General features: G+C 75.9%; 54 protein-coding genes (1 of these 54 running past the window's edge). 25 read left to right on the top strand and 29 right to left on the bottom strand.

The window, feature by feature from the left end; genetic code table 11:
- Window positions 1-1078 carry the end of a cation-translocating P-type ATPase gene (locus tag Ani05nite_RS38405; protein ID WP_203776696.1) on the top strand. It extends 1460 nt beyond the left edge of the window, so only the last 1078 of its 2538 coding nucleotides appear in the window; the start codon falls outside the window, past its left edge; its stop codon occupies window positions 1076-1078.
- A 136-nt stretch (window positions 1079-1214) separates the two neighbouring features.
- Window positions 1215-3944 (top strand): bifunctional acetate--CoA ligase family protein/GNAT family N-acetyltransferase, encoded by a 2730-nt coding sequence (locus tag Ani05nite_RS38400; protein WP_203776694.1) that lies wholly within the window; start codon window positions 1215-1217, stop codon window positions 3942-3944.
- A gap of 20 nt (window positions 3945-3964) precedes the next feature.
- Here the strand turns inward: Ani05nite_RS38400 and Ani05nite_RS38395 are convergent, their stop codons facing one another.
- The 9 genes from Ani05nite_RS38395 to Ani05nite_RS38355 form a co-directional block, all read right to left on the bottom strand.
- A complete protein-coding gene (locus tag Ani05nite_RS38395; protein ID WP_203776692.1) occupies window positions 3965-4420 on the bottom strand; it encodes an ATP-binding protein in 456 nt (151 codons plus the stop codon).
- On the bottom strand, window positions 4417-5280 hold the full coding sequence (locus Ani05nite_RS38390) for an MEDS domain-containing protein (protein WP_203776690.1): 864 nt from the start codon (window positions 5278-5280) through the stop codon (window positions 4417-4419). Before Ani05nite_RS38390 ends, Ani05nite_RS38395 begins: the two co-directional genes overlap by 4 nt.
- A gap of 91 nt (window positions 5281-5371) precedes the next feature.
- Complete coding sequence (locus Ani05nite_RS38385; protein WP_203776688.1) at window positions 5372-6301, bottom strand: universal stress protein; 930 nt, start codon at window positions 6299-6301, stop codon at window positions 5372-5374.
- Between the two features lie 54 nt (window positions 6302-6355).
- A complete protein-coding gene (locus tag Ani05nite_RS38380) occupies window positions 6356-6874 on the bottom strand; it encodes a cyclic nucleotide-binding domain-containing protein (protein WP_203776687.1) in 519 nt (172 codons plus the stop codon).
- 32 nt (window positions 6875-6906) lie between these two features.
- Window positions 6907-7182 carry a DUF1876 domain-containing protein gene (locus tag Ani05nite_RS38375; RefSeq protein ID WP_203776686.1) on the bottom strand — a complete coding sequence of 92 codons (276 nt, stop codon included), beginning with the start codon at window positions 7180-7182 and terminating at the stop codon, window positions 6907-6909.
- An 87-nt stretch (window positions 7183-7269) separates the two neighbouring features.
- The gene (locus Ani05nite_RS38370; protein ID WP_203776685.1) at window positions 7270-8142 is read right to left on the bottom strand and encodes a universal stress protein; all 873 of its coding nucleotides are present in this window, start codon (window positions 8140-8142) and stop codon (window positions 7270-7272) included.
- Window positions 8143-8233: 91 nt separating this feature from the next.
- The gene (gene adhE, locus Ani05nite_RS38365) at window positions 8234-10873 is read right to left on the bottom strand and encodes a bifunctional acetaldehyde-CoA/alcohol dehydrogenase (protein ID WP_203776684.1); all 2640 of its coding nucleotides are present in this window, start codon (window positions 10871-10873) and stop codon (window positions 8234-8236) included.
- Window positions 10874-11195: 322 nt separating this feature from the next.
- Window positions 11196-12233, bottom strand: coding sequence for a zinc-dependent alcohol dehydrogenase family protein (locus Ani05nite_RS38360; RefSeq protein WP_203776683.1), 1038 nt, complete (start codon window positions 12231-12233; stop codon window positions 11196-11198).
- A gap of 109 nt (window positions 12234-12342) precedes the next feature.
- Window positions 12343-12735 carry a hypothetical protein gene (locus Ani05nite_RS38355; protein WP_203776682.1) on the bottom strand — a complete coding sequence of 131 codons (393 nt, stop codon included), beginning with the start codon at window positions 12733-12735 and terminating at the stop codon, window positions 12343-12345.
- A 202-nt stretch (window positions 12736-12937) separates the two neighbouring features.
- Between Ani05nite_RS38355 and Ani05nite_RS38350 the strand changes: the two genes are divergently transcribed.
- From Ani05nite_RS38350 to Ani05nite_RS38340, 3 genes are read left to right on the top strand one after another with little or no spacing between them, the layout of a single operon-like run.
- On the top strand, window positions 12938-14167 hold the full coding sequence (locus Ani05nite_RS38350; RefSeq protein ID WP_203776680.1) for an ABC transporter ATP-binding protein: 1230 nt from the start codon (window positions 12938-12940) through the stop codon (window positions 14165-14167).
- Window positions 14164-15144, top strand: coding sequence for an ABC transporter ATP-binding protein (locus tag Ani05nite_RS38345; protein ID WP_203776678.1), 981 nt, complete (start codon window positions 14164-14166; stop codon window positions 15142-15144). Before Ani05nite_RS38350 ends, Ani05nite_RS38345 begins: the two co-directional genes overlap by 4 nt.
- On the top strand, window positions 15131-16777 hold the full coding sequence (locus Ani05nite_RS38340; protein WP_203776676.1) for an ABC transporter permease: 1647 nt from the start codon (window positions 15131-15133) through the stop codon (window positions 16775-16777). The genes Ani05nite_RS38345 and Ani05nite_RS38340 overlap by 14 nt, the downstream gene beginning before the upstream one ends.
- Window positions 16778-16780: 3 nt before the next feature.
- Here Ani05nite_RS38340 and Ani05nite_RS38335 read toward each other — a convergent pair whose 3' ends face one another.
- The 5 genes from Ani05nite_RS38335 to Ani05nite_RS38315 form a co-directional block, all read right to left on the bottom strand.
- A complete protein-coding gene (locus Ani05nite_RS38335) occupies window positions 16781-17308 on the bottom strand; it encodes a DUF2202 domain-containing protein (protein ID WP_203776674.1) in 528 nt (175 codons plus the stop codon).
- Between the two features lie 10 nt (window positions 17309-17318).
- The gene (locus tag Ani05nite_RS38330; RefSeq protein WP_203776672.1) at window positions 17319-17591 is read right to left on the bottom strand and encodes a dsRBD fold-containing protein; all 273 of its coding nucleotides are present in this window, start codon (window positions 17589-17591) and stop codon (window positions 17319-17321) included.
- Between the two features lie 164 nt (window positions 17592-17755).
- Window positions 17756-18028: a hypothetical protein gene (locus Ani05nite_RS38325; protein ID WP_203776671.1), complete on the bottom strand. Its 273-nt coding sequence runs from the start codon at window positions 18026-18028 to the stop codon at window positions 17756-17758.
- 118 nt (window positions 18029-18146) lie between these two features.
- Window positions 18147-18677 carry a universal stress protein gene (locus Ani05nite_RS38320; protein ID WP_203776670.1) on the bottom strand — a complete coding sequence of 177 codons (531 nt, stop codon included), beginning with the start codon at window positions 18675-18677 and terminating at the stop codon, window positions 18147-18149.
- Between the two features lie 166 nt (window positions 18678-18843).
- Window positions 18844-19305: a universal stress protein gene (locus Ani05nite_RS38315; RefSeq protein WP_203776669.1), complete on the bottom strand. Its 462-nt coding sequence runs from the start codon at window positions 19303-19305 to the stop codon at window positions 18844-18846.
- Window positions 19306-19511: 206 nt separating this feature from the next.
- On the opposite strand from Ani05nite_RS38315, the gene Ani05nite_RS38310 reads away from it, so the two are divergent.
- The 3 genes from Ani05nite_RS38310 (at window position 19512) to Ani05nite_RS38300 (ending at window position 23068) form a co-directional block, all read left to right on the top strand.
- Window positions 19512-19742, top strand: a complete 231-nt coding sequence (locus Ani05nite_RS38310) for an SHOCT domain-containing protein (RefSeq protein ID WP_203776668.1) — start codon at window positions 19512-19514, stop codon at window positions 19740-19742.
- Between the two features lie 87 nt (window positions 19743-19829).
- On the top strand, window positions 19830-21404 hold the full coding sequence (locus Ani05nite_RS38305) for a glycoside hydrolase domain-containing protein (RefSeq protein ID WP_203776667.1): 1575 nt from the start codon (window positions 19830-19832) through the stop codon (window positions 21402-21404).
- A 128-nt stretch (window positions 21405-21532) separates the two neighbouring features.
- Entirely contained in the window at window positions 21533-23068 is a 1536-nt protein-coding gene (locus Ani05nite_RS38300) for a DUF4389 domain-containing protein (RefSeq protein WP_203776666.1), read from the top strand.
- A 65-nt stretch (window positions 23069-23133) separates the two neighbouring features.
- Here the strand turns inward: Ani05nite_RS38300 and Ani05nite_RS38295 are convergent, their stop codons facing one another.
- From Ani05nite_RS38295 to Ani05nite_RS38280, 5 genes are all read right to left on the bottom strand, one after another.
- On the bottom strand, window positions 23134-23943 hold the full coding sequence (locus tag Ani05nite_RS38295; protein WP_203776665.1) for a universal stress protein: 810 nt from the start codon (window positions 23941-23943) through the stop codon (window positions 23134-23136).
- A gap of 102 nt (window positions 23944-24045) precedes the next feature.
- A complete protein-coding gene (locus tag Ani05nite_RS38290) occupies window positions 24046-24540 on the bottom strand; it encodes a Crp/Fnr family transcriptional regulator (RefSeq protein ID WP_203776663.1) in 495 nt (164 codons plus the stop codon).
- Window positions 24541-24607: 67 nt separating this feature from the next.
- Window positions 24608-24910 carry a 2TM domain-containing protein gene (locus tag Ani05nite_RS38285; RefSeq protein ID WP_203776662.1) on the bottom strand — a complete coding sequence of 101 codons (303 nt, stop codon included), beginning with the start codon at window positions 24908-24910 and terminating at the stop codon, window positions 24608-24610.
- Between the two features lie 25 nt (window positions 24911-24935).
- Window positions 24936-25070: a hypothetical protein gene (locus Ani05nite_RS42050; RefSeq protein ID WP_275410717.1), complete on the bottom strand. Its 135-nt coding sequence runs from the start codon at window positions 25068-25070 to the stop codon at window positions 24936-24938.
- Between the two features lie 121 nt (window positions 25071-25191).
- Complete coding sequence (locus Ani05nite_RS38280) at window positions 25192-25653, bottom strand: peptidoglycan-binding domain-containing protein (protein ID WP_203776661.1); 462 nt, start codon at window positions 25651-25653, stop codon at window positions 25192-25194.
- A 181-nt stretch (window positions 25654-25834) separates the two neighbouring features.
- Here Ani05nite_RS38280 and Ani05nite_RS38275 point away from each other — a divergent pair, with 181 nt between their 5' ends.
- Both Ani05nite_RS38275 and Ani05nite_RS38270 read left to right on the top strand, forming a co-directional pair.
- The gene (locus tag Ani05nite_RS38275; protein ID WP_203776660.1) at window positions 25835-26728 is read left to right on the top strand and encodes a class I fructose-bisphosphate aldolase; all 894 of its coding nucleotides are present in this window, start codon (window positions 25835-25837) and stop codon (window positions 26726-26728) included.
- 14 nt (window positions 26729-26742) lie between these two features.
- A complete protein-coding gene (locus Ani05nite_RS38270; RefSeq protein ID WP_203776659.1) occupies window positions 26743-27255 on the top strand; it encodes a flavodoxin family protein in 513 nt (170 codons plus the stop codon).
- Between the two features lie 18 nt (window positions 27256-27273).
- On the opposite strand, the gene Ani05nite_RS38265 is transcribed toward Ani05nite_RS38270, so the two are convergent.
- Window positions 27274-28272, bottom strand: a complete 999-nt coding sequence (locus tag Ani05nite_RS38265) for a zinc-binding alcohol dehydrogenase family protein (RefSeq protein ID WP_203776658.1) — start codon at window positions 28270-28272, stop codon at window positions 27274-27276.
- Window positions 28273-28608: 336 nt separating this feature from the next.
- On the opposite strand from Ani05nite_RS38265, the gene Ani05nite_RS38260 reads away from it, so the two are divergent.
- Genes Ani05nite_RS38260 through Ani05nite_RS38250 form a run of 3 tightly spaced genes read left to right on the top strand, consistent with a single transcriptional unit; the run spans window position 28609 to window position 29890 of the window.
- Window positions 28609-28803, top strand: coding sequence for a DUF1918 domain-containing protein (locus Ani05nite_RS38260; protein ID WP_203776657.1), 195 nt, complete (start codon window positions 28609-28611; stop codon window positions 28801-28803).
- The gene (locus Ani05nite_RS38255; protein ID WP_203776656.1) at window positions 28800-29714 is read left to right on the top strand and encodes a universal stress protein; all 915 of its coding nucleotides are present in this window, start codon (window positions 28800-28802) and stop codon (window positions 29712-29714) included. Before Ani05nite_RS38260 ends, Ani05nite_RS38255 begins: the two co-directional genes overlap by 4 nt.
- A complete protein-coding gene (locus Ani05nite_RS38250; protein WP_203776654.1) occupies window positions 29711-29890 on the top strand; it encodes a hypothetical protein in 180 nt (59 codons plus the stop codon). The genes Ani05nite_RS38255 and Ani05nite_RS38250 overlap by 4 nt, the downstream gene beginning before the upstream one ends.
- A gap of 46 nt (window positions 29891-29936) precedes the next feature.
- On the opposite strand, the gene Ani05nite_RS38245 is transcribed toward Ani05nite_RS38250, so the two are convergent.
- A complete protein-coding gene (locus Ani05nite_RS38245) occupies window positions 29937-30812 on the bottom strand; it encodes a universal stress protein (protein ID WP_203776652.1) in 876 nt (291 codons plus the stop codon).
- Here Ani05nite_RS38245 and Ani05nite_RS42045 point away from each other — a divergent pair.
- Window positions 30811-31260 carry a nitroreductase/quinone reductase family protein gene (locus tag Ani05nite_RS42045; protein ID WP_307836745.1) on the top strand — a complete coding sequence of 150 codons (450 nt, stop codon included), beginning with the start codon at window positions 30811-30813 and terminating at the stop codon, window positions 31258-31260. The two genes, Ani05nite_RS38245 and Ani05nite_RS42045, sit on opposite strands and share 2 nt — an antisense overlap.
- A 172-nt stretch (window positions 31261-31432) precedes the next feature.
- On the opposite strand, the gene Ani05nite_RS38235 is transcribed toward Ani05nite_RS42045, so the two are convergent.
- Window positions 31433-32095, bottom strand: coding sequence for a phosphoribosyltransferase (locus Ani05nite_RS38235; protein WP_203776718.1), 663 nt, complete (start codon window positions 32093-32095; stop codon window positions 31433-31435).
- Between the two features lie 233 nt (window positions 32096-32328).
- On the opposite strand from Ani05nite_RS38235, the gene Ani05nite_RS38230 reads away from it, so the two are divergent.
- The 3 genes from Ani05nite_RS38230 to Ani05nite_RS38220 all read left to right on the top strand — a co-directional run bounded on the left by Ani05nite_RS38230 (window position 32329) and on the right by Ani05nite_RS38220 (window position 34066).
- Window positions 32329-32730: a universal stress protein gene (locus Ani05nite_RS38230; RefSeq protein ID WP_203776648.1), complete on the top strand. Its 402-nt coding sequence runs from the start codon at window positions 32329-32331 to the stop codon at window positions 32728-32730.
- Window positions 32694-33176 carry a universal stress protein gene (locus Ani05nite_RS38225; protein WP_203776646.1) on the top strand — a complete coding sequence of 161 codons (483 nt, stop codon included), beginning with the start codon at window positions 32694-32696 and terminating at the stop codon, window positions 33174-33176. Before Ani05nite_RS38230 ends, Ani05nite_RS38225 begins: the two co-directional genes overlap by 37 nt.
- 89 nt (window positions 33177-33265) lie before the next feature.
- Window positions 33266-34066, top strand: a complete 801-nt coding sequence (locus tag Ani05nite_RS38220) for a sigma 54 modulation/S30EA ribosomal C-terminal domain-containing protein (protein ID WP_203776644.1) — start codon at window positions 33266-33268, stop codon at window positions 34064-34066.
- A 66-nt stretch (window positions 34067-34132) separates the two neighbouring features.
- On the opposite strand, the gene Ani05nite_RS38215 is transcribed toward Ani05nite_RS38220, so the two are convergent.
- Window positions 34133-34996 (bottom strand): slipin family protein, encoded by an 864-nt coding sequence (locus Ani05nite_RS38215; protein ID WP_203776642.1) that lies wholly within the window; start codon window positions 34994-34996, stop codon window positions 34133-34135.
- 248 nt (window positions 34997-35244) lie between these two features.
- Between Ani05nite_RS38215 and Ani05nite_RS38210 the strand changes: the two genes are divergently transcribed.
- The 6 genes from Ani05nite_RS38210 to Ani05nite_RS38185 all read left to right on the top strand — a co-directional run bounded on the left by Ani05nite_RS38210 (window position 35245) and on the right by Ani05nite_RS38185 (window position 41756).
- Window positions 35245-36117 (top strand): universal stress protein, encoded by an 873-nt coding sequence (locus Ani05nite_RS38210; protein ID WP_203776640.1) that lies wholly within the window; start codon window positions 35245-35247, stop codon window positions 36115-36117.
- Between the two features lie 96 nt (window positions 36118-36213).
- Window positions 36214-37077: a universal stress protein gene (locus Ani05nite_RS38205; RefSeq protein ID WP_203776638.1), complete on the top strand. Its 864-nt coding sequence runs from the start codon at window positions 36214-36216 to the stop codon at window positions 37075-37077.
- A gap of 108 nt (window positions 37078-37185) precedes the next feature.
- Window positions 37186-37770, top strand: coding sequence for a DoxX family membrane protein (locus Ani05nite_RS38200; RefSeq protein WP_203776637.1), 585 nt, complete (start codon window positions 37186-37188; stop codon window positions 37768-37770).
- 128 nt (window positions 37771-37898) lie between these two features.
- Window positions 37899-39623, top strand: a complete 1725-nt coding sequence (locus tag Ani05nite_RS38195; RefSeq protein ID WP_239131052.1) for a GAF domain-containing sensor histidine kinase — start codon at window positions 37899-37901, stop codon at window positions 39621-39623.
- Between the two features lie 155 nt (window positions 39624-39778).
- Window positions 39779-40639, top strand: coding sequence for a universal stress protein (locus tag Ani05nite_RS38190; protein ID WP_203776636.1), 861 nt, complete (start codon window positions 39779-39781; stop codon window positions 40637-40639).
- A gap of 109 nt (window positions 40640-40748) precedes the next feature.
- Window positions 40749-41756, top strand: coding sequence for an Acg family FMN-binding oxidoreductase (locus Ani05nite_RS38185; RefSeq protein ID WP_203776635.1), 1008 nt, complete (start codon window positions 40749-40751; stop codon window positions 41754-41756).
- A gap of 9 nt (window positions 41757-41765) precedes the next feature.
- Here the strand turns inward: Ani05nite_RS38185 and Ani05nite_RS38180 are convergent, their stop codons facing one another.
- The 6 genes from Ani05nite_RS38180 to Ani05nite_RS38155 form a co-directional block, all read right to left on the bottom strand.
- Window positions 41766-43415 (bottom strand): SulP family inorganic anion transporter, encoded by a 1650-nt coding sequence (locus tag Ani05nite_RS38180; protein ID WP_203776634.1) that lies wholly within the window; start codon window positions 43413-43415, stop codon window positions 41766-41768.
- Between the two features lie 32 nt (window positions 43416-43447).
- Window positions 43448-44263, bottom strand: a complete 816-nt coding sequence (locus Ani05nite_RS38175) for a ThuA domain-containing protein (RefSeq protein ID WP_203776633.1) — start codon at window positions 44261-44263, stop codon at window positions 43448-43450.
- Window positions 44264-44340: 77 nt separating this feature from the next.
- Entirely contained in the window at window positions 44341-45681 is a 1341-nt protein-coding gene (locus Ani05nite_RS38170) for a M1 family metallopeptidase (protein WP_203776632.1), read from the bottom strand.
- Window positions 45678-49595, bottom strand: coding sequence for a Pls/PosA family non-ribosomal peptide synthetase (locus Ani05nite_RS38165; RefSeq protein WP_203776630.1), 3918 nt, complete (start codon window positions 49593-49595; stop codon window positions 45678-45680). The genes Ani05nite_RS38170 and Ani05nite_RS38165 overlap by 4 nt, the downstream gene beginning before the upstream one ends.
- A gap of 300 nt (window positions 49596-49895) precedes the next feature.
- Window positions 49896-50798, bottom strand: coding sequence for a diacylglycerol/lipid kinase family protein (locus Ani05nite_RS38160; protein ID WP_203776628.1), 903 nt, complete (start codon window positions 50796-50798; stop codon window positions 49896-49898).
- Window positions 50795-52363, bottom strand: a complete 1569-nt coding sequence (locus tag Ani05nite_RS38155; RefSeq protein WP_203776626.1) for an FAD-binding oxidoreductase — start codon at window positions 52361-52363, stop codon at window positions 50795-50797. The genes Ani05nite_RS38160 and Ani05nite_RS38155 overlap by 4 nt, the downstream gene beginning before the upstream one ends.
- Before the next feature lie 16 nt (window positions 52364-52379).
- On the opposite strand from Ani05nite_RS38155, the gene Ani05nite_RS38150 reads away from it, so the two are divergent.
- A complete protein-coding gene (locus Ani05nite_RS38150) occupies window positions 52380-52973 on the top strand; it encodes a TetR/AcrR family transcriptional regulator (protein ID WP_203776624.1) in 594 nt (197 codons plus the stop codon).
- Window positions 52970-54511, top strand: coding sequence for a glycerol-3-phosphate dehydrogenase/oxidase (locus Ani05nite_RS38145; RefSeq protein WP_203776623.1), 1542 nt, complete (start codon window positions 52970-52972; stop codon window positions 54509-54511). The genes Ani05nite_RS38150 and Ani05nite_RS38145 overlap by 4 nt, the downstream gene beginning before the upstream one ends.
- The last annotated feature ends 28 nt before the right edge of the window (window positions 54512-54539 follow it).

The following is a 54539-nucleotide window of genomic DNA, read 5'->3' as shown; positions in this document are numbered from 1 at the left end:
CCCGGCCGACCCGCCCGCCCTGCGCGTGCTCGGCCTGGTGGGCATCGGCGACCCGCTGCGGGACACGGCCCACGACACCGCCGCGGCGTTCGAGGCGGCCGGCGTACGCCTGGTCCTGATCACCGGCGACCACCCGGCGACCGCCGCCGCGATCGGCGCCCAGCTCGGCATCCTCGGCCCCGGCGACCCGGTCGCCCGCGGGGACCGGGGCCCGCTGACCGCGGACGACATCGACCGGGCCCGGGTCTTCGCGCGCATCCAGCCCGAGCAGAAGCTCGACATCATCGCCGAGCTGCAGCGCCGCGGCGAGGTGGTCGCCATGACCGGCGACGGGGTCAACGACGCGCCGGCGCTGCGGCGGGCCGACATCGGCGTGGCGATGGGCGGCGGCACCGAGGTGGCCCGGCAGGCGGCCGAGCTGGTGCTGGTCGACGACAACCTGGGCACCGTCTCGGCCGCGATCGGCGAGGGCCGCCGGATCTACGACAACATCCGCCGGTTCCTGCGCTACGCGCTGTCCGGCGGCATCGCCGAGCTGCTGGTGATGCTGGCCGGCCCGTTCCTCGGCATGCCCCTGCCGCTGCTGCCCGGGCAGCTGCTCTGGGTCAACCTGCTCACCCACGGCATCCCCGGGGTGGCGATGGGGGCCGAGCCGGCCGAGGCCGGCGTGCTGCGCCGCCGTCCCCGCTCGCCGCAGGAGTCGGTGCTGGGCGACGGGCTGCTGCGCAGCGTGCTGGTCGGCGGGACGGTCGTCGCGGCCGTGGTCCTGGGCGCCGGCCTGACCGCGCACCAGCTGGGCCGGCCGTGGCAGTCGGTGATGTTCGTGGTGCTCGGGCTGGCCCAGCTGGGGGTGGCCCTGGCGGTGCGGGCCGTGCCGGAGCCCGGCACGAAGCGCAACTGGTCGCTGCTGGGCGCGGTGGCCCTGTCCGCCGTCCTGCAGGTCGGCGGGGTGCTGCTGGGCCCGCTGCAGACGCTGCTGGGCACCGAGGCCCTGACCGTGGCCGAGCTGGCCGCGTGCGCCGCCGTCGCGCTGGTGCCGGGGCTGGCGTTGCGGATCAGCCGCCGCTGGATCCCGTGAGCGCGGCCGCCCGGATCAAGGTCTTCCGGCCTCCCGGGCCGGGGCGGGCCGCCCTGCCGCACGGCGCCCGCCGGGTCGATGCTGAGGACGGGGCGGGTCCCCGATCACCCGGCCCGGACCGATGGAGGTGGCCGCGATGACAACGGCCGAAGCGGGCGCCCGGGGTCCGGTCCCGGCCGACCCCGGCGACGGGGCCGACGCGCTCACCACGGACGGCGCGGTCGTGACGCTGCGCCCGGTCCGCGCCGGGGACCGCGCCGGGATCGCCGCGGTGTTCGACGAGGCGTCGAAGGAGAGCCTGCGGCTGCGGTTCTTCGTCTCACCCGGGACGTCCACCGTGGCCGCCGAGGTGGACCGGCTGCTGCGGCCCGACGACGAGCGGCACGTCGCCGTCGTCGCCGTGCTGGGCGGCCGGCCCGTCGGCGTCGCCTCGTACGAGCGCACCGGCGACCGCAGCCGGCGCGCGGAGTTCGCGGCGTTCGTGGCGGAGCACCAGCGCGGGCGGGGCATCGGCACGCTGCTGCTGGAGCAGCTGGCGGTCCGCGCCCACGACCACGGCATCACCGAGCTGGTCGGCGAGGTGCTGCCGGGCAACGTGCGGATGCTCAAGGTGGCCCGCGACCTCACCGGCCGGGTCCGGTCCCGGTTCACCGACGGCATCGTCGACATCGGGATCACCACCGGCACCGACGAGTCCGCCGAGCTGGCCATCGACGTCCGGGACCGGGTCGCGGAGCGGGCTTCCCTGCACGCGGTCCTCGCCCCCTCGGCCGTGGCGGTCGTGGGCGCCGGGCACCACCCCGGCGGGGTGGGCCGCGAGACGCTGCTGGCCCTGCGCTCCTACGGCTTCACCGGCCGGCTGTACGCGGTCAACCGCGGCGGCGCCCCGGTCGACGGCGTCCCCGCGTACCGCCACGTCCGCGACCTTCCGGCGCCGGTCGACCTGCTCGTCGTCGCGGTGCCCGCCGACCAGGTCCTGGACGTGCTCGCCGAGGCCGGCTCGGTCGGGGTGCACGGCGCCGTCGTGCTGAGCGCGGGCTTCGGCGAGGACGGGGCGGCGGGCCGGCAACTCCAGCACGACCTGCTGGTGTCGGCGCGCGCGCAGGGCATCCGGCTGGTCGGCCCGAACTGCCTCGGGCTGCTCAACACCGCCCAGGCGGTGCGGCTCAACGCCAGCTTCGCCCCCGTGGCGCCCCGCCCCGGCGCCCTCGCGGTGGCCGCGCAGTCCGGCGCGGTGGCGATCGCCGTGCTGGAGAGCGCCGCCCGGTACGGGCCCGGCATCTCGACCCTGGTGTCGCTGGGCAACAAGGCCGACATCAGCGGCAACGACCTCATCGCGTACTGGCACGACGACCCGGCCACCCACGCGGTGGCGCTGTACCTGGAGTCCTTCGGCAATCCGCGCAAGTTCGCCCGTACCGTGCGGGCCCTGTCCCGCCGCAAGCCGGTGCTGGCCGTCAAGAGCGGGCGCTCCCTGGCCGGCCAGCGTGCCGGCGCGTCGCACACCGCCGCGGCGGCCGCCCCGGCCGCCACGGTCGACGCCCTGTTCGAGCAGGCCGGCGTGGTCCGCACCGACAGCCTCGGCGAGCTGCTGGACGCCGCCCGCATGCTGACCGACCAGCCGCTGCCGGCCGGCGACCGCCTCGCCGTCGTGGGCAACGCCGGCGGCCTCAACGTGCTGGCCGCGGACGCCGCGGAGGGCAACGGCCTGCGGGTTCCGCCGCTGAGCCCGGCGACGGTCGCGCGGCTCGCCGTGGCGGCCCCCGCCGCGGCCGCCACGGCCAACCCGGTGGACCTGGGGGCCGGCGCCTCGGCGGCCACCTTCGCCGCCGCCGCGGCCGCCGTGGCCGAGAGCGGGGAGGCCGACGCGCTGCTGCTCGTCGTCATCGGCACCCGGGCGAACGCGCCCGCGGACATCCTCACGGCCCTCGGCTCGGTGGCCGACGAGCACCCCGAGCTGCCGGTGGCCGCGGTTCTGGTCGGCGGGGGCGACGCGGCCATCCTCGGCGCCCGCCGCGCCCCGGTCTTCGACCTGCCGGAACGGGCGGCGGCCGCCCTGGCCCGGGCCGCCTCCTACGCGGCCTGGCGGCGGGAGCCGCTGGGTCACCGGCCGCGGCTGACCGGGGTGGACGCGGACCGGGCGGCGGCGCTGGTCCGCGAGGCGCTGGCCGAGGGCAGCACCTGGCTGCCCTACGAGCGGACCGCCGCGATCCTGGCCGCGTACGGCATCACGATCCTGCCCGCCGCGGTCACCCACACCGGGCGGCAGGCGGTCGCGGCGGCCGACCGGATCGGCTACCCGGTGGTGATGAAGTCCGCCGATCCCGCGCTGGTGCACAAGAGCGACACCGGCGGCGTCCGGCTGGGCCTGGCCGACGCGGCCGCGGTGGCGCGGCAGTACGACACGGTGGCGGCCGCCGGGCAGACCGGCCGGGGCGTGCTCGTGCAGCGGCAGGTGTCCGCACCGGTCGAGCTGCTGGCCGGGCTGGCCCACGACCGGCTGTTCGGGTCGGTGGTCCTGCTGGGGCTGGGCGGGGTGCGGACGGAGCTGTTCGGCGACCGGGCGCTGCGGCTGGTGCCGGTGACCGACCTCGACGCCGGCCGGATGTGGCGCGGTCTGCGCTGCGCCCCGCTGCTCACCGGCTACCGCGGCGCGGCGCCGGTGGACACCGCCGCCCTGGAGGACCTGGTGCTGCGGCTGGGCCGGCTGGCCGAGGATCTGCCCGAGATCGCCGAGCTCGACCTCAACCCGGTGCTGGCCGGCCCGGACGGCGTCGTCGCGGTGGACGCCAAGCTGCGGCTGGCGCCGGTCAGCGGCGAGCCGGACGCCGTCACGCGCCGGCTGCGGTCCGCCGGCGGGTCGTGACCCCGGGGACGCCGGGGCCGTCAGCCGGGCGGGGCGCCGAGGTGGATGCCGATCGTCACGGTGGTCGTCGGCCCGGCGGTGATGTGCACCTGGTCGCAGATCTGGCGCACGATCCACAGGCCCCGGCCCGCCCGGCTGCCCAGCGGGGCCGGCCGGATGCCCAGCCTGTCCGGCCGGGCGATGCCCGGCCCGGCGTCGACGACCTGCACCATCAGCAGCTCGCCGGTGCGCCACAGCCGGAGCGTGCCGGACCCGGCGCCGTGCCGGATGGCGTTGGTGGCCAGCTCGGTGGCGACCAGGAGCACCCGGGGCAGGCTGCGCTCCGGCAGGCCCAGCTCGGTGGCGTGGGCGGCCACGGCGGCGCGGAGCGCGTACAGCCCGCCGGGCGCGAACTGCTGCTCCAGCGCCACCTCGGACGGCGCGTGCAGCGGGCCCGGGCTCGCCGGGGCGCCGTTGCTGCCCTCGTCGCGGCTCATCGCGACGGTTGCATCCGGAACTGGCCGGCCTCGCCCGCCCCCACCAGCCGGAACGTCTCCGCGACGGCCGGGCCGCAGGTGACGATCAGATGCCGGTCGGCCGGCAGGGAGAGCGCCGTCTTGGCGATCATGGTGGCCGCGGTGACGTCGACGAAACGCGCCCTGGACATGTCGACGTGGATGTCCGTGTCCAGCCGCAGGGCCTCGGTCAGGGCTTGGCGCAGGGGTTCCAGCCGGGTGTAGTCGAGCTCGCCGGAGATGCGCACGCCCGGGGGCCGGTGCTGGCGGCAGATGCGCAGCACCGCGTCGTCGTGGTAGGCCAGCGCGGCGACCGTCTTCGGGTGCGCCTCCGCGGCGAAGGCCAGGGTGACCGGGTCGAAGCCGTCGCGGTCGTACTGGCAGACGGCGGTGAAGCGACCGTCGGCGCACAGGCCCGCCGCCGCCTCCTCGAACGCGCGCAGCTCCGGCACGGTGGCGCTGGGCCGGGTCGCCCAGCACATGTCGGCGGTCATCCGCAGGCCGGCGTAGCCCTGCCCGGCGGCCTGCTCGATCTCGCCGGCCAGCGCCTCCACCATGGCCGCCGCGGTCGCGGGGCCGCCCGGGGCCCACAGCTGACCGCCGTCGGTGACGTCCAGCTGGCCGGACCGCACGGCCGGCGGCACGGCGACACCGCGCCAGGTCAGCTCGTCGCTCAGCCGTTGCGGGGTGAGCGAGTGGGTGTAGCAGAGCACCTTGTGGTTGCACCCGAGGCCCTCGGCGACGAACTCGGCGACGATGTCGAGGCGTTCGTCCGGATCGGAGAACGTCAGGCAGACGTGGTCACCGGCGGCGACGGCGTCCACCGTGACAGCGTCAGTCATGCGAGCTCCCGTACTCGTTCGCGACGCCATCACCTTAATCCCTCGTCCCGCGTCGGCCTTTCCCCCGCGCGGCTGAACGGCGATCGTGTCCTCAGCCGACCAGGAACACCGGGCAGTCGGCCCGCTGCAGCAGGGCGCGGCTCACCGAACCCAGCAGGGCGCCGGTGACGGAGCGCCTGCCGTGCCGGCCGACGACGAGGGCGGCCGCGTCGCCGGAGGCGGCGACCAGCGCGGTGACCGGGTCGCCGGCGACGGTCCGGTGGTGCACGGCGACGCCGTCGCGGTGGTCCACCCGGTCCATCGGCACGGGAGCGTCCCCGGCGGCGTGCAGCATGATCAGGTCGCAGCCGCGCACCTGGGCCTCGCGGACCGCGAAGGCGATCGTGCGCGGCGAGGCGGCGGAGGCGTCCACGCCGACCACGAGCGGCCGGGTCGCGTAGCCCGGTCCGGGCGGCCAGCCGGGCACGCGGACGACCAGGACGGTGCCGGGATGCTGGACGGCGACCCGGTCGCCGACCGTCCGGCCCAGGGCGGCGCCGGCGAGGCCGTGCTGGTGCCCGACCACGACGAGGTCGGCGGTGGCGGCCTCGGCCAGCAGCGCGGCGGCCGGCGCCCCGACGGCCAGGTGGCTGGACACCGCGACCGTCGGCGAGTAGCCGTGCACCCGGTCGGTCATCCGTTCCAGTAGCCGGGCGCCGAGGTCCCGGGCCGGGTTGCGGCCGCCGCCGGCGGGTTGCACGTGCACCAGGCGCAGGTCCCAGCCGCGCAGCTCGGCCTCGATCGCGGCGTGGTCCACCGCGGTGTAGCCGGCCAGGCTGTCGTCCACCCCGACCAGCACGAGGCCGGCCCGGGTCCGCTCGGGCTGCGGGGGCGCCAGGACCGGCGCGGTGTCCCGCGTCTCGCGGTAGCCGTACGCGCCCAGGTAGCGGTTGACCGCGTCGCTGTACGGGGTCGACCGGCGCAGGTCGGCCGAGGCCTGCTGGGCTTCTCTTCGCGCTCTCTGCCTGTCGAGGTCACTCATGGCAGCCTCCCGGTGCCGTTTCCTTACCTCTTCAGCACACCCGATCCGCCGGTGTCAGCACAGGGCCGGAGGTCCCGCGGTCGGGAATTCGCCGGCCCTCCGCGGGAGGCTGTCGCCGCGGTCATCGAGGTGCAGCTCCGCCCAACGGCGGGTGGAGGTCCGCAGCCGTCCGGTCAGCACCGTGACGAACCGCGTGGTCAGTTCCAGCCCGAGGGCCGGATCCTCACCGATGAGATTCCGCAGGCCGGCGGCCGCGAACTCCACCGCCCGGATCTCCTCGGTCACCACCGCGCCGCTGACGTACCGGTACGGCTCGACCAGCCAGGAGCACCCGACCACCCCGTCGGCGCCGACGTGGCCGAGCACGACGTCGCCCCGTCCCGGCCCGGGCCCGTCGAGGTCGACGGCCCCGGAGCGCAGCAGCCAGCAGCACTCGGCGGGCCCGTCCGGCCGGCAGAGCCGGTAGCCGGCGGGCCGCACCACCGTACGTCCGTGCGCGGCCAGCCGGTGCAACCAGCCCATCGGCAGGTCGCCCAGGAACGGGTGCAGGACCAGTTCGTCGAAGACGGTCAACGGCGCCATGGTGGTGTCTCCCGCCGGGCGGATCAGGTGGTCAGCCGGGCCGGCTCGTGGGTGAGCCGCTCGATGTCGCCGGCGCCGGCCTCGAGCAGCTGATGGGCCAGGTCGGCCAGGGCGCGGGCGACGGCGAGCTCGTCGCCGATCTCGGGCACCTCGCGGTCGGCCGGGCGGCGCCGGGCCTGCCCCTCCGCCCGCAGCGGCGACGGCGCGCCGCTGTACAGCCGGGCGACGGCGTGCGTGCGGCGCTCGTCGTCGTGTTCGTTGATGTCGATCTCGACGCGCCAGGTTCGGGCGTGGACCATGACAGCACCTTCTTCGTCGTGGTGGTGATGCCGGACGCCTTCATCGCAGCGCGCCGGCCGGCGCCCCGGCAGAGGCTAAGGACCCGGTCAGGAGGTCTCGGTCCCGGCGAGCGCCCGCTCCGTCCCCACGGACCAGCCGGGCGGGACCAGCAGCACCGGGCACACCGTGCCGCGCATCGCCGCGTCGCCGAGCGAGCCGTAGACGATCTCGGCGAAGCGCCCGGTGCGGCCCATGCCGGCCACCAGCAGGCGGCTGCGCCGGGCGGCGCGCTGCAGGGTGTAGCCGATCTCGGTCTCCTGCACGATGAGGCGCTCGACGACCACGTCGGGGTACGTCCAGGCCCAGCCGGCCAGCGCCTCGGCGAGGTGCCGGTCGGTCCGGGCCCGGTCCGCCGAGGCGGGCGACACGTGCAGCGCCACCAGGTGCGCCGCGTCCCGGGCGGCCTCCTCGTAGGCGCAGGCCAGGGTGGCGGTGGCCGGCTGGTGTCCGGAGGCGGCCACCACGACCGGGCCGCGCTCCGAGCAGTTCCCCCGGTGCACGAGCAGCGGGCAGGCGCTCTGGTGGGCCAGGTACGTCGCCGTCGAGCCCCAGCTGGGATGGGTCAGCGCCTCGTCGCGATGACCCACCACCAGCAGCCGCGCCGTGGCCGACCGCTCGGCCAGCACGGCGGACGCCCGGCCGTTGAGCAGTTCGGTGGTGACCGGCAGCCGCGGCGCCTGCAGCCGGGCCCGCCGCGCCGCGAGCTCCAGCAGGTGCCGGCCGTCCTCCTCGGTCGGCAGCGGGCTGCGGCCCTGGGCCCAGCCGCTGTAGCGGCTGGGCCAGACGTGCACGATCGACAGGGCGGCGTGGCGTCGCCTCGCCTCCGCGACGCCGAGGTCGACGATGCTCAGGTGCTCCCGCGCCCGGTCGACGCCGACCACGACGGGAAGGTTCTGCGAGTGCGACACGACGGTGTCCATATCTGGACGGTAGGCGCGGGCCGGGGGCGGGAGAACGGCCGACGGACCGGGATGGCAGGGCCCTTGGTCCGTATCCCGCCCGCCGCGCCGCTCACTTGCCGTAGTACGCCGCCTTCATGAGCTCCTGCATGTCGTCGAGCATCGGCATCCGGGGGTTGGCCGGCGCGCACTGGTCCTGGTAGGCGTTCAGGGCCTGCTGCGGCACGGCGTCCAAAAAGGCCTGCTCGTCGACGCCGATCTGCTGGAACGACTCCGGGATGCCGACCTCGCGGCGCAGCTGCTCCACCGCGGCGGCCAGGGACTCCACGCCCTCCGCCGGCGTGGCGGCCGGCAGCCCGAGGGTCCGGGCGATGTCCTGGAAGCGTTCCGGGGCCCGGTAGCTCTCGTACTTGGGCCAGCCGGTGAGCTTGGTCGGCACGGTGCCGTTGTAGCGGATGACGTGCGGCAGCAGGACGGCGTTGGTCCGGCCGTGCGCGACGTGGAACGTCGCTCCGAGGGTGTGCGACATCGCGTGCACGATGCCCAGGAAGGCGCTGCCGAACGCCATGCCGGCGATGGTCCCGGCGTTGTGCATCTTCTCCCGGGCCTCCGGGTCGTTCGGGCCGTCCGCGACGGCCCGGCCCAGGTAGCCGAAGATCATCTTGATCGCCTGCAGGGAGAGCCCGTCGGTGAAGTCGCTGGCGTAGACCGACACGTACGACTCGATGGCGTGGGTCAGGGCGTCGAAGCCGCTGTCCGCGGTGATCGCCGGCGGCAGATCGGTGGCCAGCACCGGGTCGACGATGGCGACGCTGGGGGTCAGCGCGTAGTCGGCCAGCGGGTACTTCTTGCCGGTCGTGCTGTCGGTGATGACGGCGAACGGGGTGACCTCCGCCCCGGTGCCCGAGGTGGTCGGGATGCACACCAGCCGCGCCCGCTCGCCCAGGGTCGGGAACGTGAAGGCCCGCTTGCGCACGTCGAAGAACTTCTCCCGCATGTCGGAGAAGACCACCTCGGGGTGCTCGTAGCGCAGCCACATCACCTTGGCCGCGTCCATCGCCGACCCGCCGCCGAGGGCCACGATGGTGTCCGGCCGGAAGGACCGCATCAGCTCCGCGCCGCGGTCCACGGTGGCCAGGCTCGGCTCGGGCTCGACGTCGTCGATGATCTGCAGGGCGACCCGTTCCGGCCGGCGCTGCAGCACCGTGATGAGCCGGTCCACGTAGCCGAGCCGGGTCATGGTGTGGTCGGTGACGACGGTGACCCGGTGCACGTCGGGCATGTCGGCCAGGTAGCGGATCGCGTTCGGCTCGAAGTAGATCTTCGGCGGCACCTTGAACCACTGCAGGTTGTTGCTGCGCCGGCCGATCCGCTTGATGTTGATCAGGTCGACGGCGGTGACGTTGTTGGACACCGAGTTGTGCCCGTAGCTGCCGCAGCCCAGCGTGAGCGAGGGCAGGAACGCGTTGTACATGTCGCCGATACCGCCCTGGGAGGCCGGGGCGTTCCAGATGATCCGGACCGCCTTGACGTGCCGGCCGTACGCCTCGGCGACGGCCTCGTCCTCGGTGTGGATGACCGCGCTGTGGCCGAGCCCGTGGAACTCCACCATCCGCGCGGCCTGGTCGAAGCCCTGCTGCGTCGACTCGGCGCGCAGCACGGCCAGCACCGGGCACAGCTTCTCCCGGGTCAGCGGCTCGGCCGGGCCGACGTCGGCCACCTCGGCCAGGATGATCGAGGTGCCGGGCGGCACGGCGAACCCGGCCCGCTCGGCGATCCACTCGGCGCTCTGGCCCACCACCTCGGCGTTGAGCCGGCCCTCGGCGCAGTCGGCGCTGCCCGCGCGGGCGCCGAAGATGAGCTCCTCGAGCTTGGCTTTCTCCGGCGCGGTGACCCGGTAGGCGTGCAGCCGCGCGAACTCGGCCATTGCGGCGTCGTAGATCCCGGCGTCGATGATCGCCGCCTGCTCGGAGGCGCACACCATGCCGTTGTCGAACGACTTGGAGAGCACGACGTCGTGCACTGCCCGGGCCAGCTTCGCCCCCCGGTGCAGATACGCGGGCACGTTGCCGGCGCCGACGCCCAGCGCCGGCTTGCCGGCCGAGTACGCCGCCCGGACCATGGCGTTGCCGCCGGTGGCCAGGATGACCGACACGCCCGGGTGGCGCATCAGGGCGCCGGTGGCCGTCACGGACGGGCTCTCGATCCACTGGACGCAGTGCTCCGGGGCGCCGGCCGCGATCGCCGCGTCCCGCACGATGCGCGCCGCCTCGGCGCTGCACCGCTGGGCCGCCGGGTGGAAGGCGAAGACCACCGGGTTGCGCGTCTTGAGCGCCAGCAGCGCCTTGAACACGGTCGTGGAGGTCGGGTTGGTCACCGGGGTGACCGCGCAGACCACGCCGACCGGCTCGGCGATCTCGACGATGCCGTTGATCTCGTCGCGGGAGATCACCCCGACGGTCTTGAGCCCGGCCATGTGGTGCGGCACGTGCTCGCACGCGAAGATGTTCTTGACGGCCTTGTCCTCGAACAGGCCGCGGCCGGTCTCCTCGACGGCCAGCTGGGCCAGCTCGGTGTGCCGGCTCAGCGCCGCCACCGACGCCTTGGCGACGATCGTGTCGATGTGCTCCTGGGTGAAGGTGTCGTACGCGGCCAGCGCCGACAATCCGCGCTCGACCAGCGTGTCGATCATGCGGTCGGTCTCGTCCGGCGCTTCGACGGGCACTCCGGTGACGGTGACGGTGTCGGCCATGGCAGCATCCTCAGGGTCGGGAGCGGGCGCGTACCGCCCGCTCACCGTCCACTGTCATGATCTCGGCGCCGTCGCACCTGACCGCAACGACCTGACCTGACGGGCCTTTGGTCCCGCACCCGGCACTTCCGGCGGCCCGGACGGCGTGCCGCGCCGGGCGCGGCCACCGGCGACGGAAGGCTCGCGCCGCGGTTTCCGAGAGCCGAGGGGGCATCTGATCCCGGGACCGCCGCGGCCACGAGCCCTCCTGTCCTGATCATCGCGCGGCCGGGCCGGCGCGGCCAGGGCTGCCCGGCCCTAACCCGCGCCGGATGGCCGGACCTCACCGCGTCAGCACGACCTTCAGCGCCCCGGTCTGCGCCGGGCGGGAGAAGGCGTCGTACGCCTGCATGATCTCCTCGAGCGGGAACCGGTGGGTGACCATGTGCCCGGTGTCGAGCTGCCCCGCGACCAGCATGCCCAGCAGCTTCGGCGTCGAGTACGTGTCCACCAGCCCCGTCGTGATGGTGACGTTGCGGATCCACAGATCCTCCAGGTGCAGGGTGGCCGGCTTGCCGTGCACGCCGATGTTGGCCACCCGCCCGCCCGGGCGGACCAGGCTGGTGCAGAGCTCGAACGTCTCCGGGGTGCCGACCGCCTCCATCACCACGTCGGCGCCGAGCCCGCCGGTCAGCGAGCGGACGGCGGCGAGCGGGTCGTCGTCGGCCATGACCGTGGTGTCCGCGCCGAACAGCTTGGCCGCCTGGAGCCGGCTCTGCGCCTTGTCCACCGCGACGATGTGGGCCGGCGAGAACAGCCGGGCGCCCAGGATCGCGGCCAGCCCGATGGGCCCGGCGCCGACCACGACCACCGTGTCGCCGGGCCGGACCCCGCCGTTGAGCACCCCGACCTCGTAGGAGGTGGGCAGGATGTCGGCCAGCAGCACGGCCGCCTCGTCGGTCACCGAGGCCGGCAGCTTGTACGTCGACAGATCCGCGAACGGGATGCGCGCGTACTCGGCCTGCACCCCGTCCACGGTGTGGCCGAGGATCCAGCCCCCGCCGCCCAGGCACTGTCCGTAGCTGCCCTCGCGGCAGAACCGGCACACGCCGCACGCCGAGATGCAGGATGCCAGCACGCGGTCGCCGACGGCGAGCGCGCTCACGCCGGCGCCGGCCTCCACGACCGTGCCGACCGCCTCGTGCCCGAGGATCCGGCCCGGGGTCACCTCCGGCACGTCACCGCCGAGAATGTGCAGGTCGGTGCCGCAGATGGTGACCGCGTCGACGCGGATGACCACGTCCTTGGGGTCCTGGACGCGCGGATCGGGAACCTCGGTCCAGGACCGCTGTCCCGGACCGCCGTAGACGAGTGCCTTCATGACGCCCTCCTTCACGAGCGCTGACGTGCCTGCCTCCCACGCTGCGCCGGCCCGGTCGCCCGGCGGCAGGGCCGTTGGACCCGTCCGTGCTGCTCAGTGCCGGCTCGGCTCACGCGCGCGGCGGCTCCACGGGGTGCTCCCGCTGGTCCCGGGCGGCCAGCACGGCCATCTCCGCGCGGTAGCGTTCCCGGCTGACGGCGCCCGCGAGCAACCGGGCGTACAGGACGGCCTCGGGGTCCGGCGCCGGGCGGGGCGGCAGCGCCTGCACCTCACCCAGGCACGGATCGACCCGTGGGCAGGGATCGACGCGGGCGGGCGGGCCGACGCCGGCCACCGGTCGCGGAGCCGCCGGCGGGCGCCGCAGCAGCGGCAGCACGAGCAGGGCGAGCCGGACCGCGATGAGAGTCCACACCGCGACGGTCAGCGTGTCCACGGCCACCTCCAGCCCGCGCTCGCGGCGCTGCCGCGGCACGCCACCGCGGCGGAGGCGGACCGGGGCCACACCGCCCTCGCGACCATCGTCGGCGGCGCGGCCGGCCGGCGACAGGGCCGAACGTCCCGGTGGCCCCGCCGGACCGGGGCCCGCGCCCCGGGCCGGTCAGCGTCGGCAGCGGGGCCGGGAGACTCTGTCGGCCCGCCCCGAACGGCGCTTTGCTGGAGGCAGGACCGCCGGCGCCACGCCGGCCGGTGAGTGGAGGCGAGCCATGTCCGTGGTGCGGCTGGAACACTTGACCAAGGTCTTCCCCGGCGGCACGACAGCTGTCGACGACTTCACCCTGACCGTGGCCGACGGCGAGTTCCTCGTGCTGGTCGGCCCGTCCGGCTGCGGCAAGTCGACCGTGCTGCGGATGATCGCCGGGCTGGAGGACGCGAGCGGCGGTGACATCCTGGTCGACGGCGAGCCGGTCACCGACTGGGCGCCCAAGGAGCGCGACATCGCGATGGTCTTCCAGAACTACGCGCTCTACCCGCACATGACGGTCCGGCAGAACATGGGCTTCGCCCTGAAGCTGCGGCACGTCCCGAAGGCCGAGGCGGACCGCCAGGTTCAGGAGATCGCCCAGCTGCTCGGCCTGGCCGAGCTGCTCGACCGGAAACCGGCCGCGCTCTCCGGCGGCCAGCGGCAGCGGGTGGCGATGGGCCGGGCGATGGTCCGGCAACCGCGGGTCTTCCTCATGGACGAGCCGCTGTCCAACCTGGACGCCAAACTGCGCGTGTCGATGCGCGCCGAGCTGTCCCGGCTGCACCAGCGGTACCGCGTCACCACGGTCTACGTCACCCACGACCAGGTCGAGGCGATGACCCTGGGCGACCGGATCGCCGTCATCGACCGGGGCCGGCTGCAACAGGTCGGCACGCCCGAGGAGCTGTACCGGACGCCGGCCAACCGGTTCGTCGCCGGCTTCATGGGCTCGCCGAGCATGAACTTCGCCACGGTCACGCTCAGGGGCCGGGATCCGGTCACCGTGACGCTGGGTGGCGTCACGTTCCCGCTGCCGGACGCGCTGGCCCGGTGGCCCGGGCTGCTGCCGTACCTCGGCCGGCCGGTCGTCATCGGGCTCCGCCCGGCGGCGTTCGCCCTGGCCGGCCCGGCGCCGGCGACGCCGGCGCTGCCGGTGGTGCCGCTCGGGGTGGAGGCGCTGGGCGACGAGAAGCACCTGTTGTTCGGCGCGCCCCGCGCCGACGACACCGAGGCCACCGGCCCGGCCGGTGACGACGGGCCGATCGCCGTGGACGAGGCCGCGGCCTCGCAACTGTGGACCGCCAAGGTCGCCGCGCACGCCGACGTGTCGATCGGCCGGCCGGCCCTGCTGTCGTTCGATCTCGGCGAGGCGCACTTCTTCGACCCGCGGACCGGCGAGGCCGTTGCCGCGGCGCCGGCCGGGGCCCCGGAGCCGGTCCTCGCCGCCGTGAGCGGACGGCCGGGCCCATGACCCGGCCCGGCCCCGGTCTCCTGCGGCCGGGCCGGCCCGCCGGGGCCGGCCGGCGCGGGGACACCCCGGCGATCGTCGTCGCGGACCTCACCCGCCGCTACGGCGACCTGCTCGCGCTCGACCACGTCGGCTTCACCGTCGAGACCGGACAGATCGTGGCGTTGCTGGGTCCCAACGGGGCCGGCAAGACCACGGCGGTCGAGATCCTCGAGGGCTACCGGCCCCGCGACGACGGACAGGTCTCCGTGCTGGGTTTCGACCCGGCCGACGGCGGACGCGCCTACCGGGAGCGGATCGGCATCGTCCTGCAGACGGCCGGGTTCGAGGACGAGTTCACGGTCGATGAGCTGCTCCGGCTGCAGGCGTCGCTGTATCCGCGCCGGTACGACCCGGGCGAGCTCGCCGGCCTGGTCGGCCTGGCCGACCGGCGCCGCACGCGGGTGAAGGCGCTCTCCGGCGGCCAGCGACGCCGGCTGGATCTGGCCCTGGGCCTGGCCGGGCGGCCCGACCTGCTGTTCCTCGACGAACCCACCACCGGGTTCGACCCGGCGGCCCGGCGCCACGCGTGGGATCTGATCGACCGGCTCCGCGAGCAGGGCACGACGATCCTGCTCACCACCCACTACATCGAGGAGGCCGAGCGCCTCGCCGACCGGGTGGCGGTGCTGCGGGCCGGACGCCTGGTCGCGTGGGGCCGGCCGAGCGAGCTGGAGGCCCGGTGCGGGCTGCCGACCCGGCTGGCGTTCCGGCTGCCCGACGGCTTCACCGCCGACCGCCTACCGCCGATGTCGGGCGTCCGGACGGTCGAGGGCGCCGACGTGGTCGTCCGCACCCACCGGGCGGTCGCCGACACCCGCCTGCTGACCGACTGGGCCGCCGCCAACCACCTCGACCTGCCGACGCTGACCCTGACCCCGCCGGGCCTGGAGGACGCGTACCTGAGCCTCACCGGGGAGCCGGCCGATGACCACCGATGAGCGCCCGGCCGTGGCCGAGCGGACGCGACCGCTGCCGCATCCGGTACGGACCCTGACCGTGCACGCCCTGCGCGGTTTCGCCCGCTCGCCCCTGTCGGCGTTCTTCACGCTGATCTTCCCGCTGGCCTTCCTGGTCATCGTCTCGGCCATCGTCGGCAACGGCCCGACCGGCGCGGGTGTGCCGGTGGCGCAGTTCCTGGTGGCCCCCTTCGCCGTCTTCGGCGTGGCCCAGGCCACCTTCGTGGTGCTCGCCACCGACACCGCCGGGCTGCGCGAACGCGGCGTCCTGATGCGGTTGTGCGGCACGCCGGCGCCGGCGTGGACGGTGCTGGCCGCCCGGGTGTCGGCGAGCGCCGTGGTGTCCGTGGCCGCGGTGGTGCTGCTGACCGGCGTCGGCGCCGGCCTCTACGGGGTGGAGGTCGTCTGGCGCAAGATCCCGGCGCTGCTGGTGACGCTGGCGCTGGGCATCGCGTGCTTCTCGGCGCTCGGGCTGGCCGTGGTGGCGCTCACCCGTACGGTGCTCGTCGCCCAGACCCTGACCCAGGGCCTGCTCATCCCGCTGGCCTTCATCTCCGACGTCTTCATCGTCGGCGCCGAGCTGCCGGTGTGGCTGGACCGGCTCGGCACGGCGCTGCCGCTGCGGCACTTCGCGCACGCGATGACGGAGACCTTCGATCCGGCCGGCGGGTACGGGTTCCGGCCGGGCGACCTGCTGGTGCTGGCGGCCTGGGGCGTGCTCGGCGCGGTCGTGGCCGTCCGGCGTTTCGGCTGGCTGCCGCGCGGCTCGGCGACGCCCGCGACGCCCGCGCCCGCTCCGGCGGCGCCGGCGTCCCGGCCGGCCGGGCCCGCGCCGCGCCCGATCGGAGCCGGCCGGCGCACGCCGGCGGCGCTGCTGGCCGGCCAGGTCCGGTACGCGCTGATCAGCCAGTGGCGCGACCCGCTCTCGGTCTTCTTCGCGGTGGTCTTCCCGGTCCTGCTGCTCGCGCTGTTCCCGGCCGTGTTCGGCGCCGCCCCGGTGCACGGCCTGGCCCCGGCGCAGTACCTGCTGCCGGGCCTGACGGCCTACGCGATCGCGGTCGCGGGCTACGTCACCCTGCCGGAGGCCGTCGCCCAGGCCCGCGGCAAGGGCGTCCTCAAGCGGCTGCGGGGCACTCCCCTGCCGCTGCGCTGGTACGTCGCCGGCCGGGTGGGCGCGGTGCTGGTGGTGTCGATCCTGTCCACCGTCCTGCTCTGTGGAGTCGCCGTGCTGTTCCTCGACGTCCGCCTCGACGCGGCCCGGCTGCCGGCCGTCGCCCTCGCCGTCGTGCTCGGGGTCGCGTGCTTCGCCGCGCTCGGCCTGGCGGTCGTCGCCCTGCTGCGCTCGGCGACCTCGCTGGTCGCGATCACGCTGGGCACGCTGCTGCCGCTCAGCTTCGTCTCCGACGTCTTCCCCGTGGGCGACGCGCCGCTGCCCGGCTGGCCGGCGCTGATCGGCAACCTGTTCCCGCTCAAGCACCTCGCGGCGCTCCTGCTGGCCGCCACGTCGCCGGCCGGCCCGGACAGCGGCATCGCCGCCGGTCACCTGGCGGTGGTGGCCGCCTGGACCGTCGCGGCGCTGCTGATCCTCCGGGTGCGGGGCCTGTTCCGCGGCTGACCGCTACCGGTCGCTCCACGCCTGCACGATGCGCAGCTGACGCCGCGACGAGGCGGCGAGCTGGAAGTACACGTTGCGCACGTCCGGGGCCCGCAGGCCGGGCAGCATCGGCTCCAGGATCTCGACGGTCTCCCGCAGCGCCGCCGCGATCACGTGCAGGGCGGCGGACCGGCCCGACCGGCCGAGCGACAGCAGCCGCTCGTAGTCGCGCCGGGCCGCCGGGTCGGCGAACACCCCGGGCGCCAGGTGCGTGCCCGGGTCGCCAGCCGCGTAGCGCTCGAGCAGCAGCCGGACGGCGACCAGCTCCCGGGTCTGCGCCGCGAGCAGCTCGACCGGGAACGGCGTGTGCTCGTCGGCGAAGGCGGCCAGCAGGTCGTGCACGATCTTGATCCGTACCGCCAGGGCGCGCAGGTGGGCGCGCTGGGTCAGGGCGATCGGCCCGGAGGGCTGGTCGAGCACCTCGACGCCGCAGAATCCCGCCCGGTCCCGCCAGGGCTGGTCGAGCACCGGCGTGTTCTCCCGCTGCGACATGGCAGCCTCCTCAAGCGAGCAACCGGGCGTGGCGGTGGCTGAACTGCTCGACGTCGCCGGTGGCCACGTCGAGCGCCTTGGACGCGAGGTCGGCCAGCGCCCGGGCAGCGGCCAACTCGTCGCCGACCTCCGGGACCTCCCGGTCGGACGGCCGCCGGTAGGCCTCGCCCTCGCCGCGCAGGTACGGGCGGACACCCCGCAGCACCGCGGCCGCATGGGTCCGGCGCTCGTCCTCGTGCTCGGTGATCGTGATCTCGACCGTCCAGGTACGCGCACCGGCCATGGCGGAGCCTCCTTCGCACGACGGGACCACCGTGACGCCGGGCCGTTCGGCCGGCCCGGCCGGGGCCTTCCCCTCGCCTCCATCACAGCGCGACGGGCGCGCGGGATGCAGTGCCATTGGTCCCGAGTGTCCCCGCCGGTTCCCGCCGGGCGGGCCGGCGGAGGTCAGCCCGGCGGGGGCAGGGTCAGCGGATGGCGGTCGGCGTCCCGCTCGGCCAGCCGCTGCATGGCCCGGCGGTACTGCGGCCCGCTGATCTCGTCGGCCATCAGCTGCCGGACGAGCACGCCTTCCAGCGTCTCCGGCTTCGGCTCGGCCGGGTCCGGCCCGGACTCCTCGGCCGCGGTCCCGTCGTCGGGTACCGGCTCGCGGAGAGCCGACCAGGCGGTCACCACGAGGAAGAGCACCATCGCGATCGTGACCAGCGCTACGAGGATCATCCTGATCACCCCCTCAGGCACCATCTTCGATGCGGTGGCGGGAAGCCCGGCAGGGCCCGACGACCCATCGCTCCGGGCCGGTCGGGCTCGGCCGCGCGCCCTCCGGGACGCGCCGCGGTCACCAGGTCAGGCGGGTGGCCGACAGCTGGTGGTGCGGCACGACGACCAGCGGGCACCAGGTGCGCCCCAGCAGCCTCCGGGTCGTGGCGCCCAGCTCGTCCGCGGGTCCGGGCCGATCGCTGGAGACCCCGATCACCAGCATCGAGGCCGCCGCGCTGAGCGCGATCAGCGCCTCGACCGGATCCGGGTGGTGCAGGACGTCGCGTTCCACCCGCGCGGCCGCCTCGACACTCAGGTTCGCGTCGACCAGGGCGGTGAGGAGCCGGTCCGCCTCCGCCAGGTCGTGGTGGCAGGTCCGGTGGTGCGCGCAATCGGGCGGCCGGCAGTCCGACCAGACGTAGGCCACGCGCAGCGGCACCGCCGAGGCCTCGGCGACCGCCCAGCCATGCCGCAGCAGCGCCGCGGGATTGCCGTCGTCGTCGAGCGCGACGACGACCGGTCCGGTGGGGACCCCGGGCGATCGGCCCGCGACGGTCAGCGGGCGGCCGGCGGGCGCCGGGCGCGGCGGATCCTCGAGTGGTGTCAGCATGACGGTTGACATCTTGCTGCCCCCTTGCCGGGGCCCGGCGGTCCACTGTGCTGTGTTCTCGCCCGGCCCGGGTCAAGGATGCCGCGCCGACGCCGGCGCCGGTGGGGCCGTCCGGCCTGTGGCGCCGGGTCCTCGGTCATCACCGTGCGGCCCCGGCGCCGGTCGGTCAGACCTTGCCGCGGACGACGACCACCGGGCAGCGGGCGTGGTGCACACAGTGCTGGCTGATCGAGCCGAGCAGGGTGCCGGTGAAGGCCCCGTGCCCGCGCGAACCCACCACGAGCAGCGCCGCGTGGGCCGACATGTCGATCAGCACCTGGGCCGGGTGCCCGGCCACCACGGTCTCCAGCACCGGGACGTCGGCGTCGACGGCGGTCAGCGCCTCCTGCACCGACTGGCTCAGGGTCTTGCCGGCGGTGCCCGACAGGTCCTCGTACGGGAACACCATCCCCATGCCGTAGTAGGCCGGGAACTCCCAGGTCGTCACCGCCTGCACCCGCGCGCCGGCGCGTCGTGCCTGTCCGAGCGCCCACCGCAGCGCCGCCTGCGACGACGGGGAACCGTCCACGCCCACCACGATGTCGGTGTCGCGGACATCGCTGTTGTTCGGTCCTTCTCGTTGCGCCATGACGTGCCTCCCATCGCTCGGGGAGCCACGGGCGCCCGGCCCGGACTCCCCTGTTCACCATGGGCCCCGGGTGGCGGTCCGCCCAGGGTCGAAATGCCCGTACCGCGGCCATCCGGCGCCCGGCCGGCAGGTCGGGTCCTTCGGCCCGTGCCGGCCGCCGCACCCGGCCGGACGATGGGCGCAGCACGGCAGAAGGGACCGACGCCATGATGTCCTCCGGAAACGGCCTGGGAGCCGGCTGGATCCTGATCGTCCTGGCCGTCGCGTTGACCGGACTGGTGCTCACCGCGGTGGTGATCGCCGCCCGGGACCGCGGTGGCGCGGCGGAGCCGCCGGCCGGGACCGAGCGGACTCTGGCCGACCGCTTCGCCCGCGGTGAGATCGACGCCGAGGAGTACGAGCAGCGCCTGCGCACGCTGCGCTCCGGGCGGCGCTGAGCCGGTCGCCGGGAGGGGACCTTCGGCCCTGTCCGGGCCGGCACCGGAGTTGATGCCATCGAGGGATCCCCATAGAGGTGGTGACCTATGGACGGCATGCTCCCGACGGTGCGCCGCACGCTGGCGGTCCTGGTGCTCGCCGCGCCGATGGCCCTGACCGGCCCGGCCGCCTCGGCGGCGCCCGGCGGCCAGCCCGGCACCATCACCGGTTCCGGCTTCGACGCCTGCACCGCTCCCCCGAGCGCCACGATGACGGCCTGGCTGGCCTCGCCGTACCGGGCGGTCGGGATCTACTTCGGCGGCAACAACCGCGGGTGCGCCCAGCCCGAGCTCACCGCCGACTGGGTCACCGAGCAGCAGGCGGCCGGCTGGCACCTGGTCCCGCTCTACGTCGGACCGCAGGCGTCGTGCACCACGTCGAACAAGAAGAACCTCATCGACAACACCCAGGCCGCCGCGCAGGGCCGGGCGGCCGCCGACGACGCGGTCACCCAGGCGACGGCGCTGGGCCTGGCGCCGGAGAGCGCGCTGATCTACGACATGGAGGCGTACCGGACCGACGACGCCACCTGCCGGACCGGCGTGCTGTCCTTCCTGAGCGCCTGGACGGCGCGGCTGCACGACCGCGGCTACCTGTCCGGCTTCTACGGCAGCATGGGCTCGGGCGTGGCCGACCAGGTGACCACCTACGACGCCGTCGGCTACGCGCGCCCCGACTACCTCGACTTCGCCCGCTGGGACGGGGTCGCCACCGTGTCGGACCCGGCGATCCCGGCCGGCTACTGGGCGCCGCACCGCCGGATGAAGCAGTACCGCGGCGGGCACGACGAGACCTGGGGTGGCGTCACCATCAACATCGACAACGACTACCTGGACCTGGCGCCGCTGCCGCCGGCCCGCTTCGCCGACTTCACCGGCAACGGCTGGTCCGACGTGCTCGCCCGGGCGACCAGCACCGGCGTCCTGTCCGTCCACCCCGGCAACGGCAGCTTCGTCGACACGGCGGCCCGGCGCAGCCTCGGCACCGGCTGGACGGCGATGAACGCGATCGTGCGGATCGGCGACCTCGACGGCGACGGCCACGAGGACCTCGTGGCCCGGCAGAGCTCCAACGGGGACCTCTGGTTCTATCCAGGCACCGGCGCCGGGCTCGGCGCCCGCACGCGCATCGGCACCCAGTGGACCGGCATGCGCGAGATCACCGGCGCCGGCGACTTCGACCGGGACGGCACGCCGGACCTGCTGGCCGTGCGGAGCAGCGACGGCAAGCTCTTCCTGTATCCCGGGCGGGGCAGTGTCCGGCTCGGCGCCCGGGTCGAGGTCGGCAGCAGCGGCTGGAACGCGATGAGCGAGCTCACCGGTCCCGGCGACTTCGACGGCGACGGCTCTGCGGATCTGGTGGCGCGCAACACCTCGACCAGCGTGCTCTACCTCTACCCGGGCCGCGGCACCGGCTTCGCCGCCCGGCGCCAGATCGGGACCGGCTGGGGCGGGATGCGTGACGTGCTCGGCGCCGGCGACTTCGACCGGGACGGGCGGACCGACCTGGTGGCCGTGCAGACCTCCACGGGCCGGCTGCTCCTCTACCGCGGCACCGGCAGCGCGCTGCGCGCGGGCGTGCAGATCGCCACCGGCTTCGGTGGACTCGCCCCCGTGGCCTGAGCAGCGCGGAGGCCGGTCCGGACCGCCGGGGTCCGGGCCGGACCTTTGCCGCCCGCGGTCGGGCCGTCGGACTCTGCCGGTGCCGTGGGGCCCACGATCTGCTGAGGGGGAAACCTTCAGGAGGTGTCATGAACCGCTATCCGCTGCGGGTCGAGGCACGCCGAGACGAGACGCTGAGCCGGTGGCTGTGGCTCGTCAAGTGGGTGTTGCTCCTCCCGCACTACATCGTCCTGGCCGTGCTCTGGGTGGGTTTCGTCGTGCTCACGCTCTGCGCCTACCTGGCGGTCCTGGTCACCGGCAGGTACCCGGCCGCGATCCGCGCCTATGACCTCGGGGTGCTGCGCTGGAGCTGGCGGGTCACCTACTACGGCTACCAGGCGCTCGGCACCGACCGGTACCCGCCGTTCACGCTCGCCGACGTGCCGGACTACCCGGCGCGGCTCGAGCTGGCCGAGACCGCCCCGCCGCCGCGCTGGCTGCCGCTGGTCGCCTGGCTGCTCGCCGTGCCGCACGTCCTGCTGCTCGCCGCGCTCGGCGGCGCGGCCACCTGGACCTTCGACACCGGCGACACCACCACGTCCGTGCCGCTGGGCCTGGTGACGGTGGGTGTGCTCATCGCCGGGCTGAGCCTGCTGTTCACCGCCCGCTACCCGCGCGGGCTCTACGACCTGCTCGTCGGCGTGACCCGCTGGAGCCTGCGGGTCACCGCGTACGTCGCCCTGCTCACCCCCCGCTACCCGCCGTTCCGCCTGGATCAGGGCGACCGCGAACCCGACGACGACCCGACCGGGCCGGCGCGGGCCGGGGAACCCCACCCGACCGCCCAGGCCGTCGCCGCGCGGCCGGACGGCGCGCCCCGCGGCTCCGCGGCCGGCGCCGTCAGCGCCCTGGTGGCCGGCGCGGTGCTGCTGGCTCCCGCGGCCGGGTTCGGCGCGGCCGGTATCGCGCTGCTCGCCCTCGACGGGATGCGCGACAGCTCCGGATACGTCACCAGCCCGGTCGTGCAGACGACCAGCTCGACCGCTGCCATCACCGCCGAGGGCATCACGATCGAGGGCGGGGACTTCTGGGCCCGCAACCTCTCCGACGTCGGTGGCGTCCGCATCACCACGGCGAGCACGACCGGCAAGCCGGTGTTCGTCGGCATCGCCCGCCAGGGCGACGTCGAGTCGTGGCTGTCGGGAACGGCCCGGGACACCATCGTCGGGGTCTCGGACGACGCGGTCCGCTACGACCGGACGGCCGGAGCCGTGCGGGCCGTGCCGGCCCCGGCCGAGCAGACGTTCTGGCTGGCCTCCAGCACCGGCGCGGACAACGCGACCCTGCAGTGGCAGGCCACGGACGGCAACTACACCGTGGTGCTGGCCAACAGCGACGGCACCGTGAACGTGGGAACCCGGGTCCGCGCCTCGGCGCAGATCCCGGACCTGACCGCGTTCGGTGGCGGCCTGCTGGCCGCCGGCATCGTGCTGGCCGTGCTCGGCCTCGGCCTCATCGTGCTGGGCGGTGTCGCGCTGGGCCGCCGGCACAGTGGACCGCCGGCTGCCGCGGGACCGCCGGTGGAGCCGCCACAGAACGGGCCGCCGCAGAACGGGCCGCCGCAGAACGGGCCGCCGGCCCCGCAGTACCTGCCGCCGCCTCCGGCGGTCGTGGCCGCCCCGTAGGTGGCGCCACACCGTGACAGACGGAGAGACCCGCCCGGGTCTCTCCGTCGTCCGTTCGGGGCGGTTCAGCCGATCAGGAACACGGGGCAGGCGGCGCCGCGGACCAGCGCCCGGCAGACGGGGCCGGCGAGCGGGGTGGCCGCTCCGTCGCCGCTGTGCCGGCCGACGACCAGGGCCGCCGCGTCCGCCGAGGCGGCCAGCAGGGCCGCGGCCGGCTCGCCCGCGACGGCGTGGTGGTACACCCGCACCCCGTCCGGGCCCTCCCGACGGCCCGGGGGGACCGGCCCGTCCCCCGCGGCGTGCAGGACGACCAACTCGCACCCGCGCAGCCGCGCCTCGGTGCGGGCGAAGTCGAGGGCCGGCGTGACGCGCGATGGATCGTCGACGCCGACGACGATCGGCCGGTCGGCGAGTCCGGGGCGGGGCAGCAGGCCGGGCAGCCGGACCACGAGCGCGGGGCCACGATGGCAGGCAGCCACCCGCTCCCCGATGCACAGTCCGAACGCGGCGTGGGCCGGACCGCTGCGGTCGCCCAGGACGACCAGGTCGTCGTCGGCGAGCTCGGCCAGCAGAACGGTGGCCGCCGCGCCGAAGGCGAGGTGGCCGGAGACCGCGACGGCGGGAGCGCAGGCGCGCACCCGTTCGGTGGTTCGTTCGAGCAGGCGGGCGCCGTGGTCGCGGGCGGAGAGCCCGGCGCCGCCGGCCGGCTGGACGTGCAGCAGCCGCAGGTCCCGGTGGTGCAGCTCGGCCTCGATGGCCGCGTGGACCACGGCGGTGTGCCCGGCCGGCGAGTCGTCCACGCCGACGACGACCGCCCCGGCCGCCGACTGTGCCACCGGCGCGGGCCCCGGCGCCGGAATGATGCTCCTGAACATCGAAGCCTCCCGATGACTGGATCTCCTTCCAGCACACCGCGGGCGCGCGCCGGCGCGCAGGGCCAGAGGTCCCGTCGGCGGGAAGCCCAGGTCCCGGGACGCTCAGCCGGGGCCGGAGGCGCCGGCCGGATGATCGGGATAGGCGTACAGCTCGACCAGCCGGTGCCGGGCGGCCTGGAGCCGGTGGCCCATGACGGTCAGGAACCGCGTGGTGAGCTCCCGCCCGAGCTCCGGGTGCTCGCCGATGAGCAGGCGCACCCGGGCGGCGTCGAACTCGATCGCCTGGCAGTCCTCGGCGACGACCGCCCCCAGCGTCCACCGGTACGGCGGCACCAGCCAGGACCAGCCGACCACGCTGTCCGCGCCGACCCGCTCGATGACGATGTCGCCGCGGCCCGGCACGTGGAAGTCGAGGGCGACGACGCCGGAGCGCAGCAGCCAGAAGCGGTCGGCCGGATGATCCTCCCGGAACAGCCGGTAGCCGGTGTGCCGCAGCACGGGCCGGCCGTGCGCCGCCAGGCCCTGCAGCAGTCCCATCGGGAGATCGCTCAGGAAGGGATGCAGAACGAGCAGGTCGAAGACGGACAACGGTGCCATGACGGCCCTCCTGAACACCGGGCCGGCAGCGTCTGCCGGCCCGTTCTGCTGCGGTGAACAACGGCTGTCAGTGGTGCTGCAGACGCTTCATCTCCTCCTGGATGCGGCTCTCCGCCGGCTCCGCGGGGGCGTAGACGTCCCAGATGTGGAACGCGACCCCGATGCCCCAGCCGAACAGCGGGAACACCGGCCAGAAGAAGCCACCGGCGTCGGTCAGGAACCAGACGGTGGTGAGGAACGCGTTCACCAGCAGGTACGCGAGCAGGTGAGCCTGCAGATCGCGCTTCTTGCGGAGTTGATCGACGGCGAACTGCCGCAGGCCGTCCTCGTCGTCCTGCGGGGTCACGCCGTCCGGATGATAGGTGCGCATGGCACTGCCCTCCCGTGCGAGTCGGTCATCTTCTGTGCGCACGACGTGCGGCCGGACCCGGTCCGGGCGGCCAGACCCGGTCGATCAGGTCCTCGAGCACGGGCCCGGCGACGATCAGCAACGCCAGCACGGCGAGGACCACGACGATGAGCCACGACATGGCGACACCTCCCAAGCTCTCGGACCTGATTCGATCTTCGCGCCGCCGGCGGGGCGCCGGCAGAGGCAGCGGCACCGTCCGGCCGGGCCGAAAGACCCGGCCGCCGGCGGTCCCCGTGGATCTAGAACGACAGCATCCCGCTGACCAGCGCCTGCCAGGTCATCGGGCCCACGATGCCGTCGACCGCCATCGACGGCACGTCGGCGTGGATCGCCGTCTGGAACGCCCGCACCGCGGCGTCGGTCTTCGGCCCGAAGTCGCCGTCGACCTGGAGACCCTTCGCCGGGTCACCGGACAGGTCGCGGTACCGGAACTCCTCCTGGACGCCCCGGACGGCATCGCCCTTGTCGCCCTTGCGGACCTCGATGATCAGCGTCCCCCAGGTGTGGGGACCGACGATCCCGTCCACCGCGATGCTCTTCTGCCGCTGCCATTCGCGGACGGCGGCCTCGGTCCGGGGACCGAAGATCCCGTCCACCGTGACGGTCTTCCCACGGGCCCGCAGCAGATACTGCAGCGTGAAGACCGGGTGCTCCTTGTCTCCCTGACGCACCATCGGCCAGGGGAGCAATGTGCCTGCCATGTCGACCTGCCTCCTTTGTGCTGGGAAGGTGCCTTGACCGGCACGGTAGCGACGCGGGCGCCACCCGGGCAGAGTCGTTGGCCCCCTCTGTGCCGCTCCTCCCGGCAGGACGGGCCGTCGGGCCCTGGGTCAGGTCCCCGCCGGCGACGAGAGTGGACGCTGAAGAGGAAGGAGAACTGCCATGACCACACGGCTGAGCCTGGCCGACTGCGGGCTGAGCGCGGGCAAGAAGGCCCGGCTGCACCGCATCCTCCACCAGCACGGGCTGGGCAACGGCACCGCGTTGTTCCTGCCGTACGACCAGGGCCTGGAGCACGGGCCCCGGGACTTCTTCGCCGACCCGCTCGCCTCCGACCCGCGGTACATCCTCAAGCTCGCGCTCGAGGGCGGCTTCAACGGCATCGCGCTCCAGATCGGACTGGCCGAGAAGTTCTACTGGGACTACGCCGGCGAGGTCCCGCTGATCCTCAAGCTCAACGGCAAGACGGAGATCCCGGCCGACAACCGCGCGCTCTCCCCGCTGCACGCCTCCGTCGAGGACGCCGTGCGGCTGGGCGCCGACGCGGTCGGCTACACGCTGTACGTCGGTTCGCCAGCCCAGGACGCCGACTTCGCCCAGTACCGCGTGGTGCGCCAGGAGGCCCAGCGGCTGGGGATGCCGCTGATCGTGTGGGCGTACCCGCGGGGTGAGGCCATCGAGCACAAGGGCGGCAAGGACTCGTTCTACGCGGTGCACTACGCCGCCCGGACGGCCAGCGAGCTGGGGGCCGACGTCGTCAAGGTGAACTTCCCGCACCCGGAGAAGCACACCGACGTGCCCGAGCCGTACACCGCCGACTTCAGCAGCCAGCAGGCCATCGACGCGGTCGTGCAGGCCGCGAACCGCACCATGGTGCTGGTCTCGGGCGGGTCCCGGGCCGGCGACGACGTGATGATCGCCAAGGCGGAGCAGTCCATGTCCGCCGGCGCCACCGGCCTGATCTTCGGCCGCAACGTGTGGCAGCGCGACCACGACGAGTCGTTGCGCTTCGTGGACCGGCTGCGCGAGATCCTCGCGAAGTACCCGGCATCCTGAAGGGAGAAGTAGTCATGAAGGCGCTGGTCGTCTACGAGTCGATGTTCGGCAACACCGAGAAGGTCGCCCGGGCGATCGCCGACGGCCTGTCCGGGATGCTCGACGTGACCCTGGCCGACGTCGGCACCATGCCGCGCGCGCTGGACTTCGACCTGCTCGTCATCGGCGGACCGACCCACGCGTTCGGCATGAGCCGGCCGTCGACCCGCGAGCAGGCCGCTCAGCAGGCGCACGTCCGGCCCGGCGCCACCGCGGTCGGGGTGCGCGAGTACCTCGACTGCTCGCCGCAGCTGGCGGGCCTGCCGGCCGCGGCGTTCGACACCAAGATCGACAAGCCGCTGCTGCCGGGCTCGGCGCGCCGGATCCAGCGGCGTCTGCGCCGCCTGGGCTGCCGGATCGTCCAACCCGCGCGGTCGTTCCTGGTCGGCGGCACCACCGGGCCGCTCGGCGGGCAGGAGCCGGAGACCGCCCGGCAATGGGGAACGGCGCTCGCGGCGGCCCTCACGGCCGACCGCCACACCGTCTGAGGGCGGCGCCGGCCGGCCTCAGGCCAGCAGGACGGCCGCGCCGTTCACCCGGTCGGCGGCCAGGTCGGCGAGGGCGGCGCCGGCCTGCGCCATCGGGTACGGGCTGACCACCACGGTCAGCCGGTGGCCGGCGGCGAAGGTGAGCAGCGCCCGGCCGTCCTCGCGGGTGTTCGACGTGACGCTGCGCAGCGTGCGCTCCTGGAACAGCTCCCGCTGGTAGTTCAGCGCGGGGATGTCGCTGAGATGGATCCCGGCCACCGCCAGCGTGCCGCCCCGGTCGAGCGCGCGCAGCGCCACCGGGACCAGGTCGCCGACGGGCGCGAAGAGCACGGCCGCGTCGAGCGGTTCCGGCGGCGCGTCGTACGCCCCGCCCGCGGACGCCGCGCCCAGCTCCAGGGCCAGCTTCTGCGCCTGCGACGACCGGGTCAGCACGTGCACCCGGGCGCCCTGCGCGAGCGCCACCTGGGCGGTGAGGTGCGCCGAGGCCCCGAAGCCGTAGATGCCGAGCCGCCCGCCCGGCGGCAGGTCGGCCCGGCGCAGCGCGCGGTAGCCGATGATCCCGGCGCAGAGCAGGGGGGCCAGCTCGGCGACGGAGTACCCGTCCGGCAGGGCGTACGCGAAGTCGGCCCGCACGGTGGTGCAGTCGGCGTAGCCGCCGTCGGCGTCCCAGCCGGTGTACCGCGACCGCGGGCAGAGGTTCTCCGCGCCGCGGCGGCAGTAGCGGCAGGCGCCGCAGGTCTCCCGGAGCCAGGCCACGCCGACCCGGTCCCCCGGCCGGAACCCGGTGACGCCGTCCCCCAGCTCCAGGACGTGACCCACCACCTCGTGGCCGGGCACGACCGCGGGCCGGTGCACCGGCAGCTCCCCGGCCGCCACGTGCAGGTCGGTCCGGCAGACCCCGCAGGCGTCCACCGCCACCAGCAGCTCGCCGGGCGCCGGCCGGGGCACCCGCAGGGACACCCGGCGCAGCGACCCCGCGACGTCGGGACCCGGTGACCGTACCTGCCATGCCTGCACGATGATCGTCCTTCCTCGCCGGCGCGCGTGCCGTCCATGCTGACCCCGCGCCGGCCGCCGGGCCAGGGCCGGTCGGCCCGGGCGGGGCCGGCAGCGCGGTACGCGGCGGCCGGCCGGATGCGGGACCAACGGCCCTGTCCGCCGCGCGCCGCCGGGGCGATGCTGGCCCTGACGCCCACCGGATGCCCACCGGCACCGCGGCGGCCGGACGAACGAGGATGCGGCCACGGCCCATCAGACCCACCGTCGTCAGGACGGGCACCGGCCGGCCCGAGGCGAGCAGCCGGTGGGCGCCACGACCGGACCCGGTCCGGATCGCGCGACGGGAGGCTCGCCATGAAGGCCCACATCGGTGACCGGCTCATTCTCGAAGGCACCCACCTCGGTGACGGCCGCCGGACCGCCGTCGTCACCGCCCTGCGCCACGACGACGGTTCGCCGCCGTACGAGGTCCGCTGGCTCGACGACGGCCGCACCACCCTGATCTTCCCCGGGCCGCAGGCCCACGTCGAACCGGCCACGTCGTCATGACCGCCGTGACCGGCGCGCCGGTCGTCGTGGGCGTCGACGGCTCCCGGCGCAGCCTCGACGCGGTCGAGGCGGCCACCGCCGAGGCGGTGCTGCGGCACCGCCCGGTGCACATCGTGCACGCCTTCGTCTGGCCGACCGTGGGCACCGCGGCGACGCCCGGGCTGGCCGGACCGTCCCTGCGGGCGTTCCGCGACCAGGCCGACGAGATCGTGGCCGAGGCCGCCCGGCTGGCCGCCAAGCTCGCGCCCGACGTCCCGGCCACCACGCACGTCCGCAACGGCGGCGCCGGCCAGGTGCTGCGGGACGAGAGCGGGCACGCGGCCCTGCTCGTGCTGGGCGACCGCGGGCTCGGTGGCTTCACCGAGCTGCTGGCCGGCTCGGTGGCCGTGCAGGCGGCGACCCACGCGGCGTGCCCGGTGCTGGTCGTGCGCGGCGACCGCCACAGCGCCGGCCCGGTCGTGGCCGGGGTGGACGGGTCCGCCGTCTCGATGCGGGCCCTCGACGTCGCCGTCGAGGAGGCCGTGCTGCGCGGCACCGAGCTCGTCGCCGTGCACGGGTGGACGGGCAACTCCGGCACCGAGCTCAACGACACCCTGCCGATGTCCTACGAGGCCTGGTCGGGCGACCAGGAGGAGGAACGGGTGCTGGCCGAGGCGCTGGCCGGGATCGCCGGGCGGTACCCGGACCTGACGGTGCGCCGCGAGGTGATCCGCGGCCCCGCCCGGCAGGTGCTCGTGGAGCGCTCGCGGACGGCCCAGCTCGTCGTCGTCGGCGACCGCGGCCACGGCGGCGTGGCCGGGCTGCTGCTCGGCTCGGTGAGCCAGCACCTGATCCACCACGCGGCCTGCCCGGTCGTCGTGGCCCGGCCGGTCCGGGACGCCGTACGGACCCGCGAGGGAGGCCCGCCGTGACCGTCATCTGGCTGATCGTGTGGCTCGTCCAGGGCACCCCGGAGGTCGCCTCGTGGGGTCCCTGGAACAGCTGGGGCACCGCCTTGTTCGTCTGCCTGGCCATCGACTTCATCGGGGCGCTGGGCAGCAACGCCCGCGGCGGGCGCCGGAGCCGGCGTTCGAGCGGCGCCTGCTGAACCGGGGACGTCACGACCGCCGCCCTCCGGACCCGCCCACCGGGTGCTACCGGCCGGACGGCGGGTCCTGAGCCGGCGGCGGTTCGTCGGAGGGCACCACCAGGACGGGCCGGTGCGCGTGGTGCAGCGTCGCCATGGCCACGGAACCGAGCAGAATCTCCCGCACCACCGACCGGCCGCGGGAGCCGACCACGATCGCCGCGGCCGCCCGGGTGCGGGCGTACCCGCTCAGGGCTTCGGCCACGGCGGACGCCGATCCCTCGCGCCGGCTGCCGACGTGGACCACATCGAGTTCGCGGCCGGCGTCCGGCGCCGGCTGGTCCACGGCGGTGAGCACGATCTCGCGTTCCGGGAAGAGCCGGCTCGCCGTGTCGGCCGCGCGGGCGGCGCCGGGCGAGCCGTCCCAGCCGACCAGCACCGGGCCGGCGGCCAGGGCGGCCGACTCGGCCGCCAGCAGGGGGTGCGCAACGATCAGCGCGGGGCACGGGGTGTGGTGCACCACCAGGTCGGACACGCTGCCCAGCAGGGCCCGGGTGCCACCCAGTCCGCGCGAGCCGAGCAGCAGCAGGTCGGCGTCCAGCTCCGCGGCGAGCTGACCGAACTGCAGTCCCTCGCCGCCGTAGGTACGCCGCACCAGCGGCTCCGCGGTCCAGCCGGCGGCGCGGGCCAGCGTCACACCGCCGGCCGCGAGGCGTTCGGCCTCGCGCTCGCCCTCCCGCTCCACCGCGGCGACGAACTCGTCGAGGTGCCGGGTGCCGGTCCACAGCCGCCGGCGCAGCGGTTCGCTGGCGAACGGCGGGGTCCACAGGTGGGCGACCCACGCGTGGGCGCCGGGGAACAGCGCCGCCCCGGCGTCGATCGCGGCGGTGGACTGCGGCGATCCGTCGTAGCCCAGGATCAGTCGCACTGGTGCGGTGGTCATGGCCGGCTCCTGCCTCTCCCCTGGCGACGGGACCGTCGGTCCCCCCTCCATGGTCGTCCCCGCGGACCCGCGCCGCGCGAGGCCAAGGTCACCCGGGGGCGGCCATCGGTCCCCTTCCCGCGGCGGGGCCGTCGGCCTCTGCCGGAGGGGGGCCGTCCGGGTGTGTACCGAGGAAGCCCGCCGGCCGGTGCACCGGCCAGGAGGAGGCATGATCGTCGTCGCCGCCAACAGCGGGTTGCCGGCGCGGCCCGGCTGGTACTTCAACCTCATGGCCGAGCCCCGGGCCCGGGTCGCGGTCGAGGGCCGGACCCTGGCGGTACGCGCGGAGCAGCTCGGCGGGCCGGAGGCGGCCGCCTGCTGGCAGCGGGTGCTGCGGGCCGCCCCGGCCAGGTACTCCTCCCCCATCATGTCCGGCGCGGGCAGCCCGCACCGCAGGAACCAGCGGTAGACCGCGACCGGCGGGCCAGCCGGCCGCCCACTCGGGCGAGCTCGCCGGCCACGGCCGGAACGGCGTGGGCGAAGAAGGTGCTCATCTCGTCCACCGTCACCCGCTGGCGCAGCCCGACGACCACGCGCGGTTCCAGGGTGACCCGCCGGACCTCGGGCCCGCCCGCGGGCCGCTATCCGGGGCGGCCGCTGCGGCGGCCGGGCGACGCGTGGTCGAGCAGATCCAGGACCTCGGCGTCGGGGACCGGCCGGAAGTCGTCGTAGAAGCGGCCCACCGCGCCGAAGTCCGCCGGCTCGAGCAGGCAGACCACCTCGTCGGCGACCTCGGACAGGGCCCGGACCGCGTCCGGCGGCGCGACCGGGACGGCCAGCACCACGCGGACGGCGCCCTGCAGGCGCGCGACCCAGCACGCCGCCCGGGCGGTCGAGCCGGTCGCGACACCGTCGTCGACGATGACCGCGGTCCGGCCGGTCAGGTCCACCGGCGGCCGGTGCCCCCGCAACGCCCGGGCCCGGTCCCGCAGCTCCGCCCGGGCGCCGGCCTGCGCCGCCCGGACCTGCTGGGGGTCCACTCCGGTCAGCCGGGTCACGCCGGCGTCGACCACGCCGATGCCGCCCTCGCCGACGGCGCCCATGGCCAGCTCGGGCTGCCACGGCACCCCCACCTTGCGGACCACGATCACGTCGAGCGGGGCCCGCAGCTCCCGCGCCACCTCGGCCGCCACCGGCACCCCGCCGCGCGGCAGGCCGAGCACCACCACGTTGTCGTCCCTCAGCTGCGTGAGCGCGCCGGCCAGCCGCCGGCCGGCGTCGGCCCCGTCCCGGAATGCCATGATCTCTCCGATCCCTCATCCGGCCGCCGCGTCACCGCGGCCGCCGGCGCCGCGACGGCACCATGTCCATCGGACGCCGCCGGTGGCTCGCCGAGCAGGGCCGAACGACCCGTTCCGGCGCTGATCGTTGCCGGTGCCCGGCAGAGGCGTCCCCGGCGATCTGCTGTCCGGCGACCCTGCCGGCCGCCGCGCATTGGGCCACGATGGAGGGCGAACCAGTGGCGGAGGTGAGCCGGATGCAGCGATCGGTCGTGAACCCCGTGGTCGTCGGCGTGGACGGTTCGGCGTCGAGCATGTCGGCGGTGCGCGCCGCCGCCGGCCTGGCGTCGCTGTACGGCCTGCCCCTGCAGGTGGTGCACGCCTTCAACTGGCTGCCGGGCAGCCCGGCGCAGACGGACGCGCATCCCGGCGCGACCGCCCATGACCTGCTCCAACGCGCCGTGATCGCCGCCCGGCAGGTGGCCGCCCGCCTGCCGGTCGGCACCCGGCTCCTGGAGGGCGCGCCCGGCTCGACACTGCTGCGGCAGGCCCGCGCCGCCGCCCTGCTCGCCATCGGCGACGGCGGGCTGTCCGCGACTGTCTGCCCACGTACGCCAGCGCCGTGCACGTCGCCGCCCGCGCCGCCTGCTCGGTGCTGATCGCGCGGGCCGGCCATCCGCCCGGCCGCTGCGTCGTGGTGGGCGTCAACGGCTCCTCCGCCTCGGAGCGGGCGCTGGACTTCGCCTTCGACACCGCCGCGCGCAGCGGCGCCGGCCTGGTCGTGGTCCGGGCCGGCGGGGGCGGCGGGGACGACCAGCGGCGTCACCTCGCCGACCTCGTCGGCGTGCGGGAGGACAAGTACCGGATCCGGGCCCGGACCCGGGTCCTGCCGCACGATCCGGCGGCCGCGCTGGTCGCGGAGTCGGCGCAGGCGGGTCTGCTGATCGTCGGCGCCCGCGGCCGGCAGCGCTACGGCGGCCTGCTGGGCTCGGTCGCCCAGACGCTGCTGCACCACAGCAGCGCGCCCCTCGTCCTGGTCCGGACGCTGGTCACCGCCCCGGTGGACCCGGCGGAGCAGAGCCCGGCCGCGGCGTCGGCCCCCTGACAGCGCGCGCAGGGGGGCCGAGTGGGACTTTCGGCCCCTTGTAGGTGATCTTCGTGTCACTCAGAGTGAACCGGCACAGGGAGGTGCGGATGCCGGGATTCAGAACCGCCGTCGCCGCCGACCGGGACGTGGACATCCTCGTCCGGGGGCCGGTGACCACGCAGGACATCACCGGGGTGAGCGCGGCGCTCGCCGGGACCCTGCGGTCGGCGCCGGAGGCCGGACACGTCCGGGTCAAGCTGGCCGAGTACCGCGGCGGGGACCGCGAGGCCTTCGCCGTCGCCCAGGTCAACGTCGAGATCGACGGCCGCCTGGTCCGGGCCCAGAGCACCGCGCGCGCGGTGCCGGCGGCCGTCGACGGCGTCGTGGCCGCCCTGGCGCCGCGGATCCGCCGCCTGCGCCGGCGCCTGTCGGGCAGCGAGCCGGGGCCGCCGTCCTTCGTCGACGAGCGGTGGGACCGGCGCCCGGCCCGGGCGTCGGCGCCGGCCGTCCAGGGCAGCGGCCGGGCGCGCCAGATCACCCGGCACAAGGCGTACCCGCTGGCCGTGCACGACGTGGGCGCCGCGGCGTTCACCATGGACCTGCGCGACTACGACTTCCACCTGTACGTGGACGAGGCCAGTGGCCAGGACACGGTCGTGGTCCGGGCCGGCGCCGCCGGTTTCCGGCTGGTGGCGGTCCGTCCGGAGCTGCTGCCGGCGGGTTCCGGCGGCGTGCCGCTGCAGGGGCCGCCGTCCCGGCTGCCGACGCTGACCCTGCCGGAGGCGATCCGGGCGCTGGACGGCATGCGGCCGGCCTTCCTGGCCTTCGCCGGCGTCGGCTCGGGGCGCGCCACCGTGCTGTACCGCCGGTTCGACGGCACCCTGGGGCTGCTCCGGTCGCTGTGGTGACAACCGCCGGAGCGGAACGGCCGGTGCGGGTGGTTCACCCGCACCGGCCGTTCCGTGGTGGGACGGTCAGAGTTTCGTCGTGACGGTGGGTCCGGCGCTGCCGTTGAGGCCCGCCGGCGCCCGGTCGGCCGGCCGCTCCCCCGGGCGGGCGGCCTGCGCCGCGTCCGCCTCGCGGGCCAGGAACGCGCCCAGCTCGCCGATGGTGCTCATCAGCGGCGCCGGGAAGACGACGGTCGAGTTCTTGTCGACCGCGATCTCCACCAGCGACTGCAGGTTGCGCAGCTGCAGGGCCAGCGGGTGGGCCATCATCGTGTCCGACGCGTCGCCCAGCGCCGCGGCGGCGAGCGACTCGCCCTCGGCGTTGATGATCTTGGCTCGCTTCTCCCGCTCCGCCTCGGCCTGCCGGGCCATCGCCCGCTTCATGGCGTCGGGGAGCTGGATGTCCTTCAGCTCCACGAGCGTGACCTCGACGCCCCACTCGACGGTGGTGACGTCGAGGATCTCGCGGATGTCGGCGTTGATCCGGTCGGTCTCGGACAGTGTCTCGTCCAGGGTGTGCCGGCCGACGACCTTCCGCAGGGTGGTCTGCGCGATCTGGTTGATGGCCGCGTGCACGTTCTCGATCGCGACCACGGACTTCACCGCGTCGACGACCCGGAAGTAGGCCACGGCGGACACGTCGACGCTGACGTTGTCCCTGGTGATGATGCCCTGCGACTGGATCGGCATGGTGACGATCCGCAGCGACACCCGGCGCAGCACGTCGATGACCGGGATGATCACCCGGAGCCCGGGCTCCCGGACGCCGATGACCCGTCCCAGCCGGAACAGCACTCCGCGCTCGTACTGCTTGACGATGCGCAGGGCCAGGGCCAGCACCACGAGCACCGCGACGCCCACGACGACCAGAGTGGTGGTGAGGGTGTTCATCGCATAAACCTCCGCACGGCCGCGGCCCACGGGGCCGGCTGCCCGGCGGGCGCGCACGCCGATTCCACGGTCCGCCGGCCCGGCGCGCGCGGACAGGGCCGAAGGTCACCGGCGCGCCGCCGGGCGCAGTCCGCGCCACTCCCGACACCCCTCGCGGGACCTTCGGCCCCCCGGTAGCGGACCTGCCGCCCTCGTCCGCGCGGTTGGCCGGCTCGACGATGGAGGGTGCAGCCGAGAGGGGTACGGCCATGAGCACCGCAGCCGTCGCCGTCGGTACCGACGGCACCGAGTACAGCAACGCCGCCGTCGACTGGGCGGCCCACGAGGCCCAGCGCCGGCGCCGGCCGTTGCGGATCGTCCACGCCTTCGACTGGGACCGGCAGCAGACCCGCTCCCCGGCCGGCGCCGAGTACGCCGACCGGGCCCGCACGTTCGCGGAGGGGATCGTGGCCACCGCCCTCGACCGGGCCCGGGCGCTCGCGCCGGACATCGCCATCAGGACCGACGTCCTCGTCGGACACGCCGTGCCCCGGCTGCTGGAGGCCGCGCAGGATGCGGACCGGCTGGTGCTGGGCAGCCGCGGCCGGGGCGGCTTCGCCGGCCTGCTGCTCGGCTCGGTGAGCCAGCGCGTCGCCACGCACGCGCCCGGCCCGGTGGTGGTGGTGCGCGGGCGCGGCGGCCCGGCCGGTGGGCCGATCGTCGCCGGCGTGGACGACTCCCCGGCCGCGGATCTCGTCCTGGACGCCGCCTTCACCGCGGCCGCCGAGCAGCAGTGCCCGGTGACCGTGGTGCGCGCGTACCTCCCGGTGATCCCCCTGTGGCTGGTCGATGTGCCGGCGGCGGCGGTCGAGACGCCCGAACAGGACGCGCAGGAGCGGGCCCAGCTGGAGGAACAGCTCGTGCCGTGGCGGGCCAGGTTTCCCGCCGTACCGGTGGGCACCGTCCTGACCCACGAGGGCGCCTCCCTGGCGCTGGTCGAGGCGTCCCGGCAGGCCCGCCTGATCGTCGTCGGCAGCCGCGGGCACGGCGCGCTGGCCGGCGCGCTGCTCGGCTCCGCGAGCCTGCAGCTGCTGCACCACGCCGCCTGCCCGGTCCTCATCACCCGCCCGCGACCGGCGTGAGACCCCCGCCGGCCCGGCAGCCGCCGGGCCGGCCTCGCACCGGATGCCCGGCCCCGGGCCGCGTCCGGCGACACCGCACAGAACGGAGACGCCATCATGACCGCCCGAAAGATCATCGTCGGCTACGACCGCTCCCCCGACGCCCGGGCCGCCGCCCGGTGGGCCCTCGACGAGGCGGTCCGCACCGGCGCGCCGGTCGAGTTCTTCTACGCCTACGAGTGGCCGACCTGGGCGCCGGCCGCCTCCACGGTGCCGGCTCCGGCCGTCTGGCCGGACGGGGAGACCGACCGGGCCATCAAGGGCGCGCTGCACGAGGCCGTCGCCCTGGCCAAGGAGAGCCACCCGTCGGTGCGCACCGACATCTCGATCGTCAACAACAGCGCCGCGCTCACCCTCATCGGCCGGTCCGAGGAGGCCGGCCTCATCGTGCTGGGCAGCCGCGGGCACAGCGCCGTGGTCGGCCTGCTCGGCTCGGTCAGCGTCGCGGTGAGCGGCCATGCCCACTGCCCGGTGGTGGTGGTGCGCGGCGAACCGGAGGCCGGCGGGCCGATCGTCGCCGGCGTGGACGATTCCGGCTCGGCGCAGCTCGCCCTCGGCTTCGCCGTCGAGGAGGCCGTGGCCCGCCGGGTGCCGCTGCGGGTGATCCGCGCCTTCGCGCCGGTGACCGGGCTGTGGGAGGACACCCCGATGGTCACCCGGTCGGTGACCGCGGCCGAACGCCGGCCGCTGGACGAGCTGGTCGCCGGGTGGCGGGAGAAGCACCCGGACCTCGACATCTCCGTCGAGGCCCTGGTCGAGCACCCCGCCGCCGCACTCACCGAGGCCAGCACGGACGCCCAGCTGCTCGTGGTCGGCAGCCGCGGGCGCGGCGCCGTACGCGGCATGCTGCTCGGCTCGGTCAGCCAGCACCTGCTGCGCCATGCCGCCTGCACCGTGGCGGTGGTGCACGAGCGGAAGTGACCGGGCAGAGCGGGACTTTCGACCCGGCCCGTTCAGGGTCTTGGACCCGGGTGTCACCCCGCCGGGCAGGGCACTCTGGCCAGTAGAGAAAAGGACTGAGGAGGAACGATGACCACCACCGGCCGGAGCCACGCGGCAACCCTCGAGCACGTCGAGGCGCCCGGCTCCATGCTCACCAAGACCGCCGCCCGCGCCCTCGCCGTGCTGCGCATCTCCACCGGGTTCGTCTTCCTGTGGGCGTTCCTGGACAAGACCTTCGGCTTCGGCTACGGAACCCCGGACGCCCGCGCCTGGATCAACGGCGGCTCGCCCACCAAGGGCTTCCTGTCCAGCGTCGAGGTCGGACCGTTCCAGAGCTTCTTCCACAACATCGCCGGCGACGCGTGGGCCGACTGGGCCTTCATGCTCGGCCTGCTGGGCATCGGCGTGGCGCTGATCCTCGGCATCGGCATGCGGATCGCCGCGGGCGCCGCCGCCCTGATGATGGCGATGATGTGGGCCGCGGAGTGGCCGCTGGCCAAGACCACCAGCGCCGGCGAGCCCAGCGGCTCGAACAACCCGATCACCGACTACCACTTCATCTACGGTGTCGGCGTGATCGTCCTGGCGCTGACCTACGCCGGGCACACCTGGGGCCTGGGCCGCTGGTGGGCGCAGCTGCCCTTCGTGCAGAAGAACCGCTGGCTCATCTGACCCCGATCCGTCCGCTCCTGCCTGGCCGGTGCTCCGGCCAGGCAGTTCCGTGCCTGGGTACGTACAACGCCCATGATCGTCCCAAATGACCGGTTCCGTGGATCCTCCGTGCGGTCTACCCTGACGGCATGGCCGAACGACGCCCGGCACAGGATCGGCTCGACCCGCCGTCGCTCGGGCTGACCGAGCTCTCCCGGGTGCGGCTCGACGAACTGCTCCACGAGATGCTCGACCGGGTCGGCGACGTGCTGGCCAGCCGGGAACGGCTGCGCGCGCTGCTCGACGCGGTCGTCGGCATCGGCACCGACCTCGACCTGCGCAGCACCCTGCGGCGCATCGTCGAGGCGGCGTGCACGCTGGCCGGCGCCCGCTACGGCGCGCTGGGCGTGCTCGGCGCCGACCGCACCGACCTGGCCGACTTCATCACCCACGGCATCGACCCGGCCCGGCACGCCCGGATCGGCGACCTGCCGCACGGCCGCGGCGTCCTCGGCCTGCTCATCACCGACCCCCGGCCGGTGCGGCTGCCCGACATCACCCGGCACCCCGACTCGTACGGCTTCCCGCCGAACCACCCGCCCATGCACAGTTTCCTCGGCGTCCCGGTCCGCACCCGGGACCAGATCTTCGGCAACCTGTACCTCGCGGACAAGCAGGGCGCCGCGGAGTTCGGCGACGACGACGAGGAGATCGTCGTGGCGCTGGCCGCCGCGGCCGGCGTGGCCATCGACAACGCCCGGCTGTTCGCGGTGGCCCAGCGCCGGGAACGCTGGCTCGCCGCGACCGCCGAGATCACCGGCGTGCTGGTCGGCGCGGTGCGGCGCACCGAGGCGCTGCGGCTCATCGCGCGGCGGGCGCGCGAGGTCGCCGGCGCCGACCTGGTCCTGGTCATGCTGTACGACGAGGACAACGCCCGGTACACCGTCGAGGTGGCCGAGGGCCGCGACCCCGCCTGCCGCCGGCTCATCGGCGAGCCGGTCCCGGTGGACCCGGCGGAGGCCGCCGAGTTCGGGCGCGAGAAGTACCGCATCGTCGACGACCTGAGCGCCGCCCTGCAGTGGCCCGCGAAGGTGCCCGACAGCCCGGCCTTCGCCGTCCCGCTGGCCGACGCCGACACGCTGCACGGTGTGCTCATCGTGACCCAGCCGGCCGGTCAGCCGACCACCGACGAGGAGGCCGTGCTGCTGTCCACCTTCGCCGGCCAGGCCGCGCTGGCCCTGGCCCGGGCCGCGGCGCAGGAGGAACGCGAGCAGATCGTGGTGCTCGAGGACCGCGAGCGCATCGCCCGCGACCTGCACGACGTGGTGATCCAGCGGCTGTTCGCCACCGGCATGCACCTGCAGGGCGCCCTGCCGTACGCGGCCAAGGCGGACGCGGCGAAGCGGATCAACGCCGCGGTCGACGACCTGGACGCCACCATCCGCGACATCCGCCGCTCCATCTTCGAGCTGCGCACCCCGACCGGCCCCTCGCTGCGGGCCGAACTGCGCGACACGGTGGACGCGGCGGCCGAGACGCTGGGCTTCCGGCCGGCGCTGGACACGTCCGGTCCGGTGGACAGCGCCATCCCCGACGACATCAAGCCGGAACTGCTGGCGGTGGTGCGCGAGGCGCTGTCCAACATCGTCCGGCACGCCCACGCCACCGACGCCCGTCTCTCCGTCCGGGTGGCCGGCGGCGAGGTCGTGCTGAGCGTCGAGGACGACGGGGTCGGCTGTGACCCGGGCCTGGCCCGCGGCGGCGTCGTCAACATGGGCGAGCGGGCCCGCGACCTCGGCGGCACCTTCGAGATCCGGCCGCGGCCGGCGGGCCCCGGCACGGTGCTGACCTGGCGGGTCGCCCTCGACGGGTGAAAGGGGCCGTTCGACCCTGCGGGGCGCGGCCGGCGACCGGCACGGTGGTGGGAGGACGGCACGACGGAGGTTCCCACCATGACACCGCTCGATCAGGACGCCCGCGCCGCCGCACGCCGCGCCGGGCCGGACCGCAGCCGGGCGCGGAGCAGGCGATGACCGGGGAGCGCGCGATCGGCGTCGGCGTCGGCGGGGCCGGCGGCTGGCAGGCGCTGGCCTGGGCCGCCGAGGAGGCCGAACGCAGCGAGGGGCGGCTCGTGCTGCTGCACGTCTGCGCGCCCGGCTCGCCGCTGCTGCGGGCCCGCGAGGCGCCCGCCCACGCCGACGTGGAACTCGTCGATCCACCGCTGTCCCGGGCGTACACGAGCACCCAGAGCCGCCTCGGCGGGCAGCGCGTCGCCCTGCGCATCCGCGGCGGCGACCCCGCGACCGCACTGGTCGACGCGTCGGCCGGGGTCCGGCTGCTGGTGATCGGCGCCGGCGCGGGCGGCCGGACGGTGCGCCGGATCATCCGGCACGCGCACTGCCCCGTCGTGGTGGTCCGGCCCGACCTGCCGGCGCGGCCGGACGGACCGCTGGCCGGGCACGTGGTGATCGGGGTCGACGGCAGCGCCGCCGGCCGGGCCGCGCTGGAGTTCGCGGTCGCGTACGCCGCCGAGCACCGGGCGCCGCTGGCCGCCGTCCACGTGGCCGAGTCGGAGCACGCGGACCACTACCCCGACGGCGTCACCCCCGAAGCGACGGCGCCGGAGGCCCTGCGGTTGCTCGCCGGCGAGACGCGCCGGTGGACGTCCAGAGGCCCGGCGCCGCGGATCCGGCACGCCGTCCTGCACGGCCCGGTCTCCGACGCCCTGATCCGGGCCGGCGGCGGCGCCCGGCTGCTGGTGGTCGGCGACAAGCGCCGCGGCGCCGTGGGCCGGGCCCGCACCGGCGACGTGCCGCTGACCGTGGCCGCCGGGGCGCCCTGCCCGGTCACCGTCGTCCCGGCCGACCAGCAGGAAGGCGTCCCGCTGTGACCGGGCGCGCCGGACAGGACGTTCCTCGTCCGGCCCCGGGTCTTCCGGCCCTGAACGCACCGGCCCCCCGGCGACACCGTAAGGGGGTACAGAGCAGGAGGTGCTCACCATGACAGCGTCGTCCGACCACGTGACCGCCACCCGGGCGAGGGCCGCATTCGAGGCCGCCGCCCGCACGTCCCTGCGGGCCCCGTCGGTGTTCAACACCCAGCCGTGGCGCTGGCGCATCCTCGGCGACGCCCTGGAGCTGCGCGCCGACCCGGGCCGCAGGCTGGAGTCGACCGACCCCGACGGCACCCTGATGCTGCTCAGCTGCGGCGCGGCGCTGCACCACGCCCGGACCGCGCTGGCCGCCGCCGGCTGGACGACCACCGTGGAGCGGCTGCCCGATCCGGACCAGCCCGACCTGATGGCCCGGCTGCGGCTGGGCCGCAGCGGGCCGGTCGACCCGGAGGCCCGGGTGCTGGCGGCGGCGATCCCCCGCCGGCGGACCGACCGCCGCGCCTTCGGCCCGCGGGAGGTCCCCGCGGCCACCCTGGACCGGCTGCGCCGGGTCGTCGAACGCGAGGGCGCCGGCCTGCACGTCCTGCGCGAGGACCAGACGGCGATGCTGGCCGTCTCCACCGACCTGGCCGCCACGGCCGAGCTCGACGATCCCGACTACCGGGCGGAGCTGCACGAGTGGACCCACCGCCCGGACGGCAGCGGGGACGGGGTGCCGCTGACCACCGCGGTGCGGCCCGGGCTCCGCCGGGTGCCGGTGCGGGACTTCGCGCCGGACGAGGAGGGCGAGCTGGCCGCCGGCGAGGGCCGGGACCGGGGCGCGTCGTACGTCATCGTGTACGGCATCGGGTACCGGCCCATCGACCTGCTGCTCGGCGGGGAGGCGCTGTCGGCGCTGCTGCTGCGCGCCACCGCCGAGGGCCTGGCCACCGCGCCGCTCAGCGACGCCGTCGAGGTGACCTGGCCCCGGCACCTGCTGCGCTACCTGGTGTCCGGCCTCGGGGAGCCGTACGTCGCCGTGCGGCTGGGCTACGCCGGCACGGCCGAACCGTTGCCCCCGGCCCCGCGCCGGGACCCGGCCGAGGTCATCGAGGTCGTCCCCGCCCGGCCGTGACGCCGGCCGTCAGGGCCGGCCGGTCCCGGACCAGGCCCGGTACGCGGCGACGGCGGTCGGCAGGGTCGGGAAGATCCGTTCCGGCCCGACGGCCGCCGTCAGCCCGTACGCGTCCAGCGCGACCAGCAGGTCCCGTTTCACCCGGGCCAGCGCGAACACCACGCCCCGGCCGGTCAGCTCGGTCCGCAGCTGCTCCAGCGCGTCCAGCCCGGTCATGTCCACCTCGACGTTGGCCTCCGCGTTGAGGACGAACCAGGCCACCGGCTCGCGCTGACCGTCCACCGCGGCCAGGGCCCGGCGCCGGAAGTCCTCGGCGTTGGCGAAGAACAGCGGCGAGTCGTAGCGGTAGACCAGCAAGCCCGGCACGGTGCTGGCCTGCGGGTAGTCGTCGATGTCGTGCATGCCGGCCAGGCCGGGCACGAAACCCTGGACGGCGTCGTGCGGCCGGGCGACCCGGTGCAGCATCTCGGCGACCGACAGCCCGATGGCCAGCAGCACGCCGGAGAGGATGTCGAAGACCAGGACGCCGGCGCAGGCGGCGAGGGCCAGCAGCAGTTCGCTGCGGCGGAACGCGGCCAGCCGGCGGAAGCCCCGCAGGTCGACCAGGCGGGTGGCCGCGTACACGACGATCGCGCCGAGCGCCGCGGTCGGGAACCGGGCCAGCATCGGCCCGGCGAACAGCAGCACGGCCACCACCACGGCCAGGGCCACCAGGGAGTACGCCTGGCTGCGCGCGCCGGCGGCCACGCCCAGCGCGGTGCGGCTGCCGCTGCTGCTGATCGGGAAGCCCCGCAGCAGGCCGGCCCCGACGTTCGCCGCGCCCAGGGCCAGCAGCTCCTGGTTGGCGTCGACCGGCTCGCCGCCGCGGGCCGCGAACGCCCGCGCGGTCAACACCATGTCGGTGTAGCCGACGACCAGCACGCCCACCGCCGGCAGCAGCAGGTGCCGCAGGTCGCCCGCGTCGGGCAGCACCGGGGTGGGCAGGCCGCGGGGCACGGCGCCCACCACGGCGATGCCGTGCCGCTGGAGATCGAACAGCACCACCGCGGCGGTGGCCAGCAGCACGACGACCAGCGGGGTCGGCACCTGCGGGAGGCGCCAGTGACCGAGGAACAGCAGAGCCAGGGCGGCGAGGGCGAAGATCGTGGTCGCCGGGTCCAGCCGGGTCAGCTGCCCGGCGAACGAGGCCAGCTCGGCCGGGATGGAGTCGCCGCTGACCCGCACGCCGGTGAGCTTGCCCAGCTGCCCGACGATCATCGTGACGGCCACCCCGGCCAGGTAGCCGACCAGGATCGGCTTGGACAGCAGGTCGGCGACGAAACCCAGCCGGGCGGCGTAGGCCAGCAGGCACAGCAGGCCCACGATCACGGCGAGGGCGCCGCTCAGCGCGGCGTACCGGGCCGGGTCGCCGCCGGCCAGCGGCGCCACCGCCGCGACCGTCATCAGCGCCGTGGTGGACTCCGGGCCCACCGACAGGTACCGCGACGAGCCGAGGAACGCGTACAGCACCAGCGGGGCCAGGATCGCCCAGAGGCCGGTCACCGGCGGCAGCCCGGCCAGGCCGGCGTAGGCCATCACCTGGGGCACGAGGTACGCCGCCACGGTCAGCCCGCCGAGCACGTCGCCGCGCACCCACGACGCCCGGTACCCGCGCAGCACCGCGAGCCCGGGCAGCAGCGGCGCCAGGCGGCTCAGCCCCGCCGGCCGCAGGGGAATCCCGCCACCCCGGCCGCCATCCGGATGCCGCCGAGCAGGTGGGCCAGCAGCAGCGGCTCGGCGTAGTACTCGGCCTTGTGGCCCATCGCGGTGTAGAAGGCGCGGCCCCCGTCGTACGGCCGGCACCAGGACACCGGGTGGTGCCGGCCCATCCCGGGCGAGCCACCGGGCACGCTGTAGCCGCGCGGGTCGTACGTCCGCTCGTCGACCTCGGCCAGGACCCGCACTTCGCCCCACGGGTTGGTGCGGAAGTTGTACCACTCCTCCTCGCGCTGCCAGCGGCGCGGCAGCGGCCGGGTGGCGGCGGTGTCGCGGCCCAGCACCCGCACGGTCGCGACCTGGAACTGCGGGTTGACCGCGCCCGGGTGGTCGCGGAAGTACGCGCCGACCAGGCCGCCGTACCAGGGCCAGTCGTACTCGGTGTCGGACGCGGCGTGGATGCCCGCGTAGCCGCCGCCGGCGCGGATGTAGCGCTCGAAGGCCGCCTGCTGCGGGTCGCTCAGCACGTCGCCGGTGGTGCTCAGCCAGATCACGACGTCGTAGCGGGCGAGGTTGGCGTCGGTGAACGCCGCGGGGTCCTCGGTCGCGTCGACGGTGAAGTGGTGCCGGGCGCCGAGCTGCCGGATGGCCGCCACGCCGGCCGGGATCGAGTCGTGCCGGAACGCCGCGGTCCGGGAGAAGACCAGCGCGTGGAACTGCCGCCCGCCGGCGACCGCGTCGGCCGGGACCGCCGCCACCATGATCGTCGCCAGCACCATGATCGTCGCCAGCAGCCGGGACAGGAACTTCATGATCCCTCCTCGACGTCCGCACGCGTGTGCCGGGCCCCGGCCCGAGCCTACTGACCGGCGCGGCGGCCGGGAAGACGTCAGCGGGGCAGCGGGGGCAGCGCCGGGCTGTCGAGCCACGCGGCGAACAGGCCGTCCAGGGGCTCGAACGTGAAGCTCTGGGCGTGCGCCCGGAACTGCGCGGTGGTCACGGTCGCGTGCCGGTGCCCGGCCACCCAGGCCCGCAGCAGCGCGAAGAACGCCTCGTCGCCGACCCGCCGGCGCAGGGCGTGCACGGTGAGCGCGCCGCGCTTGTAGACCAGCGGGTCGAACATCCGGTCGACGCCGGGATCGGAGACCACGACGTCGCGCGGCCGCGCCGCGACGCGGGCGTGCCACTGGGCCGCCAGGGCGTCCGCCGGCAGGTCGCCGCCGGCCTCCGACCACAGCCACTCGGCGTACGTGGCGAAGCCCTCGTTGAGCCAGATGTGGCGCCAGTCCGCGACCGTGAGGCTGTTGCCGAACCACTGGTGGGCCAGCTCGTGCACCACGAGCCGCTCGTGCGTGCGCCGCCCGTCGACGTGGTTGCGGCCGAACACCGCCATGCCCTGGGCCTCGACCGGGTCGTCGAGCTCGTCGTCGGCGACCACCACGACGTACTCCCGGAACGGGTACGGCCCGAGCATCCGTTGCAGGGCCGCCATGATCTGCCCGTGCCGGCCGAAGTCGCGGGCCACGGCCGCGCGCAGCGCGGGCGGGATCGCGGCCCGCTGGACCACCCCGCCCACCGCGAGGTCGACCAGCTCGTACCGCCCGATCTGCACGCTCATCAGGTACGGCGACGTCGGCTCGAGCCGCTCGTAGACCCAGGTGGTGCTGCCCGCCCCCCGGCGCCGGGAGACGGGATCGCCGGTCACCAGCACGGTGTACGGCGACGAGGTCGTGACCGCCACCCGGAAGGTGGCCTTGGCCCCGGGCCGGTCGTCGCACGGGAACCACGAGGGCGCCCCGTTGGGCTGGCTGGCGACCAGCACGCCGTCGGTGAGCTCGTCCCACCCGAGGTCACCCCACCGGCCGGCGATCGGCGCCGGCTTGCCCGCGTACCGCACGCCGACCCGGAACGTCTCCCCGGCGCCGATCGGGCGCTCGGGCGTGATCCGCAGCTTGCCCGGCCGGTGGGCGTACCTGGCCGCGCGCCCGTCCACCCGCACGTCCTGGATCCGGAAGCGGCCCAGGTCGAGGGTGAACCGGGACAGCGCCTGGGTGGCCACCGCGGTGACCACCGCCCGGCCGGCGAGCCGGTTGGACTCGACCCGGTAGTCCAGGTCCAGGTCGTAGTGCAGCACCCGGTAGCCGCCGTTGCCGTGCTCGGGAAGGTACGAGTCGGTCGAGCGGTCGGCCCCGGGCGTGGCGCCGCGCGGCGCCGGCGCCCCGGGGGTCATGCGGGCCGGCGGGCGGCCGGCGCGGGCCAGGTGGCGATGGGGTTGCCCCGCCAGCGGCTGTCGGCCGGCACGGCGTCGCCGCGGGTCACCAGCGAGCCGGGCCCGACGGTCGTGCGGGCGCCGATGCTCGCGCCGGGCAGCACGATGCCGTGCGGGCCGAGCGCGGCGCCCGCGCCGAGGGTCACCTGGTCCATGCTCATCACCCGATCATGAAACAGGTGGGTCTGCACGACACAGCCGCGGTTCACCGTGGCGCCGTCGCCGAGCGTGACGAGGTCGTACTCGGGCAGCCAGTACGTCTCCAGCCACACGCCCCGGCCGATCCGCGCGCCGAGCGTGCGCAGCCAGGCGCTCAGCAGCGGCGTCCCGGTCGCGAAGCGGACCAGCCACGGCGCGGCCAGCACCTCGACGAACGTGTCGGCGAGCTCGTTGCGCCAGACGAAGGACGTCCACAGGGCCCGGTCGGCGACCCGGAACCGGCCGACCAGCAGCCACTTCGCGGCCGTCGCGGTGGCGGCGGCGACGAGCGCGGCGGCGAGCATCACCGGGCCGGCGGCGAGCGCGGCCGGCCCCGGGCCCGCGAAGCGCCACACCGCCGCCAGCGCGGCCAGCACCCCGGCGGCGAGGGCGGCGGCGAGCATCACCGGGATCACCCGGCACAGCTCGATCGCGGCCCGGGCCAGCTTGAGCCGCAGCGGCGGGTCGAAGGTGCGGCTGGTGTCGGCCGCCTCCACCGTGCGGCGCAGCGGCATCGGCGGGGCGCCCAGCCAGGACGAGCCCTTCTTGGCCTTGCGCGGCGCCGACGACAGCACGCCGACCAGGCCGCGCTTGGGCACCGAACGGCCGGGGGCCGCCATCCCGGAGTTGCCCAGGAACGCCTGTTTGCCGATGCGGGCCGGGGCGACCCGCAGCCACCCGTGGCTCAGCTCGTACGTGGCCACCATGGTGTCGTCGGCCAGGAACGCCCCGTCGTCGACCGTGGTCATCGCCGGCAGGGCCAGCACCGTGGACGCCTCCACGCCGCGGCCCACCTTCGCGCCCAGCAGCCGCAGCCACACCGGGGTGAACAGGCTGGCGTAGAGCGGGAACAGCCCGACCCGGGCCATCCCCATGAGCCGCTCGGTGGCCCATACCTGCCACGCCACCCGCCCCCGCACGGGGTGGTACCCGGCGCGCAGGCCGATGCTGAGCGCCCGGACGGCCAGGAGCACCAGCAGGGCGTAGCCCAGCAGGTAGGCGACCGTGCCCGCCGCGACCGCGGCCAGCAGCGGGCCGGCGGACGGCCGGGTGGAGGCGGTCCAGCCGAACAGCGCGATCCCGGGCAGCGCGGCCAGCACCGGCACCAGCCCCAGCAGTTGCGCGGTCAGGCCGTACGCGGCGGCCCAGAACCGCGCCCGCGGCCCGGAATGCGGCGGGCGCCGCGCGGGCCAGTCCGCCGGCTCCTTGGCCGCGGGCGCCGCCGGGGAGCCGGCCCAGCGCTGGTTGGCCGGCACGGCGCCGGCCACGGTCGAGCCGGCGGCGACCCGCGCGCCCTTGCCGATCCGGGCGCCGGGCATCAGGGTGCTGCGCGACCCGACCCGGGCGCCCGCGCCGATACGCACCTTGCCGATGTGGACGACGTCGCCGTCGACCCAGTGGCCGGACAGGTCGGCCTCGGGCTCGACGGCGGCGCCGCGGCCCAGCTTGAGCAGGCCGGTGACCGGCGGCGCGGCGTGCAGGTCGACGTCCGGGCCGACCTGGGCGCCGAGCGCCCGGGCGTAGCGGGTCATCCAGGACGCGCCGGCGACGCCGGTCGCGCCGGTCAGCTCGGCGAGCCGTTCGGCCGCCCACAGCCGCAGGTGCACGCGGCCGCCGCGGGGATAGTCGCCCGGGCGGACGCCGCGCAGCAGCAGCCGGGCGCCGCCCGCCGCCAGGGCGATCCGGCCGGGCGGGCTGAACAGCAGCGCCCAGCCCACGACCGGCCACCACCAGGCCACCGCCGGGGCCCACGGCGCCGGGGCGACCAGCGGGAGGACGGCGCCGAGCGCGGCCAGCACGGTCAGCCAGCGCAGCCCGACCAGCGCCAGCATCGGCATGATCAGCAGGGCCTGGACCAGCCCGGCGCGCCGCGGGGTCGGCCGGACCTCCCGGCGGACGGCGGCCGTGCCGTCGAGGGCGTCGAGCACCGCCGCGAGCTGCGAGAGCCGCGGGTGCAGGTAGATGTCGGCCACCGAGACCCGCGGGTGCCGGCGCCGGATCCAGGCGACCAGCTGCGCCGCGTTCAGGCTGCCGCCGCCGTGGTTGAAGAAGTCGGCGCCGGCCTCGGTGGGCCGGACCCCGAGGATCTCGGCCCAGCCGCCGGCGAGCCACAGCTCGGTCGCGGTCAGCTCGGCCGCCGGCGCCTCTCCCGAGGGCAGCGGCCAGGGCAGCGCGGCCCGGTCCACCTTGCCCGACGTGCGGGTCGGCAGCGCGTCGACCACGGCCAGCAGCGGGACGAGCGCGGCCGGCAGGTGCTCGCGGATCCGCAGCGCGGCCGCCGCGGCGTCGAAGGCGGCGCCGTCCTGCGGCACCACGTAGCCCACCAGCAGCTGGTTGCCCGCGGCAGTGCGCTGCACCGCGGCCGCCGCACCGGCGACGCCGGGCAGCGCCTGCAGCGCGGCGTCGACCTCGCCCAGCTCGATCCGGCGCCCGCCGAGCTTGATCTGCTCGTCCCCGCGCCCGACGAACAGCAGGCCGGCGGGCTCGGCGCGGACGATGTCCCCGCTGCGGTACGCCCGGTCCCAGCCCAGCGCGGGCAGCGGCGCGAACTTCTCGGCGTCCTTGGCGGCGTCCAGGTAGCGGGCCAGGCTCACGCCGCCGATCACCAGCTCGCCGGTCTCCCCCATGGCCACCGGCGCGCCGGCCGGGTCGACGACCGCGAGCTGCCAGCCGGCGAGCGGCAGCCCGATGCGCACCGGCCCCTCGCCGGTCATCCGGGCGGCGCAGGCGACCACGGTCGCCTCGGTCGGCCCGTACGTGTTCCAGACCTCGCGCCCCTCGACGGCCAGCCGTTCGGCCAGCTCGGGCGGGCACGCCTCGCCGCCGAAGATCAGCAGCCGGACCTCGTCGAGCGCCTCGACCGGCCACAGCGCGGCCAGCGTCGGCACCGTGGACACCACGGAGATGCGCTGCTCGGCCAGCCACGGGCCGAGGTCGACGCCGCTGCGCACGAGCGCCCGCTCGGCCGGCACCAGGCAGGCGCCGTGCCGCCAGGCCAGCCACATCTCCTCACAGGACGCGTCGAACGCCACCGACAGCCCGGCCAGGACGCGGTCGTGCGGGCCGATCGCCTCGCCGGCCTCGCCGGCGAGGAACAGCCGCGCCTCGGCGTCGACGAAGGCCGCCGCCGCGCCGTGGCTGACCGCGACGCCCTTCGGGGTGCCGGTCGAGCCGGAGGTGAAGATGATCCAGGCGTCGTCGTCCGGGCCCGGGCGGCCGGTGCGGCCCCCGGGGCTGCGGCGCGGCGTCACGCTCAGCCCGTCGCCGAGCACGGCGGCGACGCCGGCCTCGGCGAAGACCAGCTCGGCCCGTTCCGCGGGATCGTCGGCGTCGACCGGGACGTAGGCCGCGCCGGCCGCCAGCACCCCGAGAATGGCCAGGTACAGCTCCGCCGTGCCGGAGGAGACCCGGACGCCGACCCGGTCGCCGGGGCCGATGCCGTGCCCGGCGAGCGCGCGGCGGACGGCGTCGACCCGGTCGGCCAGCTCGCGGTACGTCAGCGCGGTGGCGCCGTCGTCGAGCGCGCGGGCGGCCGGGTGCGCGTGCACGGTGGCGTCGAGGATGTCGATCAGGGTGCGCCGCGGCGGGGCGGCGGCGGACCGGAACACCGCCGGGGCGACCGGCGCGGTGTGCAGCGGGGGAAGCGGGACGAGGTGCAGGTCGGTCGTCAGGGTCACCGGGCGTGCACCACATTCACCTCGCGGCTCGGGCTTCCACCAGGATTGCGGCGTGCGAACCCGCCCTGGGCAGCCCTCAACGCTACGTCGCGGAACGGCCGGATGACGGCTGGGCAGCGGTTTGGTGTCGACCGCCACAGCGAATTCACCCGGGCCGGGCTGGAGCGGGTCTGGGCGATGGGCTGGCCGTTCCACGCCCGGCGGCGGTTCGCCGGCCGCACCCGGCGCGCCACCGACACCGCGCGGACCGTCGGCCCGGGGCATCCCGAACGGCACGAGCCACCGGCGATCGCGGCGCGGCTACCCCACCGGGTCGGCGGCCGGTTCCGGGGCCCCGATCAGCCGCAACGCCGCCGGCCGCACCCGCACCGTGATCTGCCCCCGGCCCAGCGGCTCGCCGTCGGCGTACACCGGCAGCGGCCGGGAGGCCCCGATGGTGATCTCCCGGATCCGCCGGGCCGCGATGCCGGGCCGGCCCAGGTGCGTCCCCCGGCGCAGCGCGGCGAGCGCGCCCAGCATGTGCCGGCGCGACAGGGCGCCGACCGTGACCAGGTCGAGCAGGCCGTCGTCGAGCCGGGCGCCGGGGGCGATCGGCAGGCCGCCGCCGTACCAGGGCGCGTTCGCGACGACCACGGCGTGGCCGGTGAACGACACGGTCTCGCCGTCCACGGTGAGCGTGTAGTCGACCGGGCGCCAGCGGGCCAGCACGGCGAGCCCGGCGAGCTGGTAGGCGATCGGCCGCCGGGGCAGCCGGCGGCGGTTGGCGAGGTCGTTGGCGGCGGCGTCGATGCCCGCGCAGACGCTGCCGACGACGACGCGGCCGGCGGCCTCGGCGACGTCGACGGCGTGGCTGGGCAGCGTGCGCAGGGCCGCGGCGGCCGCGGCCGGGCCGGCCGGCAGCGCGACGGCCCGGGCCAGGTCGTTGCCGCGCCCGGCCGGGACGACCGCCAGCTCGGCCGCCGTGCCCACCACGCCGGCGGCCACCGCGCCGGCGAGGCCGTCGCCGCCGACGGCCAGCACCGTGTGACCCCGCGCGGCGGCGTCGGCGGCCAGCTCGGTGGCGTGCCCCAGGGCCCGGCTGTAGGTGACGGTCACCGCGGCGCCGTCCTCGCGCAGGGCGCGGGCCAGGCGGGTGATGCGGCCGGCGGCGGCGCCCGCGCCGGCCGCCGGGTTGACCACCGCGGTGAAGACGTCGCGGCTCACGGCAGCAGGATGCCCGGGTTGAGGATCCCGTACGGGTCGAGCGAATCCTTGACCCCGCGCAGGGCGGCGACGCCCACCGGTCCGATCTCGCGCGCGTACCAGGGCTTGTGGTCGCGGCCCACGCCGTGATGGTGGGTGATCGTCGCCCCGGTGGCGGCGATCGCGTCACCGGCCGCCGCCTTGGCCGCCCCCCACTGGGCCACCGGGTCCGGCGCCTGGGCCGCCACCACGGTGAAGTAGAGCGACGCGCCGGTCTCGTAGACGTGCGAGATGTGGCAGAGCACCAGGGGCGGCGTCCCGGCGGCGGACAGCGCCCCGGTCAGCGCGTCCCGCACGGCGGCGTACGTCTCGGGCAACCGGTCCCAGAACGTCGCCGTCTCCAGCGTCTCGGCCAGGGCGCCGGCGTCGAGCAGCGCGTCGCGCAGGTACGGCGCCCGGAACCGTCCGGCGCGCCACTGCTCGCCGGGCGCCTCCCCGAGGGGCGTGCCGCCGAGCTCGGTCAGCCGCCGGGCCGCCGCCTCGCCGCGGGTCGCGACGTCGGCCTCCGTACCCTCGAAGCCGACCACGGCCAGGCAGCCGCCGCCGGCGTCCGCGCCCCCGCCGGTGGTCGCGTTGATCGCCGTCTCGGTCTCGTCGGAGAGCCGCAGCACGGTGGGCAGCGGCCCGTCCTGGGTGAGGGTGCGCAGCGCGCGGGTCCCGGCGGCGAAGGACGCAAACGCCCAGCCGGCGTAGCGGCGGGCGGCCGGGGCCGGGCGCAGCCGCAGGGTGAGCTCGGTGATGACCCCGAAGACGCCCTCGGAGCCCAGCAGCAGCTGCCGCAGGTCGGGGCCGGCCGCGGATTCCGGCGCGCGCCCGAGCTCGAGCGGGCCGACCGGGGTGGCGGCGCGCAGCCCGACCACCATGCGGTCGAAGCGGCCGTGACCGGCGGACGCCTGGCCGCTGGAGCGGGTGGCGGCGAACCCGCCGAGGCTGGCGTACTCGAAGGACTGGGGGAAGTGGCCGAGGGTGAAGCCCTCGGCGGCCAGCAACTGCTCGGCGCGCGGCGCGCGCACGCCGGCCTCGAATGTCGCGGTGCGCGACACCGGGTCCAGCCGCACCAGCCGGTCGAGCCCGGCGAGGTCGAGGGCGAGCACGCCGGCGAAGCCCTCGCGGCCCGCGGCCAGGCCGCCCACCACGGAGGTGCCGCCGCCGAACGGCACCACGGCGACGTGGTGCGCGGCGCAGGCGGCCAGCAGCGCCACGACCTCGTCATGGCCGCCGGGCCGGGCCACCGCGTCGGGCGCCCCGGGGGCCTCGCCGCCGCGCAGCCGCAGCAAGTCCACGGTGGACTTGCCGGCCGCGTGGGCCAGGCGGTCGGCGTCGCCGGTCTCCACCCGGGGGCAGGCGGCGCGCAGGGCCTCCAGCACGGGGGCGCCGAGGGTGGGGCGGGGCAGCCGGGCCGTCGCGGCGGCGGGCCGGGGCGGCCGCACACCCAGGGCGGCGCCGAGCAGGTCGCGGACGCCGGGCGGCAGGGTCACGGCGTCGGCCGGGTCACCCCAGCGGGCGACGGGGCTCAGGTCGGTCATGGTTACACTGTGACACATGACGTCTAGTCGTAACACCCCCGACCGGCGGACGGCCGACGACGTGCTGCTGGACGCCGCCCGCGATTGCGTCCTGGCGGTCGGGCTGCGGCGTACCACGCTCACCGACGTGGCCCGCCGCGCCGGCGTCTCCCGGATGACCATGTACCGCCGCTGGCCCGACATGGCGTCGCTGGTGGGCGACCTGATGACCCGCGAGTGGAGCGAGCTGGCGCTGCGCGCCCGGGCCGCGGCGAGCGGCGAGCACGCCCGGCAGCGGCTCGTCGACGGCCTGGCCTCCGGCGCCCGGCAGCTGCGCGCGCACCCGGTGTTCCGCCGCATCGTGGAGCTGGATCCCGAGGTGCTGCTGCCGTACCTGGTGGACCGGCGCGGCACCAGCCAGGACCTGATGCTGGCCGCGCTGGTGCGGGACCTCGCCGAGGGCCACGCCGACGGCTCGGTGCGGCCGCGGCCCGCCGGGCTGCTCGGGCGCGGCGTCCTGCTCGCGCTGCACGGCTTCGTCATCTCGGCCGGCACGATGGCCGACGAGGTCACCGAGGCCGACCTGGACGGCGAGCTGCGGCTGCTCCTCGACCGGTACCTGGCCCCGTGAACGGCACCGCGCTCACCGCCGCGCGGCGCCGGCGCGAGCTGGCCGAGCTGGCCGGCGGCGTCCGCGTCGACCTGCTCGTCGTCGGGCTCGGCGTCACCGGGGCCGGGGTCGCCCTCGACGCCGCGTCGCGCGGGCTCACCGTCGCCGCCGTCGACGCCCACGACCTCGCCTTCGGCACCTCGCGGTGGAGCTCCAAGCTGGTCCACGGCGGCCTGCGCTACCTGGCCGGCGGGCAACTGGGGCTGGCCTACGAGAGCGCCGTGGAACGCGACATCCTGCTCCGCCGGGTGGCCCCGCACCTGGTCAGCGCGCTGCCGTCGGTGCTGCCGCTGACCACCGGGGTCTCCGGCCGGCGGGCCGCGCTGGCCCGCGCCGGGTTCGCCGCCGGCGACGTGCTGCGGGCCGCCGCCGGCACGCCGGCCGCCCGGTTGCCGCGCTCCCGCCGGATCGCCCCGGCCGAGGTGCACCGGCTGATCCCGGCGGTCCGCCGCGACGGCCTGCGCGGCGGCCTGCTCGGCTGGGACGGCCAGCTCGTCGACGACGCCCGGCTGGTGGTCGCGCTGGCCCGCACCGCGGCCGGGCACGGCGCCCGCATCCTCACCCGGTGCCGCGTCGACGACCTGCACGGCGACGGCGCCACGGTGGTCGACACGGTCACCGGCGCCGAGCACGCGCTGCGCGCCCGGGCCGTCGTCAACGCGACCGGGGTGTGGGCCGGCCGGCTGGATCCCGGCGTCCGGCTGCGCCCGTCCCGCGGCACCCACCTGGTGCTGCGCCCCGGCGCCCTGGGCGGCCAGCTCGCCGGCCTCACCATTCCGGTGCCGGGCGAGGCCAACCGGTTCGTGTTCGCCCTCCCCCAGGGCGACGGCCGCGTCTACCTCGGGCTGACCGACGAGCCGGTGGACGGCCCGGTGCCCGACGTGCCCGAGCCCAGCGTGGCCGAGCGCGGCTTCCTGCTGGACGTGCTGGCCACCGCCGTGGACCCGGCGCCGCGGGAGGCGGACGTGGTGGGCGCGTTCGCCGGCCTGCGCCCGCTGCTGGCCGGCTCCGGCGAGAGCACGGCGGACCTGTCCCGCCGGCATGCCGTACGCACGTCGCCCGGCGGGGTCACCACTGTGGTGGGCGGGAAGCTGACCACGTACCGGCGGATGGCCCGGGACGCCGTGGACGCCGCGCTGGCCGCCCGGGGGCTGCCGCCGGGCCGCTGCCGCACGGCCGACCTGCCGCTGGTCGGGGCCGCGCCGCCGCCGGCGCTGGCCCGGCTGTCGGCGCCCGCGCGGCTGATCGCCCGGTACGGCACCGAGGCGCCCGCGGTGGCGGCGCTGGCCGCCGACGACCCGGCGCTGGCCGAACCGGTCGCCGACGGGGTCGCCGTGACCGGCGCGGAGCTGCTGTGGGGGCTGCGCCAGGAGGGCGCCCTGGACGAGGACGACCTGCTCGACCGGCGGACCCGGATCGGGCTGGTGCCGGCCGACCGGGCACGGGCCCGGCCGGCCGCGCGCGCGATCGTGGAGACGGAACAGGGGCGGCACCCCTGACGGGTGCCGCCCCTTCGAGTAAGCGTCC

The sequence above is a fragment of the Actinoplanes nipponensis genome (assembly GCF_016862275.1).
Lineage (GTDB): Bacteria > Actinomycetota > Actinomycetes > Mycobacteriales > Micromonosporaceae > Actinoplanes > Actinoplanes nipponensis.
Note: the sequence above shows the minus strand (reverse complement) of the source record. Positions and strands in the feature narration are given on the sequence as shown.

Bases quoted from the DNA above. Each gene is read 5' to 3' on its own strand.
- Ani05nite_RS38400 (WP_203776694.1), top strand. From the start codon at position 1,215: ATGACAACGGCCGAAGCGGGCGCCCGGGGTCCGGTCCCGGCCGACCCC.
- Ani05nite_RS38395 (WP_203776692.1), bottom strand. From the start codon at position 4,420: ATGAGCCGCGACGAGGGCAGCAACGGCGCCCCGGCGAGCCCGGGCCCG.
- Ani05nite_RS38390 (WP_203776690.1), bottom strand. From the start codon at position 5,280: ATGACTGACGCTGTCACGGTGGACGCCGTCGCCGCCGGTGACCACGTC.
- Ani05nite_RS38385 (WP_203776688.1), bottom strand. From the start codon at position 6,301: ATGAGTGACCTCGACAGGCAGAGAGCGCGAAGAGAAGCCCAGCAGGCC.
- Ani05nite_RS38375 (WP_203776686.1), bottom strand. From the start codon at position 7,182: ATGGTCCACGCCCGAACCTGGCGCGTCGAGATCGACATCAACGAACAC.
- Ani05nite_RS38370 (WP_203776685.1), bottom strand. From the start codon at position 8,142: ATGGACACCGTCGTGTCGCACTCGCAGAACCTTCCCGTCGTGGTCGGC.
- adhE (WP_203776684.1), bottom strand. From the start codon at position 10,873: ATGGCCGACACCGTCACCGTCACCGGAGTGCCCGTCGAAGCGCCGGAC.
- Ani05nite_RS38360 (WP_203776683.1), bottom strand. From the start codon at position 12,233: ATGAAGGCACTCGTCTACGGCGGTCCGGGACAGCGGTCCTGGACCGAG.
- Ani05nite_RS38350 (WP_203776680.1), top strand. From the start codon at position 12,938: ATGTCCGTGGTGCGGCTGGAACACTTGACCAAGGTCTTCCCCGGCGGC.
- Ani05nite_RS38345 (WP_203776678.1), top strand. From the start codon at position 14,164: ATGACCCGGCCCGGCCCCGGTCTCCTGCGGCCGGGCCGGCCCGCCGGG.
- Ani05nite_RS38340 (WP_203776676.1), top strand. From the start codon at position 15,131: ATGACCACCGATGAGCGCCCGGCCGTGGCCGAGCGGACGCGACCGCTG.
- Ani05nite_RS38335 (WP_203776674.1), bottom strand. From the start codon at position 17,308: ATGTCGCAGCGGGAGAACACGCCGGTGCTCGACCAGCCCTGGCGGGAC.
- Ani05nite_RS38330 (WP_203776672.1), bottom strand. From the start codon at position 17,591: ATGGCCGGTGCGCGTACCTGGACGGTCGAGATCACGATCACCGAGCAC.
- Ani05nite_RS38325 (WP_203776671.1), bottom strand. From the start codon at position 18,028: ATGATCCTCGTAGCGCTGGTCACGATCGCGATGGTGCTCTTCCTCGTG.
- Ani05nite_RS38320 (WP_203776670.1), bottom strand. From the start codon at position 18,677: ATGCTGACACCACTCGAGGATCCGCCGCGCCCGGCGCCCGCCGGCCGC.
- Ani05nite_RS38315 (WP_203776669.1), bottom strand. From the start codon at position 19,305: ATGGCGCAACGAGAAGGACCGAACAACAGCGATGTCCGCGACACCGAC.
- Ani05nite_RS38310 (WP_203776668.1), top strand. From the start codon at position 19,512: ATGATGTCCTCCGGAAACGGCCTGGGAGCCGGCTGGATCCTGATCGTC.
- Ani05nite_RS38305 (WP_203776667.1), top strand. From the start codon at position 19,830: ATGGACGGCATGCTCCCGACGGTGCGCCGCACGCTGGCGGTCCTGGTG.
- Ani05nite_RS38300 (WP_203776666.1), top strand. From the start codon at position 21,533: ATGAACCGCTATCCGCTGCGGGTCGAGGCACGCCGAGACGAGACGCTG.
- Ani05nite_RS38295 (WP_203776665.1), bottom strand. From the start codon at position 23,943: ATGTTCAGGAGCATCATTCCGGCGCCGGGGCCCGCGCCGGTGGCACAG.
- Ani05nite_RS38290 (WP_203776663.1), bottom strand. From the start codon at position 24,540: ATGGCACCGTTGTCCGTCTTCGACCTGCTCGTTCTGCATCCCTTCCTG.
- Ani05nite_RS38285 (WP_203776662.1), bottom strand. From the start codon at position 24,910: ATGCGCACCTATCATCCGGACGGCGTGACCCCGCAGGACGACGAGGAC.
- Ani05nite_RS42050 (WP_275410717.1), bottom strand. From the start codon at position 25,070: ATGTCGTGGCTCATCGTCGTGGTCCTCGCCGTGCTGGCGTTGCTGATC.
- Ani05nite_RS38280 (WP_203776661.1), bottom strand. From the start codon at position 25,653: ATGGCAGGCACATTGCTCCCCTGGCCGATGGTGCGTCAGGGAGACAAG.
- Ani05nite_RS38275 (WP_203776660.1), top strand. From the start codon at position 25,835: ATGACCACACGGCTGAGCCTGGCCGACTGCGGGCTGAGCGCGGGCAAG.
- Ani05nite_RS38270 (WP_203776659.1), top strand. From the start codon at position 26,743: ATGAAGGCGCTGGTCGTCTACGAGTCGATGTTCGGCAACACCGAGAAG.
- Ani05nite_RS38260 (WP_203776657.1), top strand. From the start codon at position 28,609: ATGAAGGCCCACATCGGTGACCGGCTCATTCTCGAAGGCACCCACCTC.
- Ani05nite_RS38255 (WP_203776656.1), top strand. From the start codon at position 28,800: ATGACCGCCGTGACCGGCGCGCCGGTCGTCGTGGGCGTCGACGGCTCC.
- Ani05nite_RS42045 (WP_307836745.1), top strand. From the start codon at position 30,811: ATGGCCGGCTCCTGCCTCTCCCCTGGCGACGGGACCGTCGGTCCCCCC.
- Ani05nite_RS38245 (WP_203776652.1), bottom strand. From the start codon at position 30,812: ATGACCACCGCACCAGTGCGACTGATCCTGGGCTACGACGGATCGCCG.
- Ani05nite_RS38230 (WP_203776648.1), top strand. From the start codon at position 32,329: ATGCAGCGATCGGTCGTGAACCCCGTGGTCGTCGGCGTGGACGGTTCG.
- Ani05nite_RS38220 (WP_203776644.1), top strand. From the start codon at position 33,266: ATGCCGGGATTCAGAACCGCCGTCGCCGCCGACCGGGACGTGGACATC.
- Ani05nite_RS38215 (WP_203776642.1), bottom strand. From the start codon at position 34,996: ATGAACACCCTCACCACCACTCTGGTCGTCGTGGGCGTCGCGGTGCTC.
- Ani05nite_RS38210 (WP_203776640.1), top strand. From the start codon at position 35,245: ATGAGCACCGCAGCCGTCGCCGTCGGTACCGACGGCACCGAGTACAGC.
- Ani05nite_RS38205 (WP_203776638.1), top strand. From the start codon at position 36,214: ATGACCGCCCGAAAGATCATCGTCGGCTACGACCGCTCCCCCGACGCC.
- Ani05nite_RS38200 (WP_203776637.1), top strand. From the start codon at position 37,186: ATGACCACCACCGGCCGGAGCCACGCGGCAACCCTCGAGCACGTCGAG.
- Ani05nite_RS38195 (WP_239131052.1), top strand. From the start codon at position 37,899: ATGGCCGAACGACGCCCGGCACAGGATCGGCTCGACCCGCCGTCGCTC.
- Ani05nite_RS38190 (WP_203776636.1), top strand. From the start codon at position 39,779: ATGACCGGGGAGCGCGCGATCGGCGTCGGCGTCGGCGGGGCCGGCGGC.
- Ani05nite_RS38185 (WP_203776635.1), top strand. From the start codon at position 40,749: ATGACAGCGTCGTCCGACCACGTGACCGCCACCCGGGCGAGGGCCGCA.
- Ani05nite_RS38175 (WP_203776633.1), bottom strand. From the start codon at position 44,263: ATGAAGTTCCTGTCCCGGCTGCTGGCGACGATCATGGTGCTGGCGACG.
- Ani05nite_RS38170 (WP_203776632.1), bottom strand. From the start codon at position 45,681: ATGACCCCCGGGGCGCCGGCGCCGCGCGGCGCCACGCCCGGGGCCGAC.
- Ani05nite_RS38155 (WP_203776626.1), bottom strand. From the start codon at position 52,363: ATGACCGACCTGAGCCCCGTCGCCCGCTGGGGTGACCCGGCCGACGCC.
- Ani05nite_RS38150 (WP_203776624.1), top strand. From the start codon at position 52,380: ATGACGTCTAGTCGTAACACCCCCGACCGGCGGACGGCCGACGACGTG.